The sequence below is a fragment of the Pseudomonas sp. FYR_7 genome, assembly GCF_043106155.1.
Classification (GTDB): domain Bacteria; phylum Pseudomonadota; class Gammaproteobacteria; order Pseudomonadales; family Pseudomonadaceae; genus Aquipseudomonas; species Aquipseudomonas parafulva_B.
The window spans coordinates 114,856-169,049 of record NZ_JBICMI010000061.1; the positions used below are offsets into that span (position 1 = coordinate 114,856).

The following is a 54,194-nucleotide window of genomic DNA, read 5'->3' on the forward strand; positions in this document are numbered from 1 at the left end:
CCGTTGCGGCCTACCAGGCCGGTCCGGGTAGTGTCGAAGGTCTGGGTGAGATCGGTGAACAGTGGCCTGCCATCTGGCAAGACCAGGGTGACGCTGTCCAGCGTCAGGATCGACGTAGTCGTCATGTGCAACTCCACAAATGCCGCGACATTTCCGGTGGCGACCGGAAAGTGAAGACTGGCCGTCAAGCAGACGGCGGCATCAATGGCGCATTGGACGAATACCTCATGAAGGGGAAGTGGGAAGGGTAGAGGAGGATGGTCAGCGCGTAAAGCGGGCAGGCGATGAAGAGAAAGGGTACTGCCTTGCACTTTATTCGTGGGTGGCGAGGGCGAGGGCGGGACGAAGGTCGCCGTCTGGCAGCAGTGCGGCTCCCCACAGCCTCGACAACGGTTGACCACCCGACAGCCACTGCGTAGCCTTGGCCGTTCGAGGTTCTCCGGCCAGGCCGGAGCTAAGACGGGAACGCGGTTCAAGCCGCGGCTGCCCCCGCAACTGTAGGCACCATCGATGGGTCGACACTGCCACTGCGCCAAGCGCGGGAAGGCGTCTTCTCCCCAGCCGGTCCTGATGACCGTGCCTGGCGCAGGTGCAAGCCAGGAGACCTGCCTCGCAACGTTTTCGACTTTAAACCGGGCGGGGTGATCCGGTGGCGAACATGCCTGGCCTGTTTGGTCGGCGGCGCTCGTCCTGCATGCCCGCGCCATTCTGCCAAGGGCACTGCAACATGAAAACACTGGCCAAGCTCCCCGTTACCATCGTCACCGGCTTCCTGGGCTCGGGCAAGACTACCCTGTTGCGCCACATGCTCGACAACGCACAGGGTCGGCGCATCGCCGTGATCGTCAACGAATTCGGCGAGCTGGGCATTGATGGCGACATCCTCAAGCAGTGCAGCATCGGCTGCACCGAGGAAGAGGCCAATGGCCGGGTGTACGAACTGGCCAACGGTTGCCTGTGCTGCACCGTCCAGGAAGAGTTCTTCCCGGTGATGCGCGAACTGGTGGCGCGCCGCGGCGAGCTGGACCATATCCTGATCGAAACCAGCGGCCTGGCGTTGCCCAAGCCGCTGGTACAAGCCTTCCAATGGCCTGAGATCCGTACCGCCTGCACCGTCGATGCGGTGATCACCGTGGTCGACAGCCCCGCCGTTGCCGCAGGCACTTTCGCCGCCTACCCGGACCAGGTCGACGCCCAGCGCAAGCTGGACCCGAACCTGGACCACGAGTCTCCCCTGCACGAATTGTTCGCTGACCAACTGGCCAGCGCCGACCTGGTTGTGTTGAACAAAGCCGACCTGATCGATGCCGATGGCCTGGCCAAGGTGCGTGCCGAGGTCGCCGAAGAGCTGCCAGCGGCTGTCAAAGTCATCGAAGCCAGCAGTGGCAAGTTGCCGCTGGAGGTGTTGCTGGGCCTGTGCGCCGAGTCCGAGCAGCACATCGACGCCCGCCCGACCCACCACGATGCCCATCACGACGGCGATGACCATGACGACCATGACCATGATGCCTTCGATTCCATCTCCATCGACCTCCCCGAATCCGATGAGCGGGTGCTGATCGAGGCGCTCAACCAACTGGTGGTCGAGTACGGCATCCTGCGCGTCAAAGGCTTCGCCGCCATCGCCGGCAAGCCGATGCGCTTGCTCATCCAGGGGGTAGGCACACGCTTCGACAAGCACTTCGACCGCGCCTGGCGCGCCGCAGAGCCTCGCGTCACGCGCCTGGTGCTGATCGGTCAGGACCTTGACCCCGCCCAGCTCGAAGCGCGTCTGCGCCACGCTCTGGGCGCCTGACCCATGCACCTGCTGCGGACCCAGCCCGGCGGCTTCGTGCCCGACGACAGCATTGCCGACCTCGGCCAGACGCCTGCCGAACTGGTCATCCTCTGCAGCGGGGATTCGCACCTGGCCTTGCTCGCCGACAGCGCCGAGCAGTTGCCCGGCGACTATCCCAGCCTGCGCCTGGCCAACCCCATGCAGGTGCAGAACCACGCTTCGGTCGACCTTTATGTCGATCAGGTCTTGCAGCACGCCAAGGTCATCCTGGTGTCGCTGCACGGCGGCGTGGGGTACTGGCGCTACGGTGTGGAACAGTTGGTTACGCTCGCCGAGCGCGGCGTGCACGTGATCCTGGTGCCCGGCGACGACCGTCCCGACCCGGAACTGACCGGGCTTGGGTCCGTGCAGGGCGCGCAAGCCGAGCAGTTGTGGCACTACCTGCGCCAGGGTGGCAAGGCCAACGCACTCAACCTGTTCTACTACCTAGCCAGTCAGTGGCTGGACCGTGACTATTCCTGGGCCGAGCCGCGGGCGTTGCCTCGCACGACGGTCTACCACCCACAAGTGGGCAGTGGGGCGCTGGAGGACTGGTACCCGCACTGGCATGCCGATCATCCGGTGGCGCCGATACTGTTCTATCGCTCGCACCTGCAAGCAGCGAACACGGCTTTCATCGATGTGTTCTGCCAGCGCCTGCAGGCAGCAGGTTTGAACCCGTTGCCGATTGCGGTGGCCAGCCTGAAGGAAAGCGCGTGCCTGGAACAGGTCGAAGCATGGCTCGACATGGTCGGCGCCGAGGTTGTGCTCAATACCACGGGTTTCGCCCTGTCCAGCCCGGAGCGTCCTAACCTGCGCCCGCTAAGACGAGACATACCCGTGTTGCAGGCCATCTGCGCGCAGGACAACCAACCGGGTTGGGAGGCCAGCGAGCAGGGCCTCGGCGCACGTGACCTGGCCATGCACATCGTGCTACCCGAACTGGACGGCCGCATCATCACCCGGCCGGTCAGCTTCAAGGACATGGCCTGGCACAGCGAACGCAGCCAATCGGATGTGGTGTGCTACCGCGCCCACCCCGAGCGCATGGATTTTGTGGCCGAGCTGGCACGGCGCTGGGTGACCCTGGCGCGCCAGCCCAATGCGCACAAGCGCGTGGCGTTGATCCTGGCCAACTACCCCACGCGCGATGGGCGCATCGGCAATGGCGTGGGCCTGGACACGCCGGCTGCGGCGCTCAATATCTTGCGTGCGCTGCGCACTGAAGGCTACCCGGTCAGCGAGCTGCCCGAGAGCGGTACCCAGCTGATCCATCAATTGCTGGGCGGTGTGACCAACGACCTCGACCAGATCGACCAGCGGCCCTGTGCCCAGAGCATGAGCCTGGTCGATTACCAGGGGGCGTTCGGCCGCCTGCCGGACGCCAACCGCCAGGCGGTACTGGAGCGCTGGGGGCCACCGGAGCAGGACCCGATGTTCCGCCAGGGCCGTTTGATGGTGGCAGGGGTGCGCATGGGGATGACCTTCGTCGGCATCCAGCCTGCTCGCGGCTATCAGGTAGACCCCAGCGCCGTTTATCACGATCCGGACCTGGTGCCACCCCATGGCTACCTGGCGTTCTATTTCTGGCTAAGGCATGTGTATGCGGCCGACGCTGTCATCCATGTCGGCAAGCACGGCAACCTGGAATGGCTGCCGGGCAAGGGGGTAGGGCTGTCCGATACGTGCTGGCCGGATGCGCTGCTCGGGCCGCTGCCCAACATCTATCCGTTCATCGTCAACGACCCAGGTGAGGGCGCGCAGGCCAAGCGACGCACGCAAGCCGTGATCATCGATCACCTGATGCCGCCGCTGACCCGCGCCGAGACTTATGGCCCGCTGCGCCACCTGGAGCAATTGGCCGACGAATTCTACGAAGCACAACTGCTCGACCCGCGCCGCGCCCGTGAGTTGCAACGCGACATCCTCGAACTGGTCAGGACCCACCACATCGACCGGGAATTGCAACTCGAAGGGCAGCTTGACGATGCAACCGTCTGGTTGCCACGCCTTGACACCTACCTGTGCGACCTCAAGGAATCGCAGATCCGCGATGGCTTGCATGTATTCGGCCAGTCGCCCGAGGGTCGGTTGCGCCTGAACACGCTGCTGGCATTGCTGCGGGTCGAGCGGGGCGATGGGCGTGGCGGCAATGCGAGTGTGTTGCGCGCGCTGGCCAAGGCACTGGTCCCTGGCTTCGATCCGCTGGACTGTGACCTGGGGCAACCCTGGCAAGGCCCACGGCCCACGCTACTGCTGAACATCAGCGACCAGGCCTGGCGTACGGCTGGCGATACCCGCGAGCGCCTCGAACTGCTGGCATTGCAGGTTATCGAGGGTGCGCTCGACGGCACGCTGCCAGCACTGGAGGCGGAACTTGGTCAACCCGTCCAGGCCGTTGTCGATCACCTGCGTGATACCGTGGCGCCGAGCCTGGATGCCTGTGGCGCCGCCGAGATGAACGGGCTGCTTGCAGCGCTCGCTGGGCGCTTCGTGCCTGCAGGGCCTAGTGGCGCGCCCAGCCGTGGTCGGCTTGACGTACTGCCCACAGGCCGCAATTTCTACACCGTCGATGTGCGCAACTTGCCGACCACCACAGCGTGGCGGCTAGGCTTCGCGTCGGCCAACCTGATACTCGAGCGTCATTTGCAAGACCATGGCGACCACTTGCGCCAGCTCGGGCTGTCGGTGTGGGGGACCGCGACCATGCGCACCGGTGGTGACGACATTGCCCAGGCCATGGCACTGATGGGTGTGCGGCCCGTTTGGGCCACCGGCAGCCAGCGGGTCGACGATTTCGAGATACTGCCCCTGAGCCTGCTGGACCGCCCGCGGGTGGACGTGACGCTGCGGGTGTCGGGTTTCTTCCGGGACGCCTTTGGCAGCCTCATCCGCCTGTTCGATGCTGCCGTTCAGGCCGTGGCCGGTCTTGATGAACCCGATGATCTGAACCCGTTGGCTGCGCGCGTGCGCAGCGAGCGTACGACCTTGCAGCAGCAGGGTGTAGACGCTGAGCAGGCGGCTCGCCAGGCCGGTTGGCGTGTCTTTGGCGCCAAGCCAGGTGCCTACGGGGCTGGCGTTCAGAATGTGATCGATGGGCGCCTGTGGCAAACCCGTGAAGACCTGGCCGAGGTCTACCTGAACCATGGCAGCTATGCCTATGGCGGGCAGGACGAGGGCACGCCGGCCAGGGCACAATTCGTCGAGCGCCTGAGCAAGGTGCAGGCGGTGCTGCAAAATCAGGACAATCACGAACATGACGTGCTCGACTCCAACGACTACTACCAGTTCCAGGGCGGCATGCTGGCAGCCACCGAAACGCTGGCCGGGTCGTCCGTGGCCAGTTACCACGGCGACCACAGCCAGGTGGACCGACCGCGCATCCGCACGTTAAAGGAAGAACTCAACCGCGTGATCCGCGCGCGTGCGCTGAACCCCAAGTGGATCGACGGCGTCAAACGCCACGGCTACAAAGGGGCGTTCGAGATGGCGGCGACGGTCGACAACCTGTTCGCCTTCGACGCCACGACGCACCTGATCGACGATCATCATTACCAGTCGCTGGCCGATGCCTATGTGCTGGACCCGGCGACCCGCGAATTCATGCGCGAGCACAACCCGCAGGCGCTGCGCGACCTCACCGAACGGCTGATCGAGGCGCAGCAACGCGGCCTCTGGCAGTCCCCGGGCGAGTACCGCGATGCCCTGGAAGAACAGCTGCTCGATGGCGAGGAACAGGCTTGAAATGAACGACGCTGCACAATTTCCCCTGGCCGCCGTGGTGGGGGCCGACGACTTGAAGTTGGCGCTGTGCCTGACGGCCATCGACCCCAGGATCGGCGGGGTGCTCATCGAAGGTCCGCGCGGCATGGCCAAGAGCACCCTGGCCCGCGGCTTGGCTGACCTGCTGGGCGATGGGCCTTTCGTGACCTTGCCGCTGGGCGCCAGTGAAGAGCGCCTGGTGGGCACACTCGACCTGGATGCGGCACTCGGGCAAGGCAAGGCGCAGTTCTCCCCCGGTGTGCTGGCTCAGGCCAATGGCGGCGTACTTTATGTGGATGAAGTCAACCTGCTGCCGGACACCTTGGTTGACTTGCTGCTCGATGTCGCCGCCAGTGGCACCAACCGTATCGAACGCGACGGCATCTCCCATCGTCACGATGCGCGCTTCGTCTTGATCGGCACCATGAACCCCGAAGAGGGCGAGTTGCGTCCCCAACTGCTCGACCGCTTCGGTCTGAATGTGGCGCTCGACGGTCTACCCGCACCTGATGCACGGCAACAGATCATCCGGCGTCGGCTGGCCTTCGACCATGACCCCCTGGCGTTCCGCGCCGAGTGGGCATCGGCCCAGGAGGGCTTGCGCAAGCGCTGTCATGCAGCGCGCCAGGCGCTGGACGACATCGCGCTGGATGACCGGACCTTGGCCAGTATCACCGAGCGCTGTTACGCCGCCGGAGTGGATGGGCTGCGGGCAGACCTGGTGTGGTTGCGCGCCGCCCGCGCTCACTGCGCATGGCGCGGGGCGGCGGCCATCGAGGTGTCTGACATCGACGCGGTGGAAGATTTCGCCTTGCGCCATCGCAGGCAGTCGCCTGCCCAGGCTACACCGCCCGCAGCCCCCGAACAGCCCCAGGCACAGACCGGCAGCAGCTCGGCCGAGAAAGGCGGGCAGGGGGATTGGGGTGCTTTGGCCCCACAGCCTGTGGCAAGCGGGCCAAGGCGTGAGGTGCCGAGCTGGGCAAAAAAGCCCTGAGCATCCGTCAGCCGGCCAAGACGACGGGTGCGCAAGCAGGCAAGGGTGCGCGCGCAGGTGCAAGCCGCGGTCGGGCCCAGGCTGCCAGTGCTGGCCAGGTCGCCTGGCTGCCGAGCCTGTTGAAGGGCCGGCCTCGGCACCGCGACGACTTGTGCTGGCACACCCGCAGAGGCGCACCGGCTCAGTTATGGCTGATCATCGTCGACGCCTCCGCCTCGACGCGTCGCCAGCAGGCGCTCGCGCACACCAAAGGGCTGTTGGCGACATTGTTCGACCATGCCTACCGCCAGCGCGCACGGCTGGCTTTGTTGACGGCAAGTGGCAGTGCACCGCAATGGCAGCGCCATGGGCTCAAGGCTTCGGCCGCGCTGCAACCTTGGTTGCAGGCGCTTGGGGCGGGAGGGGGCACCCCGTTGCTGCCGGCGCTGGAGCAAGCCAGGCAGTGGCTGGGCAATCGGCGCAAGGCCTATCCGAACGAGGAAGTACGCTGCCTGGTGTTCACGGACGGTCGTCTGCAGCAATGGGACCCTGTCGAGCCCTTGCCGTGCCCCACCTTGCTGGTTGACATGGAGCTGGCCCCGGTCCGGCTGGGCCGTGCTCGCCGGCTGGCGCAGCAACTGGCAGCAGACTATCAACACCTGCTTAGTTTCGAAGCGATGAAGTGATAACGGCGGGGTGCGGCAACAAGTCGCACGTTAGCAGGATGAAATATGCAGGGCCGCAAGTACATGTGCGTGGCAGAGCACGCACATGTCAACGCTGTTCATTTACTTGGGCATCGACCACGGCTGCAGGTGGTAGCCTTTTTCACAAAGTTCTGCGCGTACTTCCTCGATCAGGTTAAGCCACTGAGCTTTGTCGGAATAAGTTTGCGAGTTTACCTGTTTGCTGCCGATGCGGGTGCTGGTACGGTCGATGACCGCCAGGCTCAGGTCGCCAGTGCCGTTGGGGGCGTCCCAGGCCACGCAGTGGAAGGGTTCGAAGGCGTGGTCGGCGATCAGCAGTGCTTCGTTGACACGGAGCGGGGCATTCATGGTTCGGTCTCTCTGTGGTCCCAAACATTCAAGTGACGTCCGCGTTGCTTCAAGGTCGCCTCATGTATCGCGAAATGCAGCGCGGGGTTATGTGTACTGATGCTCGATAGTCGGCATTGAGTCACATGGGTGCAGCAAAATAATCAACGATTATTCATTTTTGTTTCAACGCGCCCCATGTGAGGACGTTAACCATCGAAAATTCCCTGGCGAAATTAGGAAAAGCAGTGTTGGCAGACAGACGGTCATAGGCACCGTCAACTTAATTGCTACTGTTATTCGGGCGCCACAACTTACTGTTTTATTTCAAGAAACCAATACTTGGCGCCAAGGATCGGTCATGCAACAAACCGCAGTGCAACGCCGCCTGCTCATCGTCGATCCTTGTGACGATTGCCACCGCCTGACGCCAGGCTTGGTTCAGGCCGGGTGGGAGGTCGCCAGCTGCGCTTTGGCGCAGGCGCTGGAGCATCGTTGCGATGTAGGTGTACTGCGCCTGGATGAAGCGCACCTCAAGCACCCTGACGTGGTCAAGGACATGATCAAGCGCAGCAACACCGAGTGGATTGCGGTGCTGAGTGCCGAACAACTGCGCTCCCCGGCCGTCGGCGATTTCGTCTGTGAATGGTTCTTTGATTTCCATACATTACCCTTCGACGAATCGCGGGTGCAGGTCACTCTGGGCCGGGCCTTCGGCATGGCGCGGCTGCGTGGCAAGGGCACGGTCAAGGCATTCGACACCCAGGATGAGCTACTGGGTGAGAGCCGGCCGATTCGAGAATTGCGCAAGCTGCTGGGTAAGCTGGCACCGACCGAGTCGCCTGTGCTGATACGCGGTGAAAGCGGCACGGGGAAGGAACTGGTGGCGCGTACGCTGCACCGCCAGTCCCAGCGCAGCGGGCAGCCTTTCGTGGCGATCAACTGCGGGGCCATTCCCGAGCACCTGATTCAGTCCGAACTGTTCGGGCACGAAAAGGGCGCGTTCACAGGCGCCCACCAACGCAAGATCGGTCGCATCGAAGCCGCTAACGGCGGCACGCTGTTTCTCGATGAAATCGGCGACCTGCCACTGGAACTGCAGGCCAATCTGCTGCGCTTTCTCCAGGAAAAGCACATCGAGCGAGTGGGAGGCAGCCAGCCAGTACCGGTGGATGTACGGGTGTTGGCCGCCACCCACGTCGATTTGGAAAAGGCCATCGAGCAGGGCCGCTTCCGGGAAGACCTGTACTACCGTTTGAACGTCCTGCAGGTGGTCACCGCCCCGTTACGTGACCGCCATGGCGATCTGTCGATGCTGGCCAATCATTTTGCCCATTTCTACAGCCTGGAAACCGGCAGGCGGCCACGCTCTTTCAGTGAGCACGCGCTGATGGCCATGGGCCGGCACGATTGGCCGGGTAACGTGCGTGAGCTGGCCAATCGGGTGCGGCGTGGGCTGGTGCTTGCCGAAGGGCGCCAGATCGAGGCCAAGGACCTGGGTTTGCAGCCGTTTGCACAACAGCCGCCGCTGGGCACGCTGGAGGAGTACAAGCACAAGGCCGAGCGCCAGGCGTTGTGCGATGTGCTGGACCGTCACAGCGACAACCTCAGCGTTGCAGCCAAGGTGCTGGGCATCTCGCGGCCGACCTTCTACCGTTTGTTGCACAAGCACCAGATACGCTGAAACGCGCCTCAGTGAGGCGCGCGGACGATGGTCTTGAGCAGGTCTTCCGGGCTGATGTGGCCTACGACCTGGGCCACGGCGCTGCCAGGGGTGGGCAGGTCGATGATGTGGTTCTTCATCTTGCCGATCACGTGCATCTCGCAGGGTTTGCAGTCGAACTTCAGGGTCAGTACTTCATCCCCTTGGACCAGCTGCATCGGCGCCACCTTGGTACGCACCCCGGTCACCCCTTTGGCCTGCTTGGGGCACAGGTTGAAGGAGAAGCGCAGGCAGTGCTTGGTGATCATCACCGGCACTTCACCGTGTTCTTCGTGGGCTTCATAGGCCGCGTCGATCAACTGCACACCATGACGGTGGTAGAAATCCCGGGCTTTCTGATTGTAGACGTTGGCCAGGAACGACAGGTGCGACTCGGGATACACCGGTGGTGGCGAGGTTTCCGGCTTGCGCCGGCCGTGGGGGTGCGCCTGTATGCGTTGCTCGGTCAGCGTCTCGATGGCCTGCCGGCGCAGGGCCTTGAGCTGCGAATTGGGAATGAAGAACGCCTGCGGGGCATCCAGTTCGATGCTGTCGGCGTGGTAGAGCGTGGTGCCGAGCTGGCCAAGCAGGTCGTGCAGTTGGTCCAGCGCCTGCTCGGGCTTGTTCGCCGGGCCGAATGGGCCATCCAGGGCGACCTGCACTTGCACGCCTTCCTCGCTGGTCACGTTCAGGGTCAAGCGCTCCTGGCGCAGCACCGCCTGCCAGCTTACACCGATGCGGCGTTCGGCCGACGTACGCTGCAGGGCCTGCTGCCAATTGTGGTCCAGGTTACGCGAAAGCGGATGGTTTGGCCTTAGCTTGTGCAGCCCGGCAGGCATCTCGTTCGGTTCCACCCGGTAGCGGAAGCGCTTTTGGCCGTCTTCTTCGAATTCGCCGCGTGCCTCGGCAATGTTGGCCCTGAAGCCTACCACTTCACGCTTGACCAGCACATTGAGGCCATCCCCGTTGGTCAACGGCACGTCGGTGACGACCTGCAGGTCGCGCTTGCCCACTTTCTCCACCACACCCACTGGCAGGCCGGTGAAGGTAGGGGAGTCGAAAGCGCCGATATCGACCTTGCGGTCAGTCACGAAGTAATCGGTGCTGCCGCGGTGGAACGTCTTGTCCGGGTCCGGTACGAAGAAGTGTGCGGTACGACCGCTCGAGGCGCGGGCCAAGCCAGGACGGTCTTCCAGGATGGCGTCGAGCTCCTTGCGGTAATGGGCCGTGATGTTCTTCACGTAGCCCATGTCCTTGTAGCGCCCTTCGATCTTGAACGAGCGCACACCGGCATCGACCAGGTCGCGCAGATTGGCGGTCTGGTTGTTGTCCTTCATCGACAGCAGGTGCTTTTCGAACGCCACCACCCGGCCTTGGTCGTCCTTGAGCGTGTAGGGCAGACGGCACGCCTGGGAGCAGTCGCCCCGGTTGGCGCTGCGACCGGTCTGGGCGTGAGAGATGTTGCATTGCCCGGAGAACGCCACGCACAACGCGCCATGGATGAAGAACTCGATGGCGGCGTCGGTTTCGGCTGCGATGGCTCGGATTTGCTGCAGGTTCAGCTCGCGTGCAAGTACCAGCTGAGAAAAGCCAGCCTGGTCGAGAAACTTGGCCCGCTCCAGGGTACGAATGTCGGTCTGGGTACTGGCATGCAGCTCGATGGGCGGAATGTCGAGCTCCATGACCCCCAGGTCCTGCACGATCAGCGCATCGACGCCAGCGTCGTACAGCTGGTGAATCAGCGCGCGCGCCGGCTCCAGCTCGTTGTCGTGCAAGATGGTATTGATGGTGGTGAATACGCGCGCATGGTAGCGATGGGCGAACTCGACCAGCGCGGCGATATCGCCCACCTCGTTGCAGGCATTATGGCGTGCGCCAAAGCTAGGGCCGCCGATATAGATGGCATCGGCGCCATGCAGGATAGCCTCGCGGGCAATGGCCACGTCGCGGGCAGGGCTGAGCAGTTCCAGGTGATGCTTGGGAAGGGACATGTCGTTATGGTTTCGGCTGTCACGGTATAGCCGGGCATTGTACCGACGATTGTGCTGGGCGACACCCTCAGGCTGTGCTAGCCGGATGAATGTATCCTTTCACGTTCTGCCTGCGTTTCAACAACCTGATATTTGTGGCAGTTGCCTATCTTAGGCGCTCTTGACAGAGTAGGGCTGATAAAATCAGTGGTATTAGGAGATGGGTAACATGTACGGGCCGACGTCCGCCTCAAGACGAGACCGCTCAAGCCCTGTTGCACGTACGGCCTACACCCCGTATGGCTACAGCGCGATCACTCGCTCTTCCCAGACTGGTTACGTCGGGGCAGTACAGGAGGCGCTGCGGGGCTGTTATGGCTTTGGCCAGGGCTATCGCTACCTCAGCAGTGTCTTGATGCGATTTGAAACACCCGATTCGTTGAGTCCCTTCGAACAAGGAGGCCTTAACGCCTATGCGTATTGCGCAGGCGATCCAGTCAATCGCGTTGACCCCACCGGACATGCGTTCCAATGGTTAAAGTTTTTGAAGCGGTTCAAGCGGCGCAAACCTACGCCCATGACGGTGGCAGAGCCGGCATTCGATCCTAAATTGGCGCAGTCCGCAAAAACAGTTAAGCGCACTGTCGACTTTATACTGCGCCCAGAGAACGGCGCTGATATGCGCAGCCTTCTCAGCGCTAGGTTACGCGATAACGACTTCAGACAATCCGCGGTGCCGGTGCTTGGTACCGACAGGCTTGATCGGCTGGAATCCAATCAAAAGGCTTGGGAGACCTTCGCCCCCGGTGAGTATCGGAAAAGGCCCTCCACCCAAATTCATGAACGTGATGCTGACATACTGAGGCGCTACGCCGCCGCAGTCGGTACCCTTACCGGCTCTGGGGTCCCACCGCGAATTTTCGAAGGGCAGCTCAGAACTCTTCAACATGCTGCAATGGCAAAGCTCGACCATTCCGCTTGGCTTGAACTCAAAAACATCAGGAAGCAGCTTTAGCTCATGTTCTTGCACTGTTCCTGTCGGTCTAGACAGAGGCCGGCCACTGCGTTGCATCGCGAGCACTGGTGCGAGTCAAGCACGCCCGGTCCCAGCCGACGCCAATGGGCGGCATCCAGTACTCATCTGCAATCTGCCACCAGCCAGTAGGCGGATTGTGTGTCAATTCTTGGCCGCCATCGCCGTCACTTCCACGCGCATGCCCTCGAACGCGAGCGCCGCCACGCCTACGGCGGCGCGCACTGGCCAGGGTTTGGCGAAGAAACGCTGGTACACCTGGTTGAAGGCGGCGCGGTCGGCCATGTCGGTCAGGTAGATGGTCAGGTGCAGCACCCGGTCCATACCGCTGCCGGCTTTCTCCAGAGCATCCTTCAAGGCCTGCAGCGTGCATTCGCTTTGCTCGACGATATCTCCCAACGCGAGGCTACCGTCAGGGTGCACCGGAACCTGAGTGGTTACCAGCATCCCGTTGTATTCGGCGACATCGGAGGAAATGGATTCTGGGTCGCTGTCTGGGGTGTAGACGATATCAGCATGTGCCATGGGGTCTGCCTTGCACGGTGGAAAAGCCTCAAGCCTACGCGAGCGGCCTGCGCCGGTCGAGAGGCCGGTTTTTTGCAAAGCGCGGCATTCACGGTCAGAATCGCCGCCATTGCAGAGAGGCTTACCGTGAACGAACACACCTTGTCCATGCGCCTGGAGCGTGTGGCCACCCATGTGCCCCAGGGCGCGCGTCTGGCTGATATCGGTTCTGATCATGGCTATTTACCCGTAGCGTTGATGCTTCGCGAGCGCATCGAGTACGCAGTGGCCGGGGAGGTGGCCAGCCCCCCTTATGCGGCCGCTCAGCGTAACGTGCGCAAGCAGGGGCTCGAGTCGCGCATTGCCGTGCGCCTGGCCGATGGTTTGGCCGCCATCGCCCCTGAGGACCGCATCACGGCCGTGAGCCTGTGCGGCATGGGCGGCGAGACCCTGTGCGAGATTCTTGAAGCGGGCAGAGCTCGTTTGGCGGGTGTCGAGCGCCTGGTATTACAACCCAATGGCGCCGAACCGCAGGTGCGACAGTGGCTGATGAGCAACGGCTACCGTATCGTCGCTGAAGAGGTGCTGCGCGAGCACCGCTTCGACTACGAAATCATCGTGGCAGAACCTGGTCATGCGGCCTACAGTCCTCAGCAGGTGTATTTCGGCCCCTTGTTGATGCGGGACCATGGCCAGGCATTTCACGTGAAGTGGCAGCGCATGCTCGGGCAAAAAAAGCAGACCCTTGCCAATTTCGCCCAGGCCCGCGTCGCAGTGCCGCCGGCCAAGGTCGCCGACTTCGAACAACAGGTGGACTGGATCACCCGCCTGCTGGCCGAACGCCCCCACCTCGAGGACTAGCTTTCATGGACATGTTGCAGGCCATGCGTACCTTCGTCCGGGTGGTGGAGTGCGGCAGCTTCGCCGCGGCGGCCAACGCGCTGGACATCTCCGCCGCGCAGGTCTCGCGCATCGTGGCGGAGCTGGAGAATCAGCTGCAAACCCGCTTGCTGCACCGCACCACCCGACGCTTGCGCATGAGCGAGGCGGGGGAGCGTTTTCTCGAGCGCGCACGGCAGATACTGCTATTGACCGACGAGGCAGTGGGGGAGGCACGTGGTGCTCACCTCACGCCCCGTGGCCGGCTGCGTGTGCATTGCCCCCATGGGCTTGGGTTGTTGTTGATGCCATTGGTGGCAGGCTACAACGCGCTTTGTCCCGAAGTGGTCATCGAGCTCACGCTTTCCCAGCGCAACCCCGACCCGCTTGCTGAAGGGCATGATGTGGTCATCACCGTCGACCAGGCATTGCCGGACTCACAGCTGATTGCCGTCCCCTTGGGCGCGATTTTCAGCATTGCCTGTGCCGCGCCCGGTTATCTGCATGAAAAAGGCGTACCTGCACGGCCCGACGACCTGCACCAGCATCGCTGCCTGCGCATGGCCTACCCGCTGTACGAGGGTGACTGGGTGTTCCCGCAGGCAGGTGGCGATTGCGTCATCGCACCCCAGGACAGCTTCATGACCAACGTGGCGGACGCCATGCTGGTCGCCAGCGAGTTGGGCATGGGTATCGGCCTGTTGCCGTTCTACACCGCCAGCCTGGCCATGGAGCAAGGGCGCCTGTGCCGGGTGCTGGCGGACTACCGGCTGCGGGAAAATGCCTTGTATGCGATTTACCCCTCACGGCATTACCTGGATGCCAAGGTCCGAACCTGGATCGACTACCTCAAGGAGCGGCTGCCGCCGATTTTCGCTGCCCACGCCCAGGTGGTCGAAGACCCCCGTTATTGCCGCTGACGGCAGCGGGGCACAAGCCCCGCCGCCCGTCCAAGCCTGGCCAGGAAGGCCGGGCCTTACAGCGCGTAGTGTTTAAGCTCACGTGCGATCAACATCCGCTGGATTTCGCTCGACCCTTCATAGATCTGGGTGATGCGCGCATCGCGGTAATGCCGCTCGACCGGATAATCCTCAAGGTAGCCGTAGCCACCATGGACCTGTATGGCCATCGAGCACACCCGCTCGGCCATCTCAGAGGCAAACAGCTTGGCCTGTGACGCTTCGGACAGGCACGGTCTGCCAGCGCTGCGCAGGCGCGCGGCGTGCAGGATGAGCAAGCGCGCCGCATTGATCTGCACCTGCATGTCGGCCAGCAGGTTGGCGATGCTCTGATGTTCGTGGATTGGCTTGCCGAACTGAATACGTTCCCGGGCGTAGCCCAGCGCTGCTTCGAAGGCAGCCCTGGCGATGCCCAGTGCCTGGGCCGCAATGCCGATTCGCCCGCCTTCGAGATTGGACAGGGCGATCGCCAGGCCTTTACCGCGCTCGCCCAGCAGGTTGGCAGCCGGAATGCGGCATTGCTCGAGCGTCACCGCGCAGGTATCGGAGGCGCGAATACCCATTTTGTGTTCGGTGCGATCGACCTTGAAGCCGGGGTTGTCGGTAGGTACGAGAAACGCCGACAGCCCTTTCTTGCCAAGCTCCGGATCGGTCACGGCGAACACGACGGCCAGCCCGGCGCGACGGGCATTGCTGACGAACTGCTTGCTGCCGTTGATCACCCATTGCCCGTCGACCAGTTCGGCGCGCGTGCGCAGGTTATGGGCTTCGGATCCCGCCTGGGGCTCGGTCAGGCAGAAGCAGCCAATCACCTGGCCACTGGCCAGCCGCGGCAACCAGTGCTGCTGCTGTTCGGGGCTACCGTAGGCCAGCAATGGGCCGCACCCTACCGAGTTGTGGATGCTCATCAAGGCCCCGGTGGAGCCACACCCGACTGAAATCTCTTCGACCGCCAGCGCATAGGCCACGTAGTCGGTATAGCTGCCGCCGAAGTCCTCGGGGACCACCATGCCCAGCAAGCCAAGCTCACCCATGCTGCGCACGACGGCGTCATCGATCCAGCCAGCCTTTTCCCACGCCTGGGCGTGGTGCGCGATCTCGCCGCGGGCGAAGTCGCGGGCCATGTCGCGGATCATGATCTGCTCTTCGCTCAGTTCCACGTCTTGCATCTGCTGCTCCCAGGCTCAAAGGCCTTCGAAGAATTGGTCGATCCGCTGGCGCTCCAGGCCCTGCAAGGTAGGGGGATTCCACCGCGGTTGCTTGTCCTTGTCGATGATCAAGGCGCGCACGCCCTCGATGATGTCGCCGTGCTGGAACCACTGGCGATCCAGGTGCAACTCCATCGCGAAGCAGTCTTCCAGGCTTAACTGTCGACCGCGGCGCAACATCTGCAACGTCACGGCCATGGCCAGGGGGGATCGGGTTTCCAACAGATCAGCAGTGGCCACGGCCCAGGCATGGCTATCGCCGATGCTGACGGCGCGCAACTGCTCGACGATGGCTGAGATATCGGGCAAGGCGAAGAAATGATCGATCGCTGGACGGAGCGCGGCCAGTGGCGGGCCTTCAAGCGTCTGGGTGCCCAGGCGCGCCAACAGGTTCTGCAAGTCCTTGAGCGGATTGTCACTCAGGGATAACTGGTCCAGCTCCCGATCAAGGGCCTCGATCTTGTCACTCGTCACATACCAGTTGGCCAGGCCGCAATACAGGGCATCGGCCGCTTGGACTTGTGTACCGGTTACGCCGAGGTAGGTCCCCAGCTCGCCCGGCAGGCGTGACAGGAAGTAGCTGCCCCCTACGTCGGGGAAATAGCCGATGCCTACCTCTGGCATGCCCAGGCGGCTGCGCTCGGTGACCACGCGCAGGTCGCAGCCCTGTGCCAGGCCCATGCCACCGCCGAGGGTGAAGCCGTCCATGAGCACCAAAATGGGCTTGCGGTAGCGGTGTATCAGCAAGTCCAGGGCATATTCTTCGGCGAAGAAAGCCTCGTGCAGGTCGTCGCCGGCTTTGTAGCTGTCATGCAGCGAGCGGATGTCGCCACCGGCGCAGAAGCCCTTCGGGCCTTCGCCGCGCAAGACGATGGCGCGTACGTTCGGGTCGTTAGCCCAGGCGTCCAGGTGCTTGCGCAAGCTGCGCACCATGTCCAAAGTCAGGGCGTTCAATCCGGCGGGGCGGTTGAGACGCAGGTGGCCGATCTGGTTGCGAACCTCGCTCAGGATGTGTTCGGTAACCGGCGTTTGAATAAGCGCTGTCATTGCGGTCTCCCTGCTTGTTATTGATTTTCCATGTGAAATCTGGAGTTCGCTGGAGGATCGCTGGATCCTGGCATGCGAATTTGCCTCGTACAATCGACAATTGTGCAGGGGCATCGTGCATTTTTGCGCCGGTGCCCGTTGTGCTGTGAGTCCGCGTCGGTTGGAACCAGCCTTGAGGGTTCATCGCCGTTCACTGTAGCTGCGAATCAGGCGCCAAGGGTGCGTTATCGGCGCCACGCTATGGCTATTACAAGTGTTACAAGCGGGGCTCTTGGCTTGAAAGCACCGTGGGAGAGGGTTAGTCTTCGCGGGCTGTTGTAAATCCAGCAGCCGGGTTTGGTCACCCGCAATCATCAAGGCGCATCAGCGCCGTTCAGCGAATCAGTCGGCGTTTTTTTGTGCGCGGCTGTCTCGTGTCATGGCGGCTGTGCGTGGGGCGCCTCCGTGCGCGCCGGTTTCCTTGATTCCCGGTTGACCAACCCGCGTACAGTCGCCACCCATTCGTTTGGTCACGTTGCGTGGCGGCTCCTGATGAATCAAGGAGAACACCATGACAAAAGGGTTACCTGATCCTCCTGCCAGTCTCACAACCGCGCCCACCTCATTCTCTACCTGTGAAAGTAGCCATCCGCCTTTGTTTTCGGTACGTCCGGGCGTCGATCTTGAAGATGCGCTCGTGCACCTGTCCACGCTGTTGCGTGGCGCCTATGCCGCCAATCTGAAGGCCACGGAGTTGGCCAGTGTAACTTGCTGCGACCTGTTGCTGGGTAATGACCATGGGCTGGAATCGGCCACGGCGGTGGTAGAGGCTTTGTTGAGTGGGTTAGAGGCTCAGCGGCGGGTACCTGACCGCTAGTTGACGACAGCGGGGTGCCTCTAGCGAGTGGCGGAGTCAATGGCCTCGCTCCGCCCTTGGTTGTTAGCAAACTCCCAGGGTTAAAGCGGTCCTGGTCGATATAAGGAGCGGCCTGGTGCCACCGGGGCGGTTGCCAGCCTTGCCTCGGCTTACTTGACCAAACCCGCAAGAGGACAATGCAACACCAACTTCGCCCCGCCTAACCGACTTTCACCAATCTCCAACCCAAACCCGTGCAAGTCCACGATCGCCGCCACGATGGACAAACCCAAGCCGAAACCCGCATGCCGATGCCCCTCGTCACTGCGATAGAACCGCTTGAGCACCGCCGTACGCTCCTGTTCCGCAATGCCAGGTCCTGTGTCCTCCACAGCCAGGTGCACGCCAGTGTCATCTTGGGAAGCTGTGATCTGCACCTGCCCACCTTCGGGCGTAAACTTGATGGCGTTGCCCACCAGGTTGGCCAGTGCCTCGAACAACAACTCGCGGTCGCCATGCAGCGCGGCCAGTTGCCCTGGTTGGTGCAAGGTCAACTGGATGCCACCGTCCTCCGCCAGTGGCAGATAGAAATCGTGCAGTTCCACCAGCAGGTCATGGGGGGCCAACTGTGTGAACCCTGCGCGGCGCTGGCGATCTTCCAGTTCGCTGATCCGCAACAGCCCGCGAAAGCGTGCCATCAGCGTATCGGTTTCACCAATGGCTTGATCCAGTGCCTCGGCCTGGGCGGTATCGGCATCGCTTTGCTGGCGTATGCGGTACAGCTGCGCGCGCAGCCGCGTGAGCGGCGTGCGCAGGTCGTGGGCGATGTTGTCACACACACCTTTTACCTCATGCATCAGGCGCTCGATGCGGTCGAGCATGGCGTTGACGATGTCTGCCAGCATGTCCAACTCATCGCGCCGTGCCGACAGCGGCAAGCGATGGGTAAGGTCGCCCGCCACGATCAGCTCGGCCTGAGCCTGTACCGCGCGGATGCGCTTGAGTGGCCGGCGCCTGAGCAGGTACCAACCTGCAAACCCCGGGATCAGCGTCAACGAAATGCCCCATAGCAAGGCGTCGAGGATGATACGTGTGACAACGAACAACGAGCCGTTGTCCCGGAACAACACCAACCAGCGGCCATCCTGCACCTTGATCGCCACCGCATCGCAGCTATGGCGCGGCATGTTCGGGTCGTCGGCGTTCAGGCAGCGCTTGAGCTCGTGGATCTTGCCGTCCAGCGCCAGCCCAGGGGGCAGGGCACGCACGCTGCCGCCCAGCGGGTTGAGTTGCGCGTCGAACAGGCCATAGGCATCGAAGCTGCGTTCTTCGAAGGCTTGGCTCGCAATCAGGGCGTCGTCCAGTTGCTTGCCGCTCATGTGCGCGAACAGGTGTTGGCGCTGCAGCATCGAATGACGGGTGAGTTTGTTCAGGTAGCTGGAAACCTCGAAGTACAGCACCCCCATGAGGATGCTGCTCCAGGCCACGAACAGGAAGCTGTAGAGCGCCAGCAGCCGGCTCGTGGAAGAACTCCAGCCCTTAGACGGGTTCAGCAATGGCATAACCGGAGCCCCGTACGGTACGGATCAACGGCGACTGGCCAGGCAGGTCGATCTTCTTGCGCAGGCGGCCGATGTGCACGTCAATGAGGTTGGTGCCTGGATCGAAGTGATACCCCCAGACCTCCTCGAAGATCATCATCCGGGTAATCACCTGACCGCTGTGCCGCATCAGGTATTCCAGCAGTTTGTACTCGGTGGGCAGCAAATTGAGCGTGTGCTCGCCGCGTCGGGCTTCATGGGTGATGAGGTCCAGCTCCAGGTCGGCCACCTGCAGGCGAGTCTGCGTCATGGGCACACTGTTACGGCGTAGCAAGACTTCGACGCGCGCTGCCATCTCGTCCGAGGCGAACGGTTTGGTCAGGTAGTCGTCGCCGCCTGCACGCAGGCCTCGGACCCGTTCATCCACGTCAGACAGCGCACTGATCATCAGGATCGGCGTGGCGATCTTGAGGTTGCGCAGGGTGGTGACGATGGTCAGCCCGTCCACCTCCGGCAGCATGCGATCAAGGGTGATCAGGTCATAGCCGCCGGCGATAGCCTTGGCCAGGCCCTCGCGACCATTGTCGGCCCAGTCAACGTCCAAGCCATGGCTGTTGAGTTCAGCGACGATTTCCTGGCCGGTGACGGCGTCGTCTTCGATGGTGAGTACGCGAGGCATGCGGGATCCCGAACATCCAGATGAAAGCCTGATTGTGCCAAAGAACGGCCAGCAGGCGATTTAAGAATAATTCATCTGGCGCCTGTTGCATGGCCTTGCTTGTTTATCGGCATGGGCAGCACATGGGCAAGCAAGTGCGACTCGGCTGTGAGAGGATAGGCCGCATCACAGCCAGGACCCGAACACAGCCTGATGAAGACACCCAAGAGAATCGAACCCCTGATCGAGGATGGCCTGGTCGACGAGGTACTGAGGCCGTTGATGAGTGGCAAGGAGGCCGCCGTGTACGTGGTGCGCTGTGGCAACCAGGTGCGCTGCGCCAAAGTGTACAAGGAAGCCAACAAGCGCAGTTTCCGCCAGGCGGCCGAGTATCAGGAAGGGCGCAAGGTGCGTAACAGCCGTCAGGCCCGGGCCATGGCCAAGGGCAGCAAGTACGGGCGCAAGGAAGCCGAGGATGCCTGGCAGAACGCCGAGGTGGCCGCGTTGTTCCGGCTGGCTGGGGCAGGCGTCAGGGTACCCAGGCCCTACGACTTCCAGGATGGCGTGCTGCTCATGGAGCTGGTAACCGATGCCGATGGCAATGCTGCGCCCCGGCTGAACGATGTTCACCTCGAGGCGGACCAGGCGCGGGATTATCACGGGTTCGTGATCAGCCAGATCGTACTGATGCTCTGCTCAGGGCTCGTCCATGGCGACCTCTCGGAGTTCAACGTACTCCTGGGTCCGGACGGGCCGGTGATCATCGACTTGCCCCAGGCAGTGGACGCTGCGGCCAACAACCATGCGTTCAGCATGCTGCAGCGCGATGTGTCGAACATGGCGCATTATTTTGGACGCTTTGCCCCTGAGCTGAAAGCCACCCGTTACGCGCAGGAAATGTGGGCCCTCTACGAAGCCGGCGAATTGCGCCCCGACAGCCCACTCACGGGGTTGTTCGCTGAAGATGAGCAGGCAGCGGACGTGGCCGGCGTCATGCGCGAGATCGACGCCGCCCGGCTGGACGATGCCCGCCGCCGCGAAGCGAGAGCCGAGGCCGAGCAAGGGCAATCGCAGGCTGAAGAGCCGACCCCGCCCTGGCTGCGCTGACACAGCCAACCTACCGGTGCGCCCACCCCATACATCAGGCCGCGCCGGCCAGGTTTCGGCCTGCGCGACGGTCATTGCCTTTGACGCAAGACAATATCTCGTCATTTGGCCTTTCCAGTGTCGCGGCTCGGGCTTAAGGTATACGCCGTTCATCTTTCTGGAGCTGTCATGTCCACTCTTTTTCCGTCCGTCCGTCCCCGCCGTCTGCGCAAGAGCCAAGCGCTGCGCAGCGTCTTTCAGGAGACCGAGTTCCGCCTCGATGATCTGATCCTGCCGATCTTCGTGGAGGAGGGTATCGATGACTTCGTGCCGATCAAGAGCATGCCTGGCGTCAATCGCATTCCCGAGAAGCTGTTGGCGCAGGAAATCGAGCGGTACGCCCGTGCCGGCATCCGTTCGGTAATGACCTTTGGGGTCTCCCACCACCTGGACGCCGTGGGCAGCGACACCTGGAATGAAAACGGCCTGGTCGCGCGCATGTCGCGGATCTGCAAGGATGCAGTGCCGGAAATGGTCGTGATGTCCGACACCTGCTTCTGCGAATACACCAGCCACGGCCACTGCGGCGTGCTGCATGACCACGGCGTGGACAACGACGCCACCTTGGCCAACCTCGGCAAGCAGGCCGTGATCGCCGCAGCGGCAGGTGCGGATTTCATCGCGCCTTCGGCGGCCATGGACGGGCAGGTTCAGGCGATACGCAGCGCGTTGGACGGCGCGGGCTTCCATGACACGGCGATCATGGCCTATTCCACCAAGTTCGCCTCTTCGTTGTATGGGCCTTTCCGCGAAGCGGGCGGTACGGCGCTCAAGGGCGACCGCAAGAGCTACCAGATGAACCCCATGAACCGCCGCGAGGCGGTGCGCGAATCACTGCTCGACGAGCAGGAAGGCGCCGACGTGCTCATGGTCAAGCCGGCCGGTGCCTATCTGGACGTGATTGCCGACATCCGTAACGCCTCGCGCCTGCCATTGGCGGCCTACCAGGTCAGCGGCGAGTACGCCATGATCAAGTTCGGTGGACTGGCTGGCGCCATCGATGAGGGCCGCGTCATGCGCGAGAGCATCGGGGCGATCAAGCGTGCGGGCGCCGACTTGATCCTGACCTACTTCGCCATGGACCTGGCGCTGGAAGGTATTTGAAAACGCGGTCGCTGGGGCTGCGCAGCCGCCCCAGCAACCCAGTGCCTCAAGGCTCGCATCCCGCCTTGTGCCTGCTTTCACAAAAAAACGCTAAGCGCTGAATTATTTAGTGTCCCTTTGTATCTGATCCCTTAGAGCAGTCACCGTCAGGGATAAATAAATGAAATCTCGCAAAAAAAGGGTTCAGCCGATTGGCCTGAAGGACATCACCATCGTCGACGACGCCAAGATGCGCAAGGCCATTACCGCCGCTGCGCTGGGCAACGCGATGGAGTGGTTCGACTTCGGCGTCTATGGCTTCGTCGCCTATGCCCTGGGCAAAGTGTTCTTCCCCAATGCCGACCCCAGCGTTCAAATGATTGCCGCGCTGGCCACCTTCTCCGTGCCGTTCCTGATCCGACCACTGGGTGGGTTGTTCTTCGGCGCGCTCGGCGACCGCTTCGGGCGACAGAAGATTCTCGCCGCCACCATCGTCATCATGTCCTTGAGCACATTCGCCATTGGCCTGATACCGTCCTATGACAGTATCGGCATATGGGCACCGATCCTGCTGTTGCTGGCCAAGATGGCCCAGGGCTTCTCGGTAGGCGGTGAGTACACCGGCGCGTCGATCTTCGTGGCCGAGTATGCACCTGATCGCAAGCGTGGTTTCCTGGGCAGCTGGTTGGACTTTGGCTCCATCGCCGGCTTCGTCCTGGGCGCCGGCGTGGTGGTGATGATCTCCACCGTGATGGGTGAAGAGAAATTCCTTGAATGGGGCTGGCGCCTGCCGTTCTTCCTGGCTTTGCCGCTGGGTATGATTGGCCTGTACTTGCGTCATGCGCTGGAGGAGACCCCAGCCTTCCAGCAGCATGTCGACAAACTGGAGCAAGGTGACCGTGAAGGCCTGGCTTCCGGGCCGAAGGTGTCGTTCAAGGAAGTGGCGACCAAGCACTGGCGTAGCCTGATCACCTGCATCGGCGTGGTGATCGCGACCAACGTCACGTACTACATGCTGCTCACCTACATGCCCAGCTACCTGTCCCACAACCTGCATTACAGCGAAGATCATGGTGTACTGATCATCATCGCGATCATGGTGGGCATGCTGTTCGTGCAGCCGATAATCGGTCTTCTGAGCGACAAGTTCGGCCGTCGCCCCTTCATCATCCTGGGTAGCGTCGGCCTTTTTGCGGCGGCAATTCCTGCCTTCATGCTGATCAACAGCGGTGTGCTGGGCTTGATCTTCGCCGGCTTGCTGCTGATGGCCGTGCTGCTGAACTTCTTCATTGGCGTGATGGCATCGACCCTGCCAGCGATGTTCCCGACGCATATCCGTTACAGCGCCTTGGCCAGTGCCTTCAACATTTCGGTGCTGATTGCAGGCCTTACCCCAACTTTGGCCGCCTGGCTGGTGGAAAGCTCCGGCAACCTGTACATGCCCGCCTACTACCTGATGGTGATTGCCGTGATTGGTTTCATCACTGGGGTGACCATGAAAGAAACGGCCAACAAGCCGTTGCGTGGCGCGGCGCCAGCAGCGTCTGACATCGACGAGGCTCGCGAGCTGCTTCAGGAGCACCACGACAATATCGAGCAGAAGATCGAAGACATCGATACCCAGATCGCTGAACTGGAAGCCAAGCGCAAGCTGCTAGTGCAGCAGCATCCCCGTATCGATTGATCAGCGGGGCATGTAGCCTCGCTGCCAGGCACGAGGGATGAACAGCGACACCAGGGTCAGCAGGCAGGTCAGCACGCAACTGCCGACCATAGCCTGCAGCCCTAGGTGTTTCTGCAACCAAGCGCCACATGCTGCTCCCAGCAGCATGCCCAGCCAAGGCACCAGTTGCACCCGCCAGCCATGGCGGCGAGCGCCCAGCATCCAGTGGCCCAGGCCACGGCCAAATCGCGAAAGGGCACCGGTAACATAGGTCAGGCCAATCGGCAGACCGTTGACCTGCTCAACCACGGCATTGATCATCCCCATCGCCAGTGTGGCGGCCAACAAGAGTATTGAGGTATCCGGCGCTGGCATCATCCCCGCAAACCCAAGCAGCACCGCTACCACCAGCAGTACGGGCCAGGCACGGCGCCGGCACTTGTGCGCCAGCACCACACCCAAGGTATTGCCAGCCACGAAGCCCAGCAGCGCGCCTGCCAGGCGCAGGATCATCGGGCCATCGACGTCGTTGATGGCGACGGCAAGGCGCGTGGTGTTGCCGCTCATGAACGAGACGAAATCGCCCAAGGCCAACAAACCGATGGCATCGGTCATCCCTGCCAGTACCGACAGGCCGGCCACCAGACCGAGCCCTACGCGGCCTCGTAACCGGTGGACACGATGGCGCCTGGAAGTAGGTGTGGCTGCGGCGGCAGGTAGCATGTGCAGTCCTCGGGTCTACCGTTGCTCGCGGGCCAGGGTATTGCGAATGGTGCGCTCCACGACATCGACCAGCACCATGGTGTGGTGGTCGACTTCGATATTGAGCAAGTCGCTTTCCTGATAACGGGTAAACGTGGTCTGGCGCAGGGTTTCTGGAATGAGGTTGACAGTGACCACGTTGTCCTCGATGTCGGCGACGGTGAGGCTGCAGCCATTGACGCCAATGAAGCCGCGGGCAAAGACGTACTTGGCCCATTCAGGCGGCATGCGGAACTTGATGTATGCACCGGTGGCAGCGATGGAGATGTCTACGATGTCTGCAGTGGTGGCGATATGGCCAGCCATGAGGTGGCCGCCCACCTCTGCGTTCATTTTCGCCGAACGCTCGATGTTCACTCCTTGGCCGGCCTGCAAGCAGCGCAGGTTAGTGCGCTCCAGCGTTGCCGTCATGGCGTCGAAGCGAACGCGTGTGCCTTCGATCTCGGTGACCGACAAGCAGGTCCCTTCAACGCTGACACTGGCACCGATCTTCAGATCGTCGAGCAGTGCCGGGGTGAGGTCGATGGTGAACTGGTTGTGGCCAGGGTGACGGGCTACATCAAGCAGAGGGCGGACGGCCTGGACGATGCCGGTGTACATTGCGTTGCTCCTGGGCACGGGTAAGTTGACTTGGGCAAACTATGCCCAGGCGCCCGCAAATGCAAGTCACCGCACCTCAGACGTGACCACTGCTGTTGACGATGCGCAGGCACAACGCCTCATAGGGGTCCAGATTAACCGTCAAGCGTCCGTCCTCGGTCAAATCGCCCTCGACCGTTTCGTTGATCATGTCCACCACAGGGCCTGGCGTGAAACCGGTCAGTTGCAGCTCCTCACTGATTTCGTCCTGGCTGAAGTTCAGGGCGGTTATCTGGATACCGCGCCCTGCAGGCAGTTCATGCACCATCACCAGCAGGCCAGGCGAGGTCACGTCGGGCACCAGCAGTTGCCGGCTAGTGGCGATGCCATATGCCTGGCGAACCGCGAGCAGCTTTCTGACCTTGCTGGCGAACGAGTCACTGCGCTCGAGTTGTTCATCAAGGCTGCCGTACAAGGCACGGGCACGCGGCATACCGCGCACTGAGGCCTGGGCTTCTGGGTCCAGACCTGCCAGATCATAACCGCCGCGGTGTATCCAACGTGTGTCGCCGTCGGTCATCCGCTCAGCCACCGCTTCGGCAGGCAAGGGCAGGGCACCCACCAGGTCCCAACCGGATATGGCCACCACACCAGGCTGCATGGCGTTGTACATCACCAGCAGCAGATGCAGCTTCTGGATCGATTCAACTTGCTCGGAGGTGATGTCATCAAGCTCCCGGATACCCAAGGCAGCGGTGATCAAGCTGGCCGTGGTGCAAGAGATGCCATTGGTGACGAACCGCAGGTTGTAAGGTGCATGCTCACCGGACAGGCGCTCGTAGATCTCCTCCCGGATATGCTCGCGCAAAATGCTGCCTGGCAAGGTCTGGCCCTTGTACAGGTACATGTCATGCGCATGCAGTGTCCAGAAATGCACCAGCTCGACCGTCAACTCATCATGGTTTTGCAACGCATGAATCAGCGAGGCTGGGTCGATGCCGAAGGCGTGCATTTCCTTGAACATCAAGCGCAGGAATTCGGTATCGCCGGTCAGCAGCGCGTGCTGATAGGCCGGTCGGGTAATGAAGTCGTAGGACAGGTCGGCCCCGCCGCTGGACATCTGGGCGATGTCATCGAGGGTGAGGTTCAGCTCCTGGAAGCTGAACCCCCCTGCCTTGCGGATCATGCCACCGATCAACTGGTTACCGACCAGCGACAAGGGGTGGCTTTCCGACCAGGCGGTGCCGCTGGCGCGGGTTTCGACACCCAGGAAACCATTGGCATCCAGGCGCAAACCACGTGCGCCCAGGCAGTCCAGGGCATGCAGGGCATCGCCTATGATCATCTGCTGCGCCGTGAAGGTCGGGTCGAGCCAGTTCAGGGAGGGTTGACCGTCCTTGAAATAATGCAGGTAAACCCACCGGCGGGTCTTGCCATCCACGCCCGTGATCGGCGCAGTGGCACTCCAGTCGGTCTCCTTGACGCCCGGCTCGAAGAAGATCACCCGTTGCAGCTGACCGACGATGTAGTGGCGTGCCTTGAGCTCGTCGCACTGGGCGGGGAGCAGGTTGACCGAATCGCGGCCCTCGGGCACGTCAGGAAGCAGCCCCCAATCCTCTTCACGGATCTCGACCATGTGGTAGAGGCCTGGGTAGGGCGCCAGCCCCAGCTCGGCCAGGCGGAAGTCGGCGCCTTTGCCGGTATGCGACGGGATCAGGTCATCGATGGTGACGGCATTGTGAGCGGCGGCCATGCGGCTCATCTGCACCAGTTCCTGCTCGGTACCGTAGAGCGGGTCGATGTCGAAGCTGATCCGGTCGAAGTTGCCGTCCACGCTCGGCGTAAGCTCGCGCCCGCTGATACCGCCGGAACGCTTGATTGGCCCGGTGTGGACACCTTGAATACCAATTTCTGACAGGCGCTTCCATAGCGCTTCATGGGCCAAAGCGCCCAGCACCGAGCAACCGTCGGGCGCGATGATCGCATCGGGGTAGACCGTCAGCCAGACCGAAGCGATTTCCGTCGCACGGCGCGGCTGGGCCAGGGCGTAGGGCTGTTGCCACAGTCGCGCTTGCCCGGAGTACAGGCTGGCGCGCTCCTGGGATGCCATTAGCATGGAGCGTTCTTCAAGCCACTTGACGTATGACGGGTCGGGTTGGGTCATCTCGCGTCCTCTTTGCGTGTCGGCACCGGCTCAGGTTATGACGGCAGGGCACGCGGAACGTTCGGCTCAACACGTAGTGCTGTTCACTTAAGATCGTTGGGGCCGTTTCACGGCCCATCGCGGCACAAGGCCGCTTCCACACTGTCCTGTGAGCCCTTTGACTCAAGCGTCACGCAGTCAGGGTGGGAGCGGCCTAGTGCCGCGATGGGTCGCGAAGCGGCCCTAAGTGAACAGCATTACGGCTCAACACGGGGTTTGTGGCAGGCGCGCTTTTCGGGCTCCGGCAGTCAACTGTTCCGCGAGGCCTTGTTGATCTGCTTGCCAGCCTGGGCTGCGACTTCCACGGCCTGGCCGTCCCGCTGCTTGCCTTGGCGTGCCAGCCCCTCGAGTTGAGGAATAAGCATCCCTTCTGGCAAGTGGCGCCAGAAGCGGCCAGGCATGTGCAGGCGCAGGGCATTGGGGTTCAGGCGGGCGGGGTTGAAGGTGTGGCGGTAGTATGTTCGCCACAATTCGGCGCCAGGGTCTTCTGCGTGCTGCGCCCATTGCCGCCAGAGCTCCGGGCATTGCCGTTGATAGTCGAAGCGGCGGCCGTCATAGCGGATGCCATCGCGTGGCGTTGCGATCAGCCACCGCAGCCGCCCCAGCCTATCGGCAAAATGCGGGCTGGCGCTTTGCAGAATGTCGTGAGCAGGTTCGTGAAAAGCGACCAGGTCCAATTGCAAGTGCTCGACCAACGCTTCAGGCAGCGGCACGAACCGCAAAAACGCATGCAGGTGATGGGCTTCGCGGCTGACTTGCTTGATGCGTCGATGCAGCTCGCTGCCCAGCCGATCACCGGCCAGCATCGCCGTGCGGTCGCCGTGAGCAACCCGCCACAGCACTTCGTACAACAGATTCCACCGCTGCTCGCCGTGATAGCGTGCCGCTTCCTCCAGTTGACCGAGCAAGGCCGCCGGCACCTTCGCCCGAAACGGGCCCGTACCGGCCGGCAGCGTGGTGGTGTCGGCCAGCATGTCGGTCATGGGCCCTTGGGACCAGGTGACTTGTGACGGATCGACGCCATGGCTCAGCAAGGCTCTGGCCTGATCCCGCCAGACGCCGAACAGGTCATCGCAATCGAGCGCTATCACCCCCAAAGCCCCATTTGGACCGGTGCCTGTGGTTCACGCAGGCGGGCACGCAGCAGGCTGCTGCGAAGGTCGGCCTGGGCAGGGCGATAATCACTGGTGACGATAAAGGGCCGGGCCTTGTCGAGCACGCAACGCAGCTGGATCAGGTCGTCATAGCGGATACGCCGCTCACGGCGCAAGGCGACCAGACGCTGCACGCTGCGCAGGCCTATGCCTGGAATACGGGCCAGCAGCGCGGGCTCTGCGCGGTTCACATCCAGCGGGAACACTTCGCGATTGGCCAGCGCCCATGCCAATTTGGGATCGATATCCAGCGCCAGGTTGCCAGTTTGTCCCAACAGCTCGCCGGCCTTGTACCCGTACCCGCGCAAGAGAAAATCGGCTTGATACAGGCGGTGTTCACGCAGCAGAGGCGGGGCGGCCAGTGGCACGCTGCCAGGGCTGTCGGGGATGGGGCTGAAGGCTGAGTAGTAGACACGTTTGAGGCCGTACCCTTGGTACAGCGATTCGGCATTGCGCAGCAGTGTGCTGTCGTCAGTACTGTCAGCCCCGACGATGACCTGGGTACTTTGACCGGCAGGGGTGAAGCGCGGGGCGCGAGGCTCGTTGGCTACCGCTTGCTGCCCTTGATGAATCACGCCCATGGCTTGACGGATGGTCGATGCTTGCTTTTCCGGTGCCAGGCGCTTGAGGCTGTCGTCGGTAGGCAGTTCGATGTTGACGCTCAAGCGATCGGCCAGACGGCCTGCTTCTTCGATCAACAGCGGATCGGCGTCCGGAATGGTCTTGAGATGGATATAGCCACGGAAGTTATGTTCTTCGCGCAGCAACCGCGCGACCCTGATCAGCTGCTCCATGGTGTAGTCAGCCGAGCGGATGATGCCCGAGCTCAAAAACAGGCCACTGATGCAGTTGCGCCGGTAGAAGTCCAGCGTCAGGCGCACCACCTCTTCAGGGCTGAACCGTGCGCGGGGCACATTGCTCGAGCGTCGGTTGACGCAGTACTGGCAGTCGTACAGGCAAAAGTTGGTAAGCAGAATCTTCAGCAGAGACACGCAGCGACCATCTGGGGTGTAGCTGTGGCAAATGCCCATGCCGTTGGTAGCGCCCAAACCGTTGCCGCCACGCGAGCTGCGCTTTGGCGCACCACTGCTGGCGCAAGATGCATCGTACTTGGCGGCATCGGCAAGAATGCCCAGTTTGGCGATCAGTTGCATGACTCTTACCTGTCGTACTGAATATTCATACAGTATTGAGGGCTAAGGTCAATTGCAAGTGCTGAACGCCGCCTGGCGAAATATCCGAGCAGATTCCTAGGTTATCCGATGAGTGGTTGATGGCGCGGGCAGCTACTGGGTTTCAGCGATCGTGAAAAACATGGTGGGGTTTGTCGATAAAAGAAGAGGGCGCCTCGAAGGCGCCCTCTTGGGTGAATCAGGCTTCAGCGTCCCACGGACGGTCGCCTTTTTCGTCCTTCACACGGGTTGGCAGGCCCATCACGTCCAGCGCCTTGAGGAACGGCTCGGCAGGCAGTTCCTCGACGTTGACCATGCGCTTGGCATCCCACTCGCCGCGAGCCACCAGCAAGGCAGCGGCTACCGGTGGTACGCCAGCGGTATACGAAATACCCTGGCTGTCCGTTTCGGCGTACGCCTCCTCGTGATCGGCCACGTTGTAGATGAACACTTCACGCGGTTGCCCGTCCTTGGTGCCCTTGACCAGGTCACCGATGCAGGTCTTGCCGGTGTAGCCAGGCGCCAGGGACGCTGGATCAGGCAGCACGGCCTTGACCACTTTCAGCGGTACCACTTCCAGGCCTTCTGCGGTCTTGACCGGCTGCTCGCTGAGCAGGCCCAGGTTTTTCAGGACCGTGAACACATTGATGTAGTGCTCGCCGAAACTCATCCAGAACCGGACGTTGGGTACGTTCAGGTTCTTGGAGATGGAGTGCACTTCATCGTGCCCGGTAAGGTACAGGTTTTGCGAACCCACCACGGGCAGGTCATCGGTACGCTTGACTTCGAACATGGTGTTGCTGGTCCACTGGCTGTTCTGCCAGCTCCACACCTGCCCGGTGAACTCGCGGAAATTGATTTCCGGGTCGAAGTTGGTGGCAAAGTACTTGCCATGCGAGCCTGCATTGACGTCGAGGATGTCGATCGAATCAATGCGGTCGAAATACTGCTGCTGCGCAAGCTTTGCGTAGCTGTTGACCACGCCCGGGTCGAAACCGACACCGAGAATGGCCGTGATGTTCTTGGCCTGGCACTCTTCGAGGTGTTTCCACTCGTAGTTTCCGTACCATGGCGGGGTTTCACAGATCTTGCCCGGCTCTTCGTGGATGGCAGTATCCAGGTAGGCAGCGCCGGTATCGATGCATGCACGCAGCACCGACATATTCAGGAATGCAGAGCCGACATTGATCACGATTTGCGATTCGGTTTCGCGGATCAATGCCTTGGTCGCCTCGACGTCGAGGGCATTGAGCGAAAAGGCCTGGATGTCGGCGGGTACCTTGAGGCTACCCTTGGCCTTGACGCTGTCGATGATGGCCTGGCATTTGGAGATGTTCCGTGACGCGATGGCAATACGACCCAGTTCGTCGTTATGCTGCGCGCACTTGTGGGCCACCACCTTGGCGACACCTCCTGCACCAATGATAAGAACGTTCTTCTTCAATTTACCTGTTGCTCCTTACAGACGAGGCCTGTCTTACGACAGGCTGGAAACGTAGTCTTCGAAACCGAACTCGCGCACCACCTCGACGCTGCCGTCGAGTTGCTTGACCACGATGGATGGCATCTTCAAACCGTTGAACCAGTTTTTCTTGACCATGGTGTAACCCGCAGCATCCACGAAGGACAGGCGGTCGCCGATCGCCAGTGGGCGTTCGAACTGGTATTCACCGAAAATATCGCCGGCCAGGCACGATTTGCCGCATACCATGTAGGTGTGCTCACCGTCGTTGGGCGCCATCTTGGCATTGAGGCGGTAGATCAGCAGGTCGAGCATGTGCGCTTCGATCGAGCTGTCGACCACGGCCAGGTGCTTACCGTTGTACAGCGTGTCCAGCACAGTCACTTCCAGCGAAGCGCTCTGGGTGATCGCGGCTTCACCTGGCTCCAGGTAAACCTGTACGCCATAGGTTTGCGAGAACGCCTTCAGACGCGCGCAGAAATCGTCCAGCGCATAGCCTTCGCCGGTGAAATGGATGCCGCCGCCCAGGCTTACCCATTTCACTTTGTGCAGCAGGTGGCCGAAACGTTCCTCGATGCGGGTCAGCATCTGGTCGAACAAGGCGAAGTCGCCGTTCTCGCAGTTGTTGTGGAACATGAACCCCGATACCTGATCGATCACGGTTTCGATCTTGGCAGGGTCCCATTCCCCTAGGCGGCTGAACGGGCGTGCCGGGTCGGCCAGCTGATAGTCCGAGCTGCTGACTTGTGGGTTGACGCGCAGACCCCGGACCTTGCCTTCGGATTGCTCTGCGAAACGTTGCAGCTGGCCGATGGAGTTGAAGATGATCTTGTCGCAGTTCTCGAGCATCTCCTGGACCTCGTCGTCGGCCCACGCCACGCTGTAGGCGTGGGTTTCGCCGGCGAACTTCTGGCGGCCGAGCTTGAGCTCGTACAGCGAAGACGACGTGGTGCCGTCCATGTACTGCTGCATCAGGTCGAACACCGACCAGGTGGCGAAGCACTTGAGCGCCAGCAGCGCTTTGGCACCCGAGTGTTCGCGCACATAGGCGATCTTCTGCATGTTGCTCAGCAGCTTGGTCTTGTCGATGAGGTAGTACGGCGTATTGATCATTTAGAGGCCCTCGGCAAGGCCGGCCAAAAAAAGGACACGCATTGTGCCTTCACTCGCCGCAGATCGAAAGGGTGCAATTGCATTTCGTCCGGGCATCGTTGCCGTGACTGAATCTTTTTGTGTTCGGCGTGCTCAGTAGAACAACGACAGATGACACTCTCAATCCTCCCGCGCAGGTTACAAGGAGAAATCGATGAGCAATACCTTCAAGAAAGGTGACAAGGTGCACTGGAATTCCGAGGCCGGGGTCATACACGGCACCGTAGAAAAAGTGCATACCAAGGACGTCGAGTTCATGGGGCGTCAGCGCCATTGCTCAAAAGAGGAGCCACAGTACGAGGTCAAGAGCGACAAGACCGGGCACATGGCCATGCACAAGGAGCAGGCATTGAAGAAGGGCTGAGAACACAGGTTATTGCGTTGGTGCTCAGTTGCCCGTGTGTATCACGGGCTTTTTTATGAGCCGTGTCTATACGTGCAGAGTGCAGCGGGGTTATGCAAGGAGCGGTTCATGACCGCTCCCGGCAGGCTGGTTCATGCCTCGAGCGCTGCACGCCATGCCTGGATCTGCGCCAAGGTAGCCGTGGCGCCCCCGCACACGACCACCAGTACATTGCGGTAGCTTGCCAGCGCGCTGGCCTCATACGCTACCGCCAAGGCGGCGGCGCAGGCGGGCTCGACCAGCAGGCGGTGATCCAGCAAAAAGCGCTCGCACGCCTCCAGGGCCTGCCGGTCACTGACCAGCAGGCTTTGCACGGGGTGTTGCTGGGTACAGCGAAACGCGTGTTCGGCTACCTGTTTCGCGCCCAGGGTGGTGGCAATCGTATCCAACCGCTCCAAGGTCACCAATTCGCCGGCTTCGATGGCGGCATGCAGGGAGGCTGCGCCATGGGTTTCCACGGCCAGGATCGGCACATCGGCCCAGCCATTACGTTGTAGCCCCTGCACGACGCCGCTCAGCAAACCCCCGCCGCCCACCGAAAGCACAACCGCATCGGGCTTGATGCCGGCTTCGGCCACCTCATCGACCAGGCTGGCATGGCCTTCCCACAGCAAAGGGTCGTCGAACGGGTGAATGAACGCGGCATCGTCACCCATCAGGCTCAGGGCCAACGCATTGGCCTCCTGCCAGGACTGCCCGTGGACGATGACCTCAGCGTGCTCAAGACGCAGCAATTCCTGGGCACGCACGGTGGTGGTCTCGGGCACGACCACGGTCACGGGAACGCCGAGCTTGCGCCCAACATAGGCGACGGCAAGCCCGGCGTTGCCGCCTGAGGAAGACACGAACCGTTTCGCGCCGCGGGCATGGTGGAACTCACAGGCGTGGGCGACGCCGCGCAGCTTGAAGGAGCCGCAGGGCTGCAATGCCTCGAGCTTGAGCCAGACAGTGCAATCGGCAGCCAGCGACAGTGGGCGTGATTCGATGAGGGGGGTACGGATGTGCAAGGTCACTGGGAGGCTCCACGCAAATGTTCGAGGTAGTTGTAGACGGTATAGCGGGTCACGCCGAGGGCGTTGGCCGCTTTCTCGACGCCGCCCTTGACGATGAACAGCCCGCGTTCCTGCATCACGCGGACCGCTTCGATCTTGGCTTGCCGGGTCATGCGGCCTTGGCCGGTGTCATGCAGCGCCGCCTGGATGATCTCGCTCATCAGCGCCTCCATGTCGGCGGGCTCTGCGGCTGCGGGCGAGGTGCCCATGGGCGCGAAGCTTTGTAGAAAGCCCATGGCAGCGTCCAGGCCAGTGACATCGGTATTGACGCAAAGGCTGGCGAAGGGGTGGCCAGCGCTGTCGCGAAAGATCGCGGTAGCGCTGCGCAGCATGCGGCCCTTGATGGCGGTCGGATAGTCGGGCAGCACAACGGGCCCACAGCCTTGCTGATCGGCCGCGGCCTTCAGCAAGGCTTGCAGGCCCTGATCCTGCTCCGGCACAGCCAGGATAGGACTGCCCACCTGCCGGCCAGAAAGGTGCCCATTGACGATGGCCACGACGGACCGCTCGGGCTGGTCCAGGTCGTGAAGCAGAATTTCGGTGTTGTGAGTGACGACACTGCCCAAGGCCTCGATAGAGGCTTTGAGCACGCTCAAGGTCAAGCGGCGTTCATCTTCGGGCAACAGGGCCATGCGAACTCTTCAAATCAACATTTTGTGCATATTTACACATAATGTTGATTTGTGCGAGTCGCTTGGCGCTCACCTGTGCTTTCAGCCCAAGGCTGGGGTGCGTGGTGGAATGATCCGTCGTGAACCCGTGGCTTCGAACGCTGCGGCATAGCTCAACAGCGCATTGTCACTGTAGGCCCGCCCCGCGAAGGTCAGGCCTACCGGCATACCAATGTCGCTCATCACGCCCATGGGCACGGTGACCGTGGGCACGCCCAGGTGGCGTATGGCCAGGTTGCCGTTGGCCACCCACACGCCATTGCTCCAGGCAATGTCAGCCGACGCCGGGTTCACATCAGCATCGGCAGGCCCTACATCGGCCACAGTAGGGAACAGCACGGCATCCAGCCCAAGGGTTTGCATCCAGTCTTCCAGGTCGATCTTGCGGGTCTGTTCAAGGCCACGCAGGCCGTCAGGCAGGGTCTCGATCTGATCCCACGTCTTCAGGCCGCGCTTGGCCATGGTGACGTACTCGTCCATGCCAGCGGCCAGATCATCCTCACGGTTAGGCAAAGTGCCGGGGTCGTGTGGGAAGATTTGCGGGCCGTCCACATCCGCCAGCCGATTGAGATTCGGATCGTCGTTGGCACGCAGGAAATCGTCGAACGCCCAGCCGGAGAGTTCCCACAGCTCATCGTGCAAGAATGCCTTGCTGACGATGCCACGGTTGTAGACGGTGGGGGCGCCGGGGCGGTCGCCTTCGCAGTTGGAGACCAGCGGGAAGTCGACTTCCACAACCTGCGCACCGGCCTTTTCCAAGGCTTGGCGAGCGTGCTGCCAGAGCGTCATGACGCTTGCCCGCGTCTGGATACGCTGGCCAGTGGGGCCGCCGATACCCGGCTTTTCCGACGTGCCCGCATGCTCATCGGCGTTGATGTACATGCGCGGTACGCCAAACTTTTTGCCTTGCAGGGCGGCGGTGCCCGCTGCCAGGTCGAGGTAGCTGGCTGGGCGTACCTGCGAGGGCTTCGGGATCGACACCCAAGGCTGCAGCCGCCACAGGTCGCCCCGGGTATCAGGGTCATCGGCCACGACCACGTCGAGAATTTCCAGCAGGTCATGCATGGTGCGGGCGAATGGCACGACCACATCCATCGTCGGCGTGAGGGGCCAGTTACCCCTTACCGAAATGACCCCGCGTGAGGGTGTGTAGGCGCACAGGCCATTGTTCGACGCAGGGCCGCGGCCGCTGGACCAGGTTTCCTCGGCCAGACCAAAAGCGCTGAAGCTCGCAGCTGTCGCGGTACCGGCACCGTTGGAAGAGCCTGAAGCGAAGGGCGCGGTCAGGTATGCCGCATTGTAGGGGCTCTCGGCGCGGCCATAGACGCCGCGCTGCATGCCACCGTTGGCCATGGGTGGCATGTTGGTCTTGCCCAGGCAGATGGCCCCGGCCCCGCGCAGCCGTTCGATGGTGAAGGCGTCGCGCTGGGCTACCAGATGCTTAAAGGCCGGGCTGCCGGACGCTGCGGTCAGGCCTTTTACCAGGTAGCTGTCCTTGGCGGTGTAGGGTATCCCGTCCAATGGCCCGAGCACCTCTCCACGGGCCCGGCGGGCGTCGGAGGCCTCGGCCTCGGCCAGTGCATCAGGATTGCGGACTACCACGGCATTGAGGGCGGTGTCGGTGTCGGCGCCATCATAGGCGTCTATGCGGGCCAGGTAGGCCTTGACCAGTTCGACCGCCGTCGTGCGGCCCGACTCGAGCGCGCTGCGCAGCTCGGCGATGGAAACCTCGGTTACCTCGATCATGCGTTCACCAGAAAATGCAGGTTGGGCTAATGCGGTAATGCTGTTCATCCAGGATCGTTGGGACCGCTGCGCGGCCCATCGCGGCACAAGGCCGCTCCTACAATGACCGCGTGACGGCTGAGTTGACAGGCTCACAGCGCTTTGTAGGAGCGGTCTTGTGCCGCGATGGGCCGTGAAACGGCCCTAAGTGAACGGCATTAGGCTAATGCGGGGAGTGTACAAGAAGGTTAAAGCGTGCGCAGGTGTGCGCACGGGCAAACGGGTGCATGCATGCGGGCATTGAGCCAGGACGCTTCGTTGACGCCTGGGCGGCCCCGCAATCAGGGCCGCCCGACATCAGCGGGCCGTTCAGTCCAGGTCCGCTGCCGAATGCCGCTCCGGTACCTGGCTGGATTCATCTCCCCAGGTCCGGTTGACCCGCGTGCCCCGCTGCACGGCGGGCCGTGCAGCGATCGCCTGGGCCCAGCGCTGAACATTGGGGTATTCGTGAACCGCGAGAAACTCAGCAGCGTTGTAGAGGTTGCCCAGCACCAGCTGGCCGTACCATGACCACACGGCTATGTCGGCGATGCTGTAATGGCCGCCGGCAAGGTAGGTGGTCTCGCTCAAACGGCGGTCGAGCACGTCCAGCTGGCGCTTGGCTTCCATGGTGAAGCGATTGATCGCGTACTCGATCTTTTCAGGGGCATAGACGTAGAAGTGTCCGAACCCACCACCCAAGTACGGCGCCGCGCCCATTTGCCAGAACAGCCAGTTCAGGGCTTCGGTGCGCTCGGCGGCCGTTTGCGGGAGCAGGGCATCGAACTTCTCGGCCAGGTACAGCAGGATGGAGCCTGATTCGAATACCCGCACCGGCGGCTCGACGCTGCGGTCAAGCAATGCGGGGATCTTCGAGTTGGGGTTGACCTGTACGAATCCGCTGGAGAACTGGTCACCCTCGCCAATTCTGATCAGCCAGGCATCGTATTCAGCGCCGGCATGGCCAAGTTCCAGCAGCTCTTCCAGGGCGATGGTGACCTTGACGCCATTGGGTGTCGCCAGCGAATAAAGCTGCAGCGGTTGCTCGCCCACTGGCAGGTCCTTGTCATGGGTAGGCCCGGCGACCGGCCGGTTGATACTGGCGAAGTGGCCCCCCGAGGCCGCTTCGTTGCGCCATACCTTCGGGGGTTGGTAAGCGGGTGTGCTCATGCTCGGCTCTCCACGATTGCGAATGATCGACGACGTCTGATTGACCTGCCTATATGCCACGGGTTCGATGACGCGCACAAACACAAAACGGATCTGCCATGGCGCAGCCGATGTTTCATCGGTTTTTCATTTTTGACGGGAGGGCAGCGATTAAGCTCAAGCTATCCAGTGGCAGATGCGCAGAGCCCCCATGATCCTTTCTCGTTGCTTGCTGGCACTGGCCATGGTCGTTGGCCCGATGGGCGCCGCTGATGCTGCGCCCTGGGTGGCAGGGCTGCATCACATGACCCTGACCGACCCGGTAGACAACCGCCCGATGCAAGCCTTGGCGTTCTATCCCGCCAAGGGGCATACCCGCGCCAGCCACATCGACGGTTACGCGCTGGAGGTGGCTGAAGAGGCGCCTGTGGCCCAAGGGCGTTTTCCGTTGCTCGTGCTCTCGCATGGCAACACCGGTAGCCCACTGGCCTTGCACTATTTGGCAACCTCACTGGCCAAGCAAGGGTATGTAGTGGTGGCCGTGGTCCACCCAGGCGACAATGCCCGCGACCCCAGCCGGCTGGGCACCCTGAGCAATCTGTACGGTCGGCCGCTGCAAGTCAGCGCCGCTATCACCGCAGCGCGCAGCGATGCACTGCTTGGGCCTCGGCTCAATGGCGGGAAAGTCGGATTGATTGGCTATTCGGCTGGCGGCGAAACTGCCTTGATCCTGGCCGGCGCGCGCCCTGACCTTGATCGCCTGCGTGCGTATTGCCTCGAGCGACCGGATGATCACGATGCCTGCAAAACCCACGGTGTATTGATTGCCGACCGCAGCGAACTTTCGCCACAGGCAGACTCACGCGTCGGCGCAGTGATGCTGATGGCGCCGCTGAGCCTGCTGTTCGGACGCCACGCCCTGGTCGATGTGCACCTGCCGGTGCTCATCTACAGCGGCGACAAGGACCAGCTCGTGGCGGTGGATCGCAACGCCCAGGCCCTGGCTCGCAAGTTACCCCTCACACCTGACTACCGCCTGCTGGCAGGGGCCGGTCATTTCGTATTCATGGCGCATTGCGACGCCGAGCAGGCCCTGCGCATGCCGGCGCTGTGCAAGGATGCCGAGGGTGTGGACCGCCGGCACATCCATCGTTCGCTGCAACGCGAGACGGCTGCGTTCTTCGAGCAGACGCTCGATGCGCCGCAGCCTCAGAGGCGTTCAGCGATTACGCTGAATCAGGCCACCACGCCCTGACTGCGCAGGTATTCGTCGTAGGTGCCGCTGAAGTCCACCACGCCATCGGCTGACAGCTCGATGATGCGGGTCGCAAGCGAGGAGACGAATTCACGGTCGTGGCTGACGAAGAGCAAGGTGCCTGGATAGTTTTCCAGTGCCAGGTTCAACGCTTCGATCGATTCCATGTCCAGGTGGTTGGTCGGTTCGTCCATGACCAACACGTTGGGCTTTTGCAGAATCAGCTTGCCGAACAGCATGCGGCCCTGTTCGCCACCGGAGATGACCTTGACCGACTTGAGGATTTCATCGTTGGAGAACAGCATGCGCCCCAGCGTGCCGCGGATCACCTGCTCACCCGATGTCCACTGGCCCATCCAGTCGAACAGGGTCATGTCGTCTTCGAAATCATGGGCGTGGTCCTGGGCGTAGTAGCCCACTTCCGCGCTGTCGGTCCATTTGACTTCGCCCTTGTCCGGGGTCATCTCGCCCACGAGCGTACGCAGCAAGGTGGTCTTGCCGATGCCGTTGGGCCCGATGATCGCGACGCGCTCTCCGGCTTCGACGGTGAAGCCGAGGTCCTTGAACAGCACCTTGTCGTCGAAGGCCTTGGCCATTTTTTCGACCGTCACAGCCTGGCGGTGCAGTTTCTTGGTCTGCTCGAAGCGGATGAACGGGCTGACCCGGCTCGACGGCTTGACCTCGGCCAGCTGGATCTTGTCGATCTGCTTGGCCCGCGAGGTGGCTTGCTTGGCCTTGGAGGCGTTGGCCGAGAAGCGGCTGACGAAGGTTTGCAGTTCGGCGATCTGGGCTTTCTTTTTGGCGTTGTCCGACAGCAACTGCTCGCGGGCCTGGGTGGCGGCAGTCATGTACTCGTCGTAGTTGCCGGGGAACAGGCGCAGCTCACCGTAGTCCAGGTCAGCCATGTGGGTGCACACGCTGTTGAGGAAGTGGCGGTCGTGGGAAATGATCACCATGGTGCTGTTACGCGCGGTGAGCACGGTTTCCAACCAGCGGATGGTATTGATGTCCAGGTGGTTGGTTGGCTCGTCGAGCAGCAGTACGTCCGGGTCGGAGAACAACGCCTGGGCCAGCAGCACGCGCAGTTTCCAGCCTGGCGCCACTTCGCTCATGGGGCCGAAATGCTGCTCCAGCGGAATACCCAGGCCCAGCAGCAATTCGCCTGCGCGGGACTCGGCGGTGTAGCCGTCCATTTCGGCGAACTCCGTTTCCAGCTCGGCGACCGCCATACCGTCTTCTTCGGACATTTCAGGCAGCGAATAGATACGGTCACGCTCGGCCTTGACCTTCCAGAGATGGCCGTGGCCCATGATCACGGTATCGATCACGGTGAATTCTTCGTAGGCGAACTGGTCCTGGCGCAGCTTGCCCAGGCGTGTGTTCGGCTCGAGCATCACCTGGCCGCCAGAAGGCTCCAGGTCGCCGCCCAGGATCTTCATGAAGGTCGACTTGCCGCAGCCGTTGGCGCCGATCAGGCCATAGCGGTTGCCGTTGTTGAATTTGACCGAAACGTTTTCGAACAGCGGCTTGGAGCCGAATTGCATGGTGATGTTGGCGGTAGAGATCAAAGGGCTAACCTATCAGTCACTTACGGGGCTGGATCTCAACCTGATACCGATTTGATACCAATTTTGAGTTTTTCCAGCTCGCTCCAGTCGGAGCTTGAGTTAAGCCAACGAGCATAGGTGGATAGCAGCATTTGAACGCTGTGACCCAGCTGTTGGGCGATAAATGCGGGATTCAGACCAGACATTGAGCATATTGTCGCATACGTGTGGCGGCAGTTATATGGGGGGCGACGTCGAATCCCAAGCTCACTGAGCACCTGTACCCACTGCTTATGCAGGTCAGAGGTCTGCTTGACATACTCGGCGCTCTTGGAAGGCGGGAAAACAAACGGCGTTACGGCCACCGCTCCTTTGCCATTCCTGCGGCGATCGGCGTATTGCCTGGCGAACTGGGTAGCACGCAATGCCCGATCGTTCAGCAGCACAAAACGGTCCATTCCTGTCTTCGTTTTCTCCTCGACCTTGCCCAAAGCGACTGTCCTTCGGACGTGCGTCCTGAGAACCAGGATCGCATAGCCCCACAGCAGATCCGGGGGCGGCGCGCGCTGGATGACATCAAGGCTGGCAGTATTCAGCAAGCGATCGCCAAATGCTCGAACATCTGGACGAGCTTCCCCAGGAACACCTATGGGCAAAACCCGCACCGCCTAGACAAGCTGCTGGGGCGGTGGGTAGAGCTGGGCGGGACCGTGGCATGAGCCCCTGGGTTGGCTTGGCGGCTGCCGTGGTCTTGGTGGCCAGCCACTGGGGCGCCTACGAGCACGGCCGGAGTGTAGAGCAGGCGCAGGCTGGCCAAGTGTCGGCCAAGCGCGATAGCGGCGTTCGTCTTGCCGAGGTGATCGGTGAGCGTGACGCTCGTCAGCAGCAACGTCAAGGCGCGCGGGCGCAGGAGGAGGCGAGAGCCACTGCCCATGATCAAAGAGTTGTCGCGGCTGCCGGTGGTGCTAGCGCTGACGCTGCTGGCCAGCGGCTGCGCAGCGACGCAGCCCAGTTCGCTGCCGCCGTCGTCACGAAAGGGGCGTAGATGGCCTGGATCGCCGCAGCGTCATCGGGCCGGGCTTGTCTGACTTCAATGCACATGTATGCCTCAGATTGAGCGCTGATTTACTCGGACGGAAAGCTGCTCGGCGCTTTCTTTGCGTTCCGAATACCGATCCACCAGAAACTGCTGGCGATCACGTAACAACAGGGTGAATTTGACCAGTTCTTCCATGACGTCCACCACGCGATCGTAGTACGCAGACGGCTTCATGCGGCCCACATCGTCGAACTCCTGATAGGCCTTTGGGAGCGACGACTGGTTGGGGATCGTGAACATGCGCATCCAGCGGCCCAGCACCCGCAGCTGGTTGACTACGTTGAATGACTGCGAGCCGCCGCAGACCTGCATTACCGCCAGTGTCTTGCCCTGGGTGGGGCGCACGGCCCCAAGCGCGAGGGGAACCCAGTCGATTTGGGCTTTGAACACGGCGGACATTGCCCCGTGACGCTCCGGCGAGCACCAGACCTGGCCTTCCGACCACTGCACCAGGTCACGCAGCTCCTGCACCTTGGGATGCTCCACCGGCACGTCGTCAGGTAGCGGCAGACCAGAGGGGTTAAAGATGCGCGTCTCTGCGCCGAAGTGCTCAAGCAGGCGCGCTGCTTCTTCCACCAGTAGGCGGCTGAAGGAGCGCTCGCGGGTCGATCCGTATAGTAAAAGGATGCGCGGCTTGTGCTCGCTGATAGAGGTTGTCGCTGTCGGTAGGTCAAACAGCGAGAGATCGAGATTAGGCAGTTGATCGGACATGCTTCCTCCTGGTTACAGAGCGCCAATGCGATCCAGCTCGCGTTTGAGTTCGTCGCGGCTAAGGGTGCCAAAAGAAAGGGCGAAGAACGCCCGGCAGCGTAACTCGATGCGAGCCAGCGTGGCGCGGAATGCTGCTTCGACCGATGCATGGTCAGCCACGACATCGGACGGATCCTCCAGCCCCCAGTGAGACTTCAGTGCAGGGCCGAAATACACCGGGCAAGCTTCACCTGCTGCCTTGTCGCACACCGTGATGACGATGCCAGGAGGACAGTCCACGAACGCGTCATTGCCCTTGCTGCTCAGCCCTTCGGTTGAGATGCCGGCATGCTGCAAAGTGGTCAGGGTACGAGGCAACACTTGGCCCTTCGGAAAACTGCCGGAACTGACGGCTTCAAATCCGGGAGGCGCCAAGTGACTGAACATTGCCTCGGAAAGGATGCTGCGGCAGCTATTGGCCGTGCACATGAACAGGACTCGCATGGGGGCTCCTCCGCTTCGTGGCGGATGTCAGAGGCTCAGGCGCAATGCCAGGGCCGAAAGAGTGACCAACAGAACCGGCAGCGTCAGCAGGATGCCGACCTTGAAGTAGTAACCCCAGGTGATGCGCACGCCTTTGCGCTCAAGCACGTGCAGCCAGAGCAGCGTGGCGAGGCTGCCGATAGGGGTGATTTTTGGGCCGAGGTCGCAACCGATGACGTTGGCGTAGATCATCGCCTCACGCACCAGCCCTTGCGCCTCGCTGGCCTGGATCGACAGGGCGCCAACCAGCACGCTGGGCATGTTGTTCATGACAGAGGATAGTAATGCGGCGATCAACCCAGTGCCGATGGCGGCAGCCCACAGCCCTTGCTGCGCAAGTCTGTCGAGTAAGTGAGTGAGCATATCGGTGAGGCCGGCGTTCTTCAGCCCGTAGACCACTAGGTACATCCCAAGAGAAAAGATCACTACCTGCCAAGGCGCTTCGCGTAGCACCCGACGGGTCGAAATGCGGTGCCCGCGAGCGGCGACGGCAAAGAGGATCGCCGCACAGGCTGCGGCTACCGCACTGATCGGGATACCAAGTGGTTCCAGGGCAAACAGGCCGATCAACAGCACCACCAGCACCCAGCCACCGACGTTGAAGGTTGCGCGGTCATGAATCGCCTCGCTTGGGACTTTCAAGGCCCCGACCGTGTATTGCTTAGGGATGTCACGGCGGAAGAACAGGAATAGCACCAGCAACGTTGCGCCCACGCTGGCGAAATTCACCGGCACCATCACCGAGGCGTACTCGCTGAAACCCAGCCTGAAGTATTCGGCCGAGACGATGTTCACCAGGTTGGAGACTACCAGCGGCAGGCTCGCCGTATCGGCGATGAAGCCGGCGGCCATGACGAAAGCCAGCGTCGCGGCAGGAGAAAAACGCAGCGCGAGAAGCATCGAAATGACGATGGGCGTGAGTATCAGCGCCGCACCATCGTTAGCGAACAGCGCCGACACGGCAGCACCGAGCAGCACGCAGAAGCCGAACAGGCGGTAGCCGCTGCCGTTTGCCCAGCGCGCCACATACAACGCGGCCCACTCGAAAAAACCTGCCTCGTCCAGCAACAGGCTGATGATGATGATGGCGATGAAGGTGGCGGTGGCGTTCCAGACAATCGCCCACACGGTTGGGATGTCGTGCAGCGAAACGGCACCCGACGCCAAGGCGATGAGGGCACCGAGTGCGGCACTCCAGCCAACCCCAAGTCCCTTCGGCTGCCAGATGACCAAGATTAGGGTGAACACAAAGACGGCAATTGCAATCAGCATGAAAGCCTCGCTCGATGTTGATCAGCAGCAGGCAGCGTCACGAACGGGGCGGCCGTCCATGTTTTGCAGCCGAAGCGAGTTTTCTGCCAACCACTGTGAGTTGGCCTGCAAGGTTACCTGCAGCATTTCATGCACCCAGTCGGGAAGATCCGGATTTAGGCGGTAGTACACCCATTGACCCTGTCGACGGTCCAGCAGCATGCCACTGCTGCGCAGCTGCGCTAGGTGGCGACTTATCTTGGGTTGGCTGTCATGCAAAGCGCACATCAGTTCGCAGACACAGAGTTCACCGAGGCTAGCGATCAGCAAGGTGGCGCGAGCACGGGTCTCGTCGGATAAGTTCTTGAACACATCGGGCGGGGTAATCATGGCTGCACCATAACATATGGAAATCCGAATATACGAATATACATATGTGTGATGCAAGCAGATACGGTCTGAAAGTCCGCTGTGGGTCGATAGCAGACTTTGAATCAGCGGAGCATACGCCGGGAACGACGTGCGTTATGCCGGATCGGCATCATGGCCGGATGAAAGCCATCGGACCAATTCGCGAACCAACTCATGAGTATCGGTGAGGAAGTGAGAGGAGTTTGGCCCAGCAAAATCGACACATTCCCACCCGCAAAACCCCATGGCATAGCGCATGGTGATGTTTGCTGTGGAGATCAAGTGCTTGTCCTGCGGGGGGGGCAGAGGTGTATTTAGCCCCTTGCGTCACGGTTGGACCACGCATGGGCCAATCGTGACGCGGGGCGGCAGCTTCTCCAGCTCCCTCCAGTCCGAGGAGGAGCTGATCCATTTCGCGTAGGTCGAGAGCAACATTTCAACGCTATGGCCGAGCTGATTTGCAATGAACGCAGGGTTCATCCCAGGCATCAAGCACATGGTTGCGTAGGTGTGGGGGGGCGTACTGCCGGCGGTCACGGATGTTCAGCGCCTTGGGCGCTGATTTGAACTGGCGGATTGTAACACTTGTCTCGCCGATCCACAGCCCACCTTTGTTCGGCTGGAATAGCAAAGGGTATTGCTGGTGCGTCAATCTGGATGTCATGCAGCGAGGTGCAGCCGCTAACGGCGGCTGCCCCAGGCGCCGTGTGGAATCTCATGAAGTCGGAAAAGCTGCCAAACTGCAAAACAGCGGCATGCTGCATTACCTAACTCAAGCGCACATAATGCAGCACGCAGGACGCACGACGGGGTGCGGCTCGAGGCACGGAAGGACGACCAATGACCGAGAAGGAGGAGCTGGAGCTTGAGAAGCTTCAGGCTGAAATTCACAAGCTCACTGCCGAGGCGCGAAAATTGATCGCCGAGGCCAACAAAATGAAGCGCGAGACGCTGTTTTACCCATTTGTCGCGGTGGGAGGGCTAGTCACCGTCATCGTTACCGCTGCTGCCTTCATTCAAAAGCTCTAGCCTGCCCACTGAGAAAACAGGCTTGCGCCGAGCGGTCTTGAGCTTTACGCCAATTCGGTCGACACTAGCGCCATAGGGTCTTGCGACAGGCGTGACCTGGCATCCCAAGCGAGGACGACCATGAGCCATGATCAAGTTATCAAGCAGATGAAAGAGAACCTAGCACAGCTGGGCAGCGAGGTCCGTGAGGGCACGCAACACCAAGCGCGCAGCATCTTTCTGTCGGCTGCTGCAGGCGCAGTGTTCGCCCTGGCGACGAGCTGGGTAGCGTTCAAGCTCTTTTCCTGATCATTTGGGGCTGCCACCGGCAGCCCCCGATAGCCTGCTCAATTTCTTGAGACTAATCCAGGCCTGCCTGGACTTCCACGCTCTGCTTTGCGAAACCGACTAGAGCCGCTCCGATATCTCTATCAAGTTGAGGTCCGGGTCGCGCACATAAATGGATCGGATAGGTCCTGTGGCGCCGGTACGTTGAACGGGGCCCTCAATGATTGGCCACTGTTGTGCTTTCAAGTGGGCCACGACTTCCTCAAGGCTGATCGAGGCGATGAAGCAGAGGTCCAGTGCGCCCGGTACCGGCAAGTGAGCTTTGGGTTCGAATTCGTGGCCACGCACGTGCACGTTGATCTTTTGCTCACCGAAGCGCATAGCCAAGCGCCCAGCACCGAAGTTTTCCAGCTTCATGCCCATGATGCGGGTGTAGAAATCCTTGCATGCCTCGACATCGATGGTTGTCAAAACGAGGTGATCAAGATGGTCGATCATTTCTCTGCCTCTCTAGGTGAGCAGTTGGGGTCCGATGAGCTTTTCGTCCTGACCAACGAGCGAAATAGAGCGCTCCCTGACAACAGTGCTAGCCAGGCAAGCTCAGGTGCAGCAAGGGGAAGGGGCGACCCTCGCCATCCAGAGGGGAGCGGCCTGTTTGGATAAAGCCATAATGCAGATAGAACCCAACCGCTTCCGGATTCTGCTCATTCACATCAACACTGATTTGACCGCGCAAACCGCGGGCATGATCCAATAGCGCGCGGCCGATGCCTTCACCTCGCCGATCGGGTTCGATAAACAGCATTTCTACGTGGCTTTCATTAAGCCCAATGAACCCAAGCGGTCCGTCCTTGGGCTCTTCCGCGATCCATAATTCGACAGCAGGCAGGTAGACATCGCGCAGTTGAACAAGCAATGCCTCAATATCGGCTTGCTGCAAGAAATGGTGGGTAGCGCGCACAGCGCGCAGCCAAATGTCCAGCAGCTGCGGATGGTCGACATTAGTGGCCTGGCGAATGATCATGGCATCATCCTTAACAGGTAATAGTTGGAAAGGGGCGCGGTAGGCGTGATAGGAAGCCTACGCGTCATCAGTATCGTGGCCGAGCGTGCAGTGCCTTGAGCGCGGATTTGACGAGGCCGATTGTAATGCATGGCTCATCAACTTTATTAGACCTGACATGACCTGATGAAAAACTATCAATGCCTAATTATGGCCACTGTCATGCTTTCAAGCTGTACTGCGCAACCTGCACGGCCAGTGATGGAGGAGGCTCAGTACAAGGGCTTTGCGCTGTCATCCATTACCGGGGAGCAGTGCGCGATCACCGGAATGCTGGATGTCGACCTGGCTGCTGCCAATAGTGTGATGCTTGAAGAGCATGCTGCAGCATTTCAGTATGACCCCGCAAGGATGGAGATTGAGCGCCGGCAAGCGGCTATCGACATCAAGCATGAGGACGGCGTATCGGAGCCTGCCTGTAACGCGCTTGCTTATGAGGTATTGAGAACACTGGCGGTGCGTAGGATCGAAGATCAGTCAGCGCTGCAGCACAGGCGGATAGCCTTGCAGGAAATGAAGCAGGCGGGCGGTGCTGTTCCCTGACCTGCCTATAAACGGGACACGCATGCAGATGGCCGCAGAGTTCCGGTACACGTCAACTCATGCAGATACAGGGCGCGTTGACTCAGCGCGACGGTTGAGACTGCGGTCGTCAAAGTGCAAGGTGGGTGGTGATAACTTGCAGCACAGGCATAAGCGTTTTCAGAGATGGTTTACACCAGCACGCAAGCGATGGGCTGGGGCAGCATTGATCGTTATCGCGTTGGTCGCAATGGCAATGAACCCCGCAAGCAGGTGGCCTTGGGTGCTGGCGACAGGTGTGATATGGCTGATCGCGACCTGGTTACCCAGAAGATGACGGGTCGTCAGTCACAACTGCTGGAACTCGATGCGCTGTCGCCAGAATGGCTGTCACTCGAAGGGTCGCTGTTGCTGACATGATGGCCGTCATGGTGTCGTCCCGAATAGGTAATGGGCGCTGGCTCGTCGTTGTTCGTGAACGCAAAGGAGCAGGCATGGCTGATCTGGCTGGAATCGGTTGAACGGTTGAGCCCAGCCTGCCCTGACTTATTTTTGCGCTTGAACAAGCGCGTGAAGAAGGTAGGCATGACTAGCCCTTTTCGAAAAGCCTGTTGAGAAGCCCTTCTTGATGCACATTGTCGTAGCACCCAGGCTGGTTGGGTGGTGTGGCGTCGCAGGGGATGTTTCGCTGATCCCAGCGACTGCCATAGGGGCTGTTGAAGTAGTGATTGCATCCTGTAAGCAGGGTCGCCATCAGCGCGATTAGTAGACCTTTATTCATTGCAACCTCATCCACCAAGTGTCCCGGTTAGGACGGCGTTGGCAATAAGCAGGGCACAGGTGAGTCGAATCAAATGGCTCCTTTCCAGTTCAACCAATACCGCGACCATCAGCCCTGTAAGCTGCGGTATTTGCCAACCAGTCAGCCCGCGTCATCTGCCAGAGTTCAACATCCATCAAGCCGCTTACAAACCATCCTTTCTGCAAGCCCACCAAGCGCATGCCCTCAAATTCTGATACTCGACGAGATGCGTGATTGGCCACCGCCTTGGGCACCTGCATGATCGGCCGCGCCAGTGTTTCGAACCAGTAGGCGGTGACGACTGCGCACGCCTCACGCATATAACCGCGACCCCACCACTGCGGTGCCAGCCAGAAACCCCTGTTGTTTCCGGGCTGTTCGAACAGGCTAATGCTGCCCAGTCTGCAGTCAGGGTCATCACGCATGCGAATCATCCAATGCCATTCACAACCTGCCGCCATTCCCGGCAGCGCAATGTCGCGAACATAGGCCAGGGCGCCGTCGACTGGGTAAGGCCATGAAACCCGACTATCCAGATAGCGCACCACCTCCCATTGGGGGAATTGCTCTTGGATGAAGGCAACGTCCTCCAAGCACAGACGCGTGAGCACCAGCCGATCAGTAAAAAGCGTGGGATGACCATCCATGGAGTTGATACCTCTTGGTCCTTTAACGAGTAAGGCTATCGGTCTGAGTCTGACGCTCTGTGCTTATCGAAGTCAGGCTGATGCGTCCTTCAAGGCATATTAACCATTGACCCGCACAGCCAACAAAGCCCGTTCCTTGCTCAGCGGCTTGAGCAGGCCTGGCTGGTCTCCAATTTTCATGAACAGATAATGGTCTCCACGCTCGCCACGGAGGATGCGATAGACCTGGGCGGTTCTGTCCGTACTGGGCGAGGTTAATTTGTCGACCAGTAATGTGTACCTAGTGACCCCTAAGGTGCTCAAGGCATCTGCAAGTTCGGTATCGATCTTCGCTCGCCATTTCTTCATGACGTGCCGGTGCGCCATGACCGTCAGGCTAATCGCCAACAGTGGCATCACCGCGGCTGAGAAGAAGGTAACTAACGTGTTCATGATTTATGCTCGCGGCAGATGTGCAGTGTGTCCAGGCATCGCCAATGGCTCCCTGTCGGCATGGTCCTGCATTATGGCACTGACGTTTTCCGCTCGTCTGATCGATAACGCTCGATGCCATATTTTGCTAGTAGCCCAAGCGGCGGGCCGCTAATGTCCCCCGTAGTGGCCATTAGACTAAAGTATTAGGAGGCGCGATGCGGATGCGCGGCAGTGTGTTCTGGTCCTGGGCTGATCCTACGTTGCACCACCGCGCGCACGAAGAGACGTTGATCGACAGAACGTCGATCAATGTTCAGGTTCGCTTGTCGCGAAACGGCCGGGTTCAATTGTTCATCGGTGTCTATGCCCCGGGCGGCATGCCTGTCTATGAGGAGGCGTTCGACGACCGCCCAAAGGAGTCCATGTCCCGGGCATTGGCCTGGGGCGTCATGAAGGCCCGTGATGTGGCTTCGTGCAATTCCCTGGGCATCCCCAAGCGTGATCATGGAACGTGATGGCTGCGTATGCGTCTGAACTGCTGGGCGCGACCAATGCCTAACGCATGACACGTTGAGGAGCTTGAGCATGACTGATCAGCAGCATGAACCCAAGAAAGATGAGGTACCGGCTCACGCCACCGAGGAGGAAAAAGCGAGGCTCAAGGACAAGAACAAAGATGGGATACCGCCCGGCGTTGCCTGATAGTGCTCACTGGGCGTGAACTTCTGAATGCCATCGCTTATCTGACTTACGCGCCGGCTCGCCCGGCCGTGGACAGTCGTCTTTCAAGCGGATAGTTGCGTATGTTTTCAGAGGATTTCTACGGTATCTACCTCGTTGTGGAAGCGGTGGTGGCTTTCGTTATATTGGCGATCGCCGCTCACTGGAGTCAGGGTACCTGATGGAGCGAGGCGGCACGGGTCACCCCGTGCCGCTGCATCTTTGGTGATTGATCGCAGCCAATCGTCGACTCAGCCCCTGATTACCTCTAGCCGTGCTCGGCCTGCTTCGGTAATCGCGTTTTCGCCTTCGTCACTGATGCGGTACCGCCCCGAAGGCATCTTGTGAATCGAGAATCGCACCAGTCCGCTGCGGGCAAGCGCTTGCCCGGCTTCATAACTCATTGCACTTTCAAGATCGAATACCTTGATTTCACCAATTTTGAAACGTGAAAACGCGATGAGTGCTGAATCGATGACGTCTTGGCTGACGGAATGGACGTGTTCCATTTGACTTCCCAGTTCGTAAGTGGCCCGGTCCGTGGGCAATAGCAACGGACCCTGGCAGTTCGTCGAAAGCCGAACGCTACTACGCGCGGTACGGAACGTGTACTGGGTTTGCATCCACGCTGGATGCAAACCCAGCGACAGTGACTGCGCTCCGGAAGTGACAGATGCCTTCACTCAAGAGGTCAACTGAACGCTCGAATAGCAGCCAGGCGGGTAGAGGCGTCATGGGTGCTTTGCTTTTGACAAACCCAACCGCAATACTTCGCTTATTCAATTGGAGGAACTTGCGTGGAAACAAGAAGTGCTGTGGCTGAAATGTTCATTGGTATTCCAACACATTTCTGGGTATTGCCCGTAGCAGGTCTGATCGCATACTACGGCGTCAAATGGTCAGCCAAGCCTACACCAAGCGCGCAGTGGATCAGAAGGGCAACCTATTTGCTGTTGATCGCCTTGGCTCTGATCCCGAATGCATTCTACACGCTCATGCCGCCTAACCCCGGCCCTGAGCAGCTCATCGATAACCACCCAATGCCCAATTATGCCGGCCGCTTATACTTGGACCTGTTCTACGTGTTCAGCGGGTGGGCTTTGAGCAAGGTGGTCAAGCTCAGGTTTCGTTGAGGCGATCTGCAGTGCATGGGGATCGAACACAATGCGTTACTTGTTAGGCACCGTAGGGCAAAGCGAGCTCTGCATCTTGGTTGCTACCTCGCGCAGGGCTTCGGTCACCTGTGCAAGGGCTTGGATGTGCGCGTCCACGTCGATCTGATCAGGATGGGCACCCCGCGCCTGTATGAAGCGCGCATGGCCATTGAGGGCTTTGCCAAGCGCTTCTAGATGATCTGCGGTTTTGACCAAGTCCGATTTGATGCAATCGAGTGATTCCATGAACACGTTGACTCGCTGAAAGATGAGTCAACGTTAGCATGTTCGCGTCCGCTGCGCCTGGCGATGCTTGCGGCAACGGCGCAGGGCGATGGAGCGCCTGGACGCACTCTGTTTCTCCACCTGGCCGCGCGCCCCATCAGGACGGTGCCTGGTCTTCGGACTGCACCATCAGCACCGATCCTTGAGCGTCCGTGCCCAGTAGGGCAGGGCCGCCATCAGCACGGGCTTCTGCAAGCGCTGTATCAGGGGTGCGAAAAATCTGCTGACGCTGATCGGGACTTACAAGGGTCACCAGCTTACCGCTCTGGTAAAACAACCGCGTTTGTTTGGACGGCTCTTTCATGGGTTCGGCATCCTTAGGTAAGGCGTTCTTGTGCCGGGATTGGCCTGATGACATTGCCAGTCTCTACCTGCCCATGCTACTGGCAGAACTGTCAGGCGACAGCGCGCGCAGCGCCGGCTACTCTATCAAGCGTTCCGGATTGAAGAAAAAAGATGCGATCAGAACCGCAGCGATAACCCCGGTGGCGTCAGCCAGGAACAACGACAGTGAGTGACTGTTGCCCACTGATGCGCCAAGTCCTGTAGCAAAATTCACCCCGTGCGGGAATGCAGCAACCATCAGTAGAACACTGGCCAGCAGACAAGCGAGCAGCTTCATGTAAAGCCTGCCGAACGCCAGCCCATAGGTCCAGAACACCAGGATGCACACCATGGCCAGACCAGTGGAGGTTGCAAACTGTGCAAGCACTTCAAGCCACCACACCATGTAGGACTCCAACGAATAGCCAAATTAGATCAGTCAATCAGTGCCACATCACCGTGGCCGTGCATGATTGCTCATCAGAAACAACACAGGCTGCATTCGTTCCGTAGGTAGTTCAATAAAGGGCAACCGCGATGTTTTCAGCATTCGACGATGGTCCATTACTCGTTCCTGCTCTGCTTGCTAAAATGCCCGCAACTGATCGAGGCCAAAGAAATGCCTAATTACCTTTATGTCGTGCCGGCGCTGTGCGTAGCACTTGTGGGCTGCGCCTCCCCAGGCAAGCCCACTGCCAGCAAACTCACATCCAAAACGCCCCAGCAGTATGCAGCCTGCGTAATGCCGCAGTGGCAGGCACTGGCACCCAATTCAACGCAGAAATCCATACCCCATGGCGTACGTATGACAGCGCCAAGTGCGGTGACGACCGATGATGTGTTGGAGGTGATCGAATCGGGCGAGGGTAGCCGTGCAACGTTCTACAAAGGCAGCTTTCTGTCGGGCGACAAGCTGAGGGTGGCGGCACGCGAATGTCTTGATTGACACCAGCGGTGGGCGGATTTGCTTACGTAGGTGATTGCAGGAAAAAGGGCGGTCCTTCGCCTACTGAAGTGTGTGGTGGTTTCGCCCGCCGTTCATTGGAGCAGTGCAGGCTTGCGTGCGGTTTTGCGGCGTACTACATTGCATACCCAGCGCTTGCCGCACCGGTAAGGCGCGCGGATGAACGTAAGGTCAGCGATCAACCTGGCCCCTTGTGCTTTCAGGGCTTGTGCGAGTTGTGCGAGCGTCTCAGCTTCGATAGTCATGATTCACCTCGTCAGTTTCTTGCAGCGTTCACAAGTGTTGACCGGTGCTGATTCGCAGTAATTCAGTTCCATTACGGTTAGTCGCTTTGTCATAAGCACCCCGTCGCAAGCTGCCTTTTGGATCCCGAGTCGCGATATGCCCAGTTTGTACACCCTCATGCCATCGCCAGTTGGCACGCTGACCCTCGTCTCTCAGGATCAAAGGCTGAGTGCGGTGCTGTGGGAGCAGGAACGAGAGAACAGGGTACGCCTTGGCCCGCTGCAGCGTGAAGACCGCTGCCCTGTTCTGATCGAAACCGCACATCAACTGAGCGAATACTTTGCCGGTAAACGTCAGCGTTTCGATCTGGCCTTGGCATTCACTGGAACGGCGTTCCAGCGTCAGGTGTGGGACGCGTTGCTGAGCATCCCCTTCGGTGAAACCCGCACGTACGGTCAGATCGCCCAGCAAATCGGCAACCCCAGTGCCGTGCGGGCGGTGGGGGCTGCCAATGGGCGCAATCCGATTTCGATCATCGCACCCTGTCATCGCGTCATAGGGGCTAGCGGCGGGCTTACCGGCTTTGCCGGTGGGCTGGCAGCCAAGCAGTTGCTACTGGCCCTCGAAGGCCGGCAAACGTTGCCATTGCACTTGCAGCTTCAGCCTAGCCAGTAGACGCCGGCGCACGACGTCGCCGTCAGGACCGTACCTACCATGAGCGAGTACTCCCAGCGCACCCGGCGCAACCGTTGCTCAACGGCGCGCAGGTATTGACCTGGGGTCGGGGCATCGGTGCGATGGCGCATACCCTCGGCGATGTCAGCCACCTGGCCATCGAGTAGCAATCCGACCACGTAGTAGCTTAGCCCGTAGCTCGCCAGGGCCATTACCAGGTAGATCACGCTGGCGCGTCCAGCGGCATGATGCTGGCAGTGCCAGCCTCGGTGTCCAGTAGCAGCATGCCTTCGCTGTGAGGGTCCAGGCAACCCAGCAGGCGGCCCTCACTGTCCCATGCCGCAGAACCACCGGCCGCCACGAAATGGTCGGCGGGTCCAACGCAGTTGGCCATCAGCACGATCAAGCCCAGTTCTCGCGCCACCTGCGGATAATGCGCGTGTCCTTCCCCTACGTCTTTTGCCGTCTTGGCCACACTGACCAGATAGATGTCTGCCCCTCGTTCTTTGGCCGATGCAGCGTGGGCCATGAACATGGATTCATAGCAGATGGCCGGCGCGATTCGGTGCTGCGCCGCCTGGATCAGCGAGGTGCTCGCCCCAGCGTAGAAGTAGGGCAGTTCATCTTCGTGCAGGCGCTGTTTAGCATAGGCTTGGCGCGGGGCGCTCGGGGTAAAGATCGGCATGCCGATCTGGATGCCGTTCGGGGTTGGCAGTGGTAATCCCGCTGCAACGATGATGCCCAGGCGGTCACTTGCCGCTTGCAGCGGGTCCAGATGTGGAGAGCATAGGGGCAGCGCAGCCTGACGGGCAATGCCGGGTTCGTAACCGGTCAAAGACAACTCGGGAAAGACGATCACGGCAGCGCCCACGTTCGCGGCCTGTTCGATGCAGGCCAGATGACGCCTGACGTTAGCAGCCACATCGCCCTTGAGTGAACCCAGTTGCGCAGCGCACAGCTTCATGACACTT

General features: G+C 60.9%; 58 protein-coding genes, 3 pseudogenes and 1 riboswitch (1 of these 62 running past the window's edge). Of the genes and pseudogenes, 24 read left to right on the forward strand and 37 right to left on the reverse strand.

What is annotated here, in order from left to right; all coding sequences use genetic code 11:
• Positions 1-125, reverse strand: partial view of an ATP-binding cassette domain-containing protein gene (locus tag ACF8R3_RS15530; RefSeq protein WP_392515850.1) — the beginning only. It extends 1,474 nt beyond the left edge of the window; the window shows 125 of its 1,599 coding nt (coding positions 1-125); it begins with the start codon at positions 123-125; its stop codon lies off the left edge, out of view.
• A 290-nt stretch (positions 126-415) separates the two neighbouring features.
• Positions 416-628: riboswitch (cobalamin riboswitch) on the forward strand.
• 99 nt (positions 629-727) lie between these two features.
• Here ACF8R3_RS15530 and cobW point away from each other — a divergent pair.
• From cobW to ACF8R3_RS15550, 4 genes are all read left to right on the forward strand, one after another.
• Complete coding sequence (cobW, locus tag ACF8R3_RS15535) at positions 728-1,795, forward strand: cobalamin biosynthesis protein CobW (protein WP_392515851.1); 1,068 nt, start codon at positions 728-730, stop codon at positions 1,793-1,795.
• 3 nt (positions 1,796-1,798) lie between these two features.
• Positions 1,799-5,560: a cobaltochelatase subunit CobN gene (cobN, locus tag ACF8R3_RS15540; RefSeq protein ID WP_392515852.1), complete on the forward strand. Its 3,762-nt coding sequence runs from the start codon at positions 1,799-1,801 to the stop codon at positions 5,558-5,560.
• A 1-nt stretch (position 5,561) separates the two neighbouring features.
• A complete protein-coding gene (locus ACF8R3_RS15545; protein WP_078478555.1) occupies positions 5,562-6,572 on the forward strand; it encodes an ATP-binding protein in 1,011 nt (336 codons plus the stop codon).
• A gap of 119 nt (positions 6,573-6,691) precedes the next feature.
• Positions 6,692-7,237 (forward strand): VWA domain-containing protein, encoded by a 546-nt coding sequence (locus tag ACF8R3_RS15550; protein WP_392515853.1) that lies wholly within the window; start codon positions 6,692-6,694, stop codon positions 7,235-7,237.
• Positions 7,238-7,339: 102 nt separating this feature from the next.
• Here ACF8R3_RS15550 and ACF8R3_RS15555 read toward each other — a convergent pair whose 3' ends face one another.
• Positions 7,340-7,606: a hypothetical protein gene (locus ACF8R3_RS15555; RefSeq protein ID WP_058638293.1), complete on the reverse strand. Its 267-nt coding sequence runs from the start codon at positions 7,604-7,606 to the stop codon at positions 7,340-7,342.
• A 340-nt stretch (positions 7,607-7,946) separates the two neighbouring features.
• On the opposite strand from ACF8R3_RS15555, the gene ACF8R3_RS15560 reads away from it, so the two are divergent.
• Entirely contained in the window at positions 7,947-9,269 is a 1,323-nt protein-coding gene (locus ACF8R3_RS15560) for a sigma-54 dependent transcriptional regulator (protein ID WP_058638292.1), read from the forward strand.
• Positions 9,270-9,277: 8 nt separating this feature from the next.
• Here the strand turns inward: ACF8R3_RS15560 and ACF8R3_RS15565 are convergent, their stop codons facing one another.
• Positions 9,278-11,278 (reverse strand): U32 family peptidase, encoded by a 2,001-nt coding sequence (locus tag ACF8R3_RS15565; protein ID WP_196121675.1) that lies wholly within the window; start codon positions 11,276-11,278, stop codon positions 9,278-9,280.
• A gap of 208 nt (positions 11,279-11,486) precedes the next feature.
• Between ACF8R3_RS15565 and ACF8R3_RS15570 the strand changes: the two genes are divergently transcribed.
• Positions 11,487-12,272 (forward strand): RHS repeat-associated core domain-containing protein, encoded by a 786-nt coding sequence (locus ACF8R3_RS15570; RefSeq protein ID WP_392515854.1) that lies wholly within the window; start codon positions 11,487-11,489, stop codon positions 12,270-12,272.
• A 162-nt stretch (positions 12,273-12,434) separates the two neighbouring features.
• Here ACF8R3_RS15570 and ACF8R3_RS15575 read toward each other — a convergent pair whose 3' ends face one another.
• Positions 12,435-12,815 (reverse strand): RidA family protein, encoded by a 381-nt coding sequence (locus tag ACF8R3_RS15575; RefSeq protein ID WP_196126662.1) that lies wholly within the window; start codon positions 12,813-12,815, stop codon positions 12,435-12,437.
• A gap of 126 nt (positions 12,816-12,941) precedes the next feature.
• On the opposite strand from ACF8R3_RS15575, the gene ACF8R3_RS15580 reads away from it, so the two are divergent.
• Together ACF8R3_RS15580 and ACF8R3_RS15585 are read left to right on the forward strand one after the other, a co-directional pair.
• A complete protein-coding gene (locus ACF8R3_RS15580; RefSeq protein ID WP_197844066.1) occupies positions 12,942-13,655 on the forward strand; it encodes a tRNA (adenine(22)-N(1))-methyltransferase TrmK in 714 nt (237 codons plus the stop codon).
• 5 nt (positions 13,656-13,660) lie between these two features.
• Positions 13,661-14,593, forward strand: a complete 933-nt coding sequence (locus tag ACF8R3_RS15585) for a LysR family transcriptional regulator (protein WP_058638288.1) — start codon at positions 13,661-13,663, stop codon at positions 14,591-14,593.
• Positions 14,594-14,649: 56 nt separating this feature from the next.
• On the opposite strand, the gene ACF8R3_RS15590 is transcribed toward ACF8R3_RS15585, so the two are convergent.
• Complete coding sequence (locus ACF8R3_RS15590; protein WP_392515855.1) at positions 14,650-15,801, reverse strand: acyl-CoA dehydrogenase family protein; 1,152 nt, start codon at positions 15,799-15,801, stop codon at positions 14,650-14,652.
• Between the two features lie 15 nt (positions 15,802-15,816).
• Positions 15,817-16,887 (reverse strand): enoyl-CoA hydratase/isomerase family protein, encoded by a 1,071-nt coding sequence (locus ACF8R3_RS15595; RefSeq protein ID WP_196126665.1) that lies wholly within the window; start codon positions 16,885-16,887, stop codon positions 15,817-15,819.
• 550 nt (positions 16,888-17,437) lie between these two features.
• Between ACF8R3_RS15595 and ACF8R3_RS15600 the strand changes: the two genes are divergently transcribed.
• Positions 17,438-17,743, forward strand: a complete 306-nt coding sequence (locus ACF8R3_RS15600) for a DUF3077 domain-containing protein (protein WP_392515856.1) — start codon at positions 17,438-17,440, stop codon at positions 17,741-17,743.
• 149 nt (positions 17,744-17,892) lie between these two features.
• On the opposite strand, the gene ACF8R3_RS15605 is transcribed toward ACF8R3_RS15600, so the two are convergent.
• Both ACF8R3_RS15605 and ACF8R3_RS15610 read right to left on the reverse strand, forming a co-directional pair.
• The gene (locus ACF8R3_RS15605) at positions 17,893-19,284 is read right to left on the reverse strand and encodes a HAMP domain-containing sensor histidine kinase (RefSeq protein ID WP_167339426.1); all 1,392 of its coding nucleotides are present in this window, start codon (positions 19,282-19,284) and stop codon (positions 17,893-17,895) included.
• Positions 19,262-19,942 carry a response regulator transcription factor gene (locus tag ACF8R3_RS15610; protein WP_058605448.1) on the reverse strand — a complete coding sequence of 227 codons (681 nt, stop codon included), beginning with the start codon at positions 19,940-19,942 and terminating at the stop codon, positions 19,262-19,264. The genes ACF8R3_RS15605 and ACF8R3_RS15610 overlap by 23 nt, the downstream gene beginning before the upstream one ends.
• Positions 19,943-20,134: 192 nt before the next feature.
• On the opposite strand from ACF8R3_RS15610, the gene ACF8R3_RS15615 reads away from it, so the two are divergent.
• From ACF8R3_RS15615 to proP, 3 genes are all read left to right on the forward strand, one after another.
• Positions 20,135-21,028, forward strand: a complete 894-nt coding sequence (locus ACF8R3_RS15615) for a PA4780 family RIO1-like protein kinase (RefSeq protein ID WP_197844070.1) — start codon at positions 20,135-20,137, stop codon at positions 21,026-21,028.
• 168 nt (positions 21,029-21,196) lie between these two features.
• Complete coding sequence (hemB, locus tag ACF8R3_RS15620; protein ID WP_027916474.1) at positions 21,197-22,171, forward strand: porphobilinogen synthase; 975 nt, start codon at positions 21,197-21,199, stop codon at positions 22,169-22,171.
• Between the two features lie 160 nt (positions 22,172-22,331).
• Positions 22,332-23,834, forward strand: coding sequence for a glycine betaine/L-proline transporter ProP (proP, locus tag ACF8R3_RS15625; protein WP_058638281.1), 1,503 nt, complete (start codon positions 22,332-22,334; stop codon positions 23,832-23,834).
• Here proP and ACF8R3_RS15630 read toward each other — a convergent pair whose 3' ends face one another.
• The 7 genes from ACF8R3_RS15630 to ACF8R3_RS15660 form a co-directional block, all read right to left on the reverse strand.
• Positions 23,835-24,536, reverse strand: coding sequence for a YoaK family protein (locus ACF8R3_RS15630; RefSeq protein ID WP_196185489.1), 702 nt, complete (start codon positions 24,534-24,536; stop codon positions 23,835-23,837).
• 15 nt (positions 24,537-24,551) lie between these two features.
• Positions 24,552-25,175 (reverse strand): riboflavin synthase subunit alpha, encoded by a 624-nt coding sequence (locus tag ACF8R3_RS15635; protein WP_392515857.1) that lies wholly within the window; start codon positions 25,173-25,175, stop codon positions 24,552-24,554.
• A gap of 76 nt (positions 25,176-25,251) precedes the next feature.
• On the reverse strand, positions 25,252-27,318 hold the full coding sequence (gene treS / locus ACF8R3_RS15640; protein ID WP_392515858.1) for a maltose alpha-D-glucosyltransferase: 2,067 nt from the start codon (positions 27,316-27,318) through the stop codon (positions 25,252-25,254).
• A gap of 287 nt (positions 27,319-27,605) precedes the next feature.
• On the reverse strand, positions 27,606-28,454 hold the full coding sequence (locus ACF8R3_RS15645) for a TIGR03915 family putative DNA repair protein (RefSeq protein WP_392515859.1): 849 nt from the start codon (positions 28,452-28,454) through the stop codon (positions 27,606-27,608).
• On the reverse strand, positions 28,445-29,665 hold the full coding sequence (locus ACF8R3_RS15650) for a putative DNA modification/repair radical SAM protein (protein ID WP_023533877.1): 1,221 nt from the start codon (positions 29,663-29,665) through the stop codon (positions 28,445-28,447). Before ACF8R3_RS15650 ends, ACF8R3_RS15645 begins: the two co-directional genes overlap by 10 nt.
• A 217-nt stretch (positions 29,666-29,882) precedes the next feature.
• The gene (locus ACF8R3_RS15655) at positions 29,883-31,127 is read right to left on the reverse strand and encodes a saccharopine dehydrogenase family protein (protein WP_058638276.1); all 1,245 of its coding nucleotides are present in this window, start codon (positions 31,125-31,127) and stop codon (positions 29,883-29,885) included.
• A 33-nt stretch (positions 31,128-31,160) separates the two neighbouring features.
• Positions 31,161-32,258 (reverse strand): carboxynorspermidine decarboxylase, encoded by a 1,098-nt coding sequence (locus ACF8R3_RS15660; protein ID WP_058605458.1) that lies wholly within the window; start codon positions 32,256-32,258, stop codon positions 31,161-31,163.
• Between the two features lie 193 nt (positions 32,259-32,451).
• Between ACF8R3_RS15660 and ACF8R3_RS15665 the strand changes: the two genes are divergently transcribed.
• Positions 32,452-32,661: a DUF2945 domain-containing protein gene (locus ACF8R3_RS15665; protein WP_078478562.1), complete on the forward strand. Its 210-nt coding sequence runs from the start codon at positions 32,452-32,454 to the stop codon at positions 32,659-32,661.
• Positions 32,662-32,792: 131 nt separating this feature from the next.
• On the opposite strand, the gene ACF8R3_RS15670 is transcribed toward ACF8R3_RS15665, so the two are convergent.
• The 4 genes from ACF8R3_RS15670 to yghU form a co-directional block, all read right to left on the reverse strand.
• Positions 32,793-33,713, reverse strand: coding sequence for a pyridoxal-phosphate dependent enzyme (locus ACF8R3_RS15670; protein ID WP_078478563.1), 921 nt, complete (start codon positions 33,711-33,713; stop codon positions 32,793-32,795).
• On the reverse strand, positions 33,710-34,384 hold the full coding sequence (locus ACF8R3_RS15675; protein WP_392515860.1) for a transcriptional regulator: 675 nt from the start codon (positions 34,382-34,384) through the stop codon (positions 33,710-33,712). The genes ACF8R3_RS15670 and ACF8R3_RS15675 overlap by 4 nt, the downstream gene beginning before the upstream one ends.
• Positions 34,385-34,465: 81 nt before the next feature.
• Positions 34,466-36,169, reverse strand: a complete 1,704-nt coding sequence (locus tag ACF8R3_RS15680) for an amidase (protein WP_392515861.1) — start codon at positions 36,167-36,169, stop codon at positions 34,466-34,468.
• A 348-nt stretch (positions 36,170-36,517) separates the two neighbouring features.
• Entirely contained in the window at positions 36,518-37,357 is an 840-nt protein-coding gene (gene yghU, locus ACF8R3_RS15685; RefSeq protein ID WP_058604069.1) for a glutathione-dependent disulfide-bond oxidoreductase, read from the reverse strand.
• Positions 37,358-37,547: 190 nt separating this feature from the next.
• Between yghU and ACF8R3_RS15690 the strand changes: the two genes are divergently transcribed.
• A complete protein-coding gene (locus tag ACF8R3_RS15690; protein ID WP_145256015.1) occupies positions 37,548-38,591 on the forward strand; it encodes a dienelactone hydrolase in 1,044 nt (347 codons plus the stop codon).
• Here ACF8R3_RS15690 and ACF8R3_RS15695 read toward each other — a convergent pair.
• Both ACF8R3_RS15695 and ACF8R3_RS15700 read right to left on the reverse strand, forming a co-directional pair.
• Positions 38,573-40,159: an ABC-F family ATPase gene (locus ACF8R3_RS15695; protein ID WP_023533837.1), complete on the reverse strand. Its 1,587-nt coding sequence runs from the start codon at positions 40,157-40,159 to the stop codon at positions 38,573-38,575. The two genes, ACF8R3_RS15690 and ACF8R3_RS15695, sit on opposite strands and share 19 nt — an antisense overlap.
• A gap of 35 nt (positions 40,160-40,194) precedes the next feature.
• Positions 40,195-40,650 (reverse strand): annotated as a pseudogene (locus ACF8R3_RS15700) (tyrosine-type recombinase/integrase); the annotation flags it as partial.
• Positions 40,651-40,653: 3 nt separating this feature from the next.
• On the opposite strand from ACF8R3_RS15700, the pseudogene ACF8R3_RS15705 reads away from it, so the two are divergent.
• Together ACF8R3_RS15705 and ACF8R3_RS15710 are read left to right on the forward strand one after the other, a co-directional pair.
• Positions 40,654-40,857, forward strand: a pseudogene (locus ACF8R3_RS15705) (glycoside hydrolase); the annotation flags it as partial.
• Entirely contained in the window at positions 40,854-41,183 is a 330-nt protein-coding gene (locus ACF8R3_RS15710; RefSeq protein ID WP_392515862.1) for a DUF2514 family protein, read from the forward strand. The pseudogene ACF8R3_RS15705 and the gene ACF8R3_RS15710, both read left to right, overlap by 4 nt.
• A 63-nt stretch (positions 41,184-41,246) precedes the next feature.
• On the opposite strand, the gene arsH is transcribed toward ACF8R3_RS15710, so the two are convergent.
• From arsH to ACF8R3_RS15735, 5 genes and pseudogenes are all read right to left on the reverse strand, one after another.
• Positions 41,247-41,948: an arsenical resistance protein ArsH gene (gene arsH, locus ACF8R3_RS15715; protein WP_058638269.1), complete on the reverse strand. Its 702-nt coding sequence runs from the start codon at positions 41,946-41,948 to the stop codon at positions 41,247-41,249.
• Positions 41,949-41,960: 12 nt separating this feature from the next.
• Positions 41,961-42,431 (reverse strand): arsenate reductase ArsC, encoded by a 471-nt coding sequence (locus ACF8R3_RS15720; RefSeq protein WP_326383711.1) that lies wholly within the window; start codon positions 42,429-42,431, stop codon positions 41,961-41,963.
• Between the two features lie 27 nt (positions 42,432-42,458).
• Entirely contained in the window at positions 42,459-43,742 is a 1,284-nt protein-coding gene (locus tag ACF8R3_RS15725) for an arsenic transporter (RefSeq protein ID WP_392515863.1), read from the reverse strand.
• A gap of 21 nt (positions 43,743-43,763) precedes the next feature.
• The gene (locus ACF8R3_RS15730) at positions 43,764-44,111 is read right to left on the reverse strand and encodes a metalloregulator ArsR/SmtB family transcription factor (protein ID WP_058638266.1); all 348 of its coding nucleotides are present in this window, start codon (positions 44,109-44,111) and stop codon (positions 43,764-43,766) included.
• Positions 44,112-44,446: 335 nt separating this feature from the next.
• A pseudogene (locus ACF8R3_RS15735) lies at positions 44,447-44,796 on the reverse strand (integrase).
• 176 nt (positions 44,797-44,972) lie between these two features.
• Here ACF8R3_RS15735 and ACF8R3_RS15740 point away from each other — a divergent pair.
• Positions 44,973-45,161 (forward strand): hypothetical protein, encoded by a 189-nt coding sequence (locus ACF8R3_RS15740; protein ID WP_027916391.1) that lies wholly within the window; start codon positions 44,973-44,975, stop codon positions 45,159-45,161.
• A gap of 120 nt (positions 45,162-45,281) precedes the next feature.
• Positions 45,282-45,449, forward strand: coding sequence for a hypothetical protein (locus ACF8R3_RS15745; RefSeq protein ID WP_165919287.1), 168 nt, complete (start codon positions 45,282-45,284; stop codon positions 45,447-45,449).
• 99 nt (positions 45,450-45,548) lie between these two features.
• Here the strand turns inward: ACF8R3_RS15745 and ACF8R3_RS15750 are convergent, their stop codons facing one another.
• A complete protein-coding gene (locus ACF8R3_RS15750; RefSeq protein ID WP_058604129.1) occupies positions 45,549-45,926 on the reverse strand; it encodes a VOC family protein in 378 nt (125 codons plus the stop codon).
• Between the two features lie 88 nt (positions 45,927-46,014).
• Positions 46,015-46,452 (reverse strand): acetyltransferase, encoded by a 438-nt coding sequence (locus tag ACF8R3_RS15755; protein ID WP_058638265.1) that lies wholly within the window; start codon positions 46,450-46,452, stop codon positions 46,015-46,017.
• 165 nt (positions 46,453-46,617) lie between these two features.
• On the opposite strand from ACF8R3_RS15755, the gene ACF8R3_RS15760 reads away from it, so the two are divergent.
• Together ACF8R3_RS15760 and ACF8R3_RS15765 are read left to right on the forward strand one after the other, a co-directional pair.
• A complete protein-coding gene (locus ACF8R3_RS15760) occupies positions 46,618-47,034 on the forward strand; it encodes a hypothetical protein (protein ID WP_196126669.1) in 417 nt (138 codons plus the stop codon).
• Between the two features lie 165 nt (positions 47,035-47,199).
• Complete coding sequence (locus ACF8R3_RS15765; RefSeq protein ID WP_392515864.1) at positions 47,200-47,433, forward strand: hypothetical protein; 234 nt, start codon at positions 47,200-47,202, stop codon at positions 47,431-47,433.
• 450 nt (positions 47,434-47,883) lie between these two features.
• Here ACF8R3_RS15765 and ACF8R3_RS15770 read toward each other — a convergent pair whose 3' ends face one another.
• Together ACF8R3_RS15770 and ACF8R3_RS15775 are read right to left on the reverse strand one after the other, a co-directional pair.
• The gene (locus ACF8R3_RS15770) at positions 47,884-48,462 is read right to left on the reverse strand and encodes a GNAT family N-acetyltransferase (RefSeq protein WP_058638262.1); all 579 of its coding nucleotides are present in this window, start codon (positions 48,460-48,462) and stop codon (positions 47,884-47,886) included.
• 99 nt (positions 48,463-48,561) lie between these two features.
• On the reverse strand, positions 48,562-48,894 hold the full coding sequence (locus tag ACF8R3_RS15775) for a hypothetical protein (RefSeq protein ID WP_058638261.1): 333 nt from the start codon (positions 48,892-48,894) through the stop codon (positions 48,562-48,564).
• 197 nt (positions 48,895-49,091) lie between these two features.
• On the opposite strand from ACF8R3_RS15775, the gene ACF8R3_RS15780 reads away from it, so the two are divergent.
• Positions 49,092-49,391: a hypothetical protein gene (locus ACF8R3_RS15780; protein WP_058638260.1), complete on the forward strand. Its 300-nt coding sequence runs from the start codon at positions 49,092-49,094 to the stop codon at positions 49,389-49,391.
• Positions 49,392-49,847: 456 nt separating this feature from the next.
• Here ACF8R3_RS15780 and ACF8R3_RS15785 read toward each other — a convergent pair whose 3' ends face one another.
• Positions 49,848-50,105, reverse strand: coding sequence for a hypothetical protein (locus ACF8R3_RS15785; RefSeq protein WP_058604136.1), 258 nt, complete (start codon positions 50,103-50,105; stop codon positions 49,848-49,850).
• A gap of 315 nt (positions 50,106-50,420) precedes the next feature.
• Here ACF8R3_RS15785 and ACF8R3_RS15790 point away from each other — a divergent pair, with 315 nt between their 5' ends.
• Positions 50,421-50,729, forward strand: a complete 309-nt coding sequence (locus tag ACF8R3_RS15790) for a hypothetical protein (RefSeq protein WP_058638258.1) — start codon at positions 50,421-50,423, stop codon at positions 50,727-50,729.
• A 36-nt stretch (positions 50,730-50,765) separates the two neighbouring features.
• Here the strand turns inward: ACF8R3_RS15790 and ACF8R3_RS15795 are convergent, their stop codons facing one another.
• The 3 genes from ACF8R3_RS15795 to ACF8R3_RS15805 form a co-directional block, all read right to left on the reverse strand.
• Positions 50,766-50,996, reverse strand: coding sequence for a hypothetical protein (locus ACF8R3_RS15795; protein WP_058638257.1), 231 nt, complete (start codon positions 50,994-50,996; stop codon positions 50,766-50,768).
• A 136-nt stretch (positions 50,997-51,132) separates the two neighbouring features.
• Positions 51,133-51,339: a hypothetical protein gene (locus ACF8R3_RS15800; RefSeq protein ID WP_058638256.1), complete on the reverse strand. Its 207-nt coding sequence runs from the start codon at positions 51,337-51,339 to the stop codon at positions 51,133-51,135.
• 117 nt (positions 51,340-51,456) lie between these two features.
• Entirely contained in the window at positions 51,457-51,765 is a 309-nt protein-coding gene (locus ACF8R3_RS15805) for a hypothetical protein (RefSeq protein WP_078478572.1), read from the reverse strand.
• Between the two features lie 213 nt (positions 51,766-51,978).
• On the opposite strand from ACF8R3_RS15805, the gene ACF8R3_RS15810 reads away from it, so the two are divergent.
• Positions 51,979-52,305: a hypothetical protein gene (locus ACF8R3_RS15810; RefSeq protein ID WP_058638381.1), complete on the forward strand. Its 327-nt coding sequence runs from the start codon at positions 51,979-51,981 to the stop codon at positions 52,303-52,305.
• A gap of 92 nt (positions 52,306-52,397) precedes the next feature.
• Here the strand turns inward: ACF8R3_RS15810 and ACF8R3_RS15815 are convergent, their stop codons facing one another.
• A complete protein-coding gene (locus ACF8R3_RS15815) occupies positions 52,398-52,568 on the reverse strand; it encodes a hypothetical protein (protein WP_023533860.1) in 171 nt (56 codons plus the stop codon).
• 136 nt (positions 52,569-52,704) lie between these two features.
• Here ACF8R3_RS15815 and ACF8R3_RS15820 point away from each other — a divergent pair, with 136 nt between their 5' ends.
• Entirely contained in the window at positions 52,705-53,223 is a 519-nt protein-coding gene (locus ACF8R3_RS15820) for a methylated-DNA--[protein]-cysteine S-methyltransferase (RefSeq protein ID WP_145256035.1), read from the forward strand.
• On the opposite strand, the gene ACF8R3_RS15825 is transcribed toward ACF8R3_RS15820, so the two are convergent.
• Both ACF8R3_RS15825 and ACF8R3_RS15830 read right to left on the reverse strand, forming a co-directional pair.
• Positions 53,208-53,450 (reverse strand): hypothetical protein, encoded by a 243-nt coding sequence (locus ACF8R3_RS15825; protein ID WP_058604143.1) that lies wholly within the window; start codon positions 53,448-53,450, stop codon positions 53,208-53,210. The genes ACF8R3_RS15820 and ACF8R3_RS15825 overlap by 16 nt on opposite strands.
• Positions 53,447-54,187 carry a carbon-nitrogen hydrolase family protein gene (locus tag ACF8R3_RS15830; RefSeq protein WP_392515865.1) on the reverse strand — a complete coding sequence of 247 codons (741 nt, stop codon included), beginning with the start codon at positions 54,185-54,187 and terminating at the stop codon, positions 53,447-53,449. The genes ACF8R3_RS15825 and ACF8R3_RS15830 overlap by 4 nt, the downstream gene beginning before the upstream one ends.
• Positions 54,188-54,194: the final 7 nt, after the last annotated feature.

Bases quoted from the DNA above. Each gene is read 5' to 3' on its own strand.
- ACF8R3_RS15575 (WP_196126662.1), bottom strand. From the start codon at position 12,815: ATGGCACATGCTGATATCGTCTACACCCCAGACAGCGACCCAGAATCC.
- ACF8R3_RS15560 (WP_058638292.1), top strand. From the start codon at position 7,947: ATGCAACAAACCGCAGTGCAACGCCGCCTGCTCATCGTCGATCCTTGT.
- ACF8R3_RS15570 (WP_392515854.1), top strand. From the start codon at position 11,487: ATGTACGGGCCGACGTCCGCCTCAAGACGAGACCGCTCAAGCCCTGTT.
- ACF8R3_RS15545 (WP_078478555.1), top strand. From the start codon at position 5,562: ATGAACGACGCTGCACAATTTCCCCTGGCCGCCGTGGTGGGGGCCGAC.
- ACF8R3_RS15750 (WP_058604129.1), bottom strand. From the start codon at position 45,926: ATGATCGACCATCTTGATCACCTCGTTTTGACAACCATCGATGTCGAG.
- cobN (WP_392515852.1), top strand. From the start codon at position 1,799: ATGCACCTGCTGCGGACCCAGCCCGGCGGCTTCGTGCCCGACGACAGC.
- ACF8R3_RS15780 (WP_058638260.1), top strand. From the start codon at position 49,092: ATGCGGATGCGCGGCAGTGTGTTCTGGTCCTGGGCTGATCCTACGTTG.
- ACF8R3_RS15665 (WP_078478562.1), top strand. From the start codon at position 32,452: ATGAGCAATACCTTCAAGAAAGGTGACAAGGTGCACTGGAATTCCGAG.
- proP (WP_058638281.1), top strand. From the start codon at position 22,332: ATGAAATCTCGCAAAAAAAGGGTTCAGCCGATTGGCCTGAAGGACATC.
- ACF8R3_RS15745 (WP_165919287.1), top strand. From the start codon at position 45,282: ATGAGCCATGATCAAGTTATCAAGCAGATGAAAGAGAACCTAGCACAG.
- cobW (WP_392515851.1), top strand. From the start codon at position 728: ATGAAAACACTGGCCAAGCTCCCCGTTACCATCGTCACCGGCTTCCTG.
- ACF8R3_RS15725 (WP_392515863.1), bottom strand. From the start codon at position 43,742: ATGCTGATTGCAATTGCCGTCTTTGTGTTCACCCTAATCTTGGTCATC.
- ACF8R3_RS15785 (WP_058604136.1), bottom strand. From the start codon at position 50,105: ATGGAACACGTCCATTCCGTCAGCCAAGACGTCATCGATTCAGCACTC.
- ACF8R3_RS15590 (WP_392515855.1), bottom strand. From the start codon at position 15,801: ATGCAAGACGTGGAACTGAGCGAAGAGCAGATCATGATCCGCGACATG.
- ACF8R3_RS15595 (WP_196126665.1), bottom strand. From the start codon at position 16,887: ATGACAGCGCTTATTCAAACGCCGGTTACCGAACACATCCTGAGCGAG.
- ACF8R3_RS15740 (WP_027916391.1), top strand. From the start codon at position 44,973: ATGACCGAGAAGGAGGAGCTGGAGCTTGAGAAGCTTCAGGCTGAAATT.
- ACF8R3_RS15675 (WP_392515860.1), bottom strand. From the start codon at position 34,384: ATGGCCCTGTTGCCCGAAGATGAACGCCGCTTGACCTTGAGCGTGCTC.
- ACF8R3_RS15830 (WP_392515865.1), bottom strand. From the start codon at position 54,187: ATGAAGCTGTGCGCTGCGCAACTGGGTTCACTCAAGGGCGATGTGGCT.
- ACF8R3_RS15795 (WP_058638257.1), bottom strand. From the start codon at position 50,996: ATGGAATCACTCGATTGCATCAAATCGGACTTGGTCAAAACCGCAGAT.
- ACF8R3_RS15630 (WP_196185489.1), bottom strand. From the start codon at position 24,536: ATGCTACCTGCCGCCGCAGCCACACCTACTTCCAGGCGCCATCGTGTC.
- ACF8R3_RS15555 (WP_058638293.1), bottom strand. From the start codon at position 7,606: ATGAATGCCCCGCTCCGTGTCAACGAAGCACTGCTGATCGCCGACCAC.
- ACF8R3_RS15650 (WP_023533877.1), bottom strand. From the start codon at position 29,665: ATGCAACTGATCGCCAAACTGGGCATTCTTGCCGATGCCGCCAAGTAC.
- ACF8R3_RS15660 (WP_058605458.1), bottom strand. From the start codon at position 32,258: ATGATCAATACGCCGTACTACCTCATCGACAAGACCAAGCTGCTGAGC.
- ACF8R3_RS15760 (WP_196126669.1), top strand. From the start codon at position 46,618: ATGAAAAACTATCAATGCCTAATTATGGCCACTGTCATGCTTTCAAGC.
- ACF8R3_RS15730 (WP_058638266.1), bottom strand. From the start codon at position 44,111: ATGATTACCCCGCCCGATGTGTTCAAGAACTTATCCGACGAGACCCGT.
- ACF8R3_RS15720 (WP_326383711.1), bottom strand. From the start codon at position 42,431: ATGCGAGTCCTGTTCATGTGCACGGCCAATAGCTGCCGCAGCATCCTT.
- ACF8R3_RS15800 (WP_058638256.1), bottom strand. From the start codon at position 51,339: ATGAAAGAGCCGTCCAAACAAACGCGGTTGTTTTACCAGAGCGGTAAG.
- ACF8R3_RS15585 (WP_058638288.1), top strand. From the start codon at position 13,661: ATGGACATGTTGCAGGCCATGCGTACCTTCGTCCGGGTGGTGGAGTGC.
- ACF8R3_RS15610 (WP_058605448.1), bottom strand. From the start codon at position 19,942: ATGCCTCGCGTACTCACCATCGAAGACGACGCCGTCACCGGCCAGGAA.
- ACF8R3_RS15680 (WP_392515861.1), bottom strand. From the start codon at position 36,169: ATGATCGAGGTAACCGAGGTTTCCATCGCCGAGCTGCGCAGCGCGCTC.
- ACF8R3_RS15605 (WP_167339426.1), bottom strand. From the start codon at position 19,284: ATGCCATTGCTGAACCCGTCTAAGGGCTGGAGTTCTTCCACGAGCCGG.
- hemB (WP_027916474.1), top strand. From the start codon at position 21,197: ATGTCCACTCTTTTTCCGTCCGTCCGTCCCCGCCGTCTGCGCAAGAGC.
- arsH (WP_058638269.1), bottom strand. From the start codon at position 41,948: ATGTCCGATCAACTGCCTAATCTCGATCTCTCGCTGTTTGACCTACCG.
- ACF8R3_RS15805 (WP_078478572.1), bottom strand. From the start codon at position 51,765: ATGGTGTGGTGGCTTGAAGTGCTTGCACAGTTTGCAACCTCCACTGGT.
- ACF8R3_RS15690 (WP_145256015.1), top strand. From the start codon at position 37,548: ATGATCCTTTCTCGTTGCTTGCTGGCACTGGCCATGGTCGTTGGCCCG.
- ACF8R3_RS15755 (WP_058638265.1), bottom strand. From the start codon at position 46,452: ATGATCATTCGCCAGGCCACTAATGTCGACCATCCGCAGCTGCTGGAC.
- ACF8R3_RS15770 (WP_058638262.1), bottom strand. From the start codon at position 48,462: ATGGATGGTCATCCCACGCTTTTTACTGATCGGCTGGTGCTCACGCGT.
- ACF8R3_RS15635 (WP_392515857.1), bottom strand. From the start codon at position 25,175: ATGTACACCGGCATCGTCCAGGCCGTCCGCCCTCTGCTTGATGTAGCC.
- ACF8R3_RS15820 (WP_145256035.1), top strand. From the start codon at position 52,705: ATGCCCAGTTTGTACACCCTCATGCCATCGCCAGTTGGCACGCTGACC.
- ACF8R3_RS15765 (WP_392515864.1), top strand. From the start codon at position 47,200: ATGGTTTACACCAGCACGCAAGCGATGGGCTGGGGCAGCATTGATCGT.
- ACF8R3_RS15565 (WP_196121675.1), bottom strand. From the start codon at position 11,278: ATGTCCCTTCCCAAGCATCACCTGGAACTGCTCAGCCCTGCCCGCGAC.
- ACF8R3_RS15615 (WP_197844070.1), top strand. From the start codon at position 20,135: ATGAAGACACCCAAGAGAATCGAACCCCTGATCGAGGATGGCCTGGTC.
- ACF8R3_RS15600 (WP_392515856.1), top strand. From the start codon at position 17,438: ATGACAAAAGGGTTACCTGATCCTCCTGCCAGTCTCACAACCGCGCCC.
- ACF8R3_RS15815 (WP_023533860.1), bottom strand. From the start codon at position 52,568: ATGACTATCGAAGCTGAGACGCTCGCACAACTCGCACAAGCCCTGAAA.
- ACF8R3_RS15710 (WP_392515862.1), top strand. From the start codon at position 40,854: ATGAGCCCCTGGGTTGGCTTGGCGGCTGCCGTGGTCTTGGTGGCCAGC.
- treS (WP_392515858.1), bottom strand. From the start codon at position 27,318: ATGACCCAACCCGACCCGTCATACGTCAAGTGGCTTGAAGAACGCTCC.
- ACF8R3_RS15790 (WP_058638258.1), top strand. From the start codon at position 50,421: ATGTTCATTGGTATTCCAACACATTTCTGGGTATTGCCCGTAGCAGGT.
- yghU (WP_058604069.1), bottom strand. From the start codon at position 37,357: ATGAGCACACCCGCTTACCAACCCCCGAAGGTATGGCGCAACGAAGCG.
- ACF8R3_RS15810 (WP_058638381.1), top strand. From the start codon at position 51,979: ATGCCTAATTACCTTTATGTCGTGCCGGCGCTGTGCGTAGCACTTGTG.
- ACF8R3_RS15775 (WP_058638261.1), bottom strand. From the start codon at position 48,894: ATGAACACGTTAGTTACCTTCTTCTCAGCCGCGGTGATGCCACTGTTG.